Below are 54,876 nucleotides of genomic sequence, written 5' to 3' on the forward strand. Positions count from 1 at the left end.
CGCGGTGCACGATCCCCTGTAGCTCAATTGGCAGAGCAGCCGGCTGTTAACCGGCAGGTTATTGGTTCGAGTCCAATCGGGGGAGCTTCTCCACCCAACGCCCGTCGGCCTGATGCCGGCGGGCGTTCTCTTCGTACCACCCTTCGCCCTCTCCGCCTGTGCGCAGGGGTCGGCGTTCGAGACAGCAACTTCGGGGATGTTGCTGCCTCCCGCGTGCCTGAGGCAGCAACATCCCCGAAGTTGCGCCGATCTTGGTGCGGGGTGCGGGGCGGAATGAGGGGTTTGGCCCGCTAGGGGCCTCCGTGGCCGGCAGGATGGTCGATGTCGACTGAGGCTTTCGCTGCGTCGATTGATGCGTCGACCCCTGGGGTGAGTGCGGATGTCCGGACGTGGCGGCAGGGCCACGCTGATCGCGGTGGCGGTCGTGCTGGCCTGGCTGGTGATCGGCGGCGTGGCCGGGCCGTACGCCGGGCGGCTCAGCGAGGTCGCCACCAACGACAACGCCGCCTTCCTGCCCGCCGACGCCGAGGCGACCCGCGCCCAGGACCTCACCGGCGACTTCGTCGACAGGCAGACCATTCCGGCGCTTGTCGTCTACGAACGGCCGACCGGGATCACCGACGCCGACCGGCAGCGGGTCAGCGCCGACGCCGCCCGGTTCGCCCAGGTGCCCGGCGTGCTCACCCCATTGCCCCCACCCATCCCGAGCCAGGACGGCCAGGCCCTCCAGGTCGTCGTACCGGTGGACGACGCCGAGGGGGAGGAGATCGGCTCGGTCGTCGACCAGCTCCGCGACATCACCGGCGGGGACCGGGACGGGCTCACCGTGGACGTCTCCGGGCCCGCCGGCCTCCTCGCCGACCTGATCAAGGTCTTCTCCGCCATCGACGGGCCACTGCTGCTGGTCACCCTGGTGGTGGTGCTGATCATCCTGTTGGTGGTCTACCGCAGCCCGGTGCTCTGGGTCTTTCCGCTGCTCGCCGCCGGCATGTCGTACGCCCTGGCCTCGGTCTTCGTCTACCTGCTCGCCGACGCCGACGTGGTGAAGCTCAACGGGCAGGCGCAGGGCATCCTCACCGTGCTGGTCTTCGGTGCCGGCACCGACTACGCGCTGCTGCTGATCGCCCGCTACCGGGAGGAGTTGCACCGCCACGCCCGACCGTGGGACGCCATGCGGACCGCGTGGAAGGGCGCCGCGCCCGCCATCATCGCCTCCGGCGGTACCGTCATCGTCAGCCTGCTCTGCCTGCTGCTGTCGAGCCTCAACTCCAACCGGGCGCTCGGCCCGGTCGCCGCCATCGGCATCGCCGCCACCCTGTTGGTGATGCTCACCTTCCTGCCCGCGCTGCTGGTGCTCGGCGGCCGGTGGGCGTTCTGGCCGCGACGGCCCCGGGAGGACCAGGCCGACCCGCGCGCCGAGCACGGCATCTGGAGCCGCGTCGCCGGCTTCGTGGCCCGCCACGCCCGACCGATCTGGCTGAGCACCGCAGTCGTGCTCGCCGTCCTCACGTTGGGGCTCACCCAGCTCGGTGCCACCACGCTCGGGCAGTCCGACCTGTTCACCCAGCGCACCGACTCGGTGGACGGACAGGAGGTGATCTCCCGGCACTTCCCGGCCGGCACGGGCAGCCCCGCCACCATCTTCACCACCGAGCGGACCGCCCGGCAGGTCGCCCAGGTGGCGCAGGGCGTACCCGGCGTCGCCGACGTCCGCCCCCGCACCGCCGGCCCACAGACCGGCCCACCCAACCCGAACGCCGCCCCCAAGGTCGTCGACGGACGGGTGCAACTGGAGGCCACCCTGGCCGACCCACCCGACAGCGACGGGGCCGAGCGGACCATCCGGGAGCTGCGGGTGGCCGTACACCAGGTGCCCGGCGCGGACGCGGTGGTCGGCGGCTTCACGGCGATCAACGTGGACACCTCCGACGCCGCGAAGCGCGACCAGAACGTCATCATCCCGGTGGTGCTGGTGGTCATCGCGGTCATCCTGGCCCTGCTGCTGCGAGCGCTGCTCGCCCCGCTGCTGCTGATCGGCACCGTGCTGCTCAGTTTCGCGGCCACCCTCGGCCTCTGCGCGCTGCTGTTCCGGCACGTGTTCGACTTCCCCGGGGTGGACTCGTCGTTCCCGCTGTTCGCGTTCGTCTTCCTGGTCGCCCTCGGCATCGACTACAACATCTTCCTGATGAGCCGGGTCCGGGAGGAGTCGCTCAAGCGCGGCACCCGCGCCGGGGTGCTGGCCGGTCTCGCCGTCACCGGCGGCGTGATCACCTCCGCCGGCATCGTGCTCGCCGCGACCTTCTCCGCCCTCGCCGTCCTGCCGCTGGTGATCCTCGTCGAGTTGGGTACGGCGGTCGCGATCGGGGTACTGATCGACACGATCATCGTCCGGTCGCTGCTGGTGCCCGCGCTCGCGTACGACATCGGGCCGAAGATCTGGTGGCCGGGCCGGTTGTCCCGGACGAACGGTGAGCGGGAGGCGCGCGATGCTGGCTGAGACGGACGTGGTCATCGTCGGCGGTGGCCTCGCCGGCCTCGCCGCCGCCCGCCGGCTGCACCGCGCCGGCGTGCCCTGGCGGCTGCTGGAGGCCAGCGGCCGACTCGGCGGCCGGGTCGCCACCGACGTCGTCGACGGCTACCTCATCGACCGGGGCTTCCAGGTGCTCAACACCGCCTACCCGCAGCTCGGCACGCTGCTCGACACCGATCGGCTGCACCTCGGGTACTTCACCTCCGGCGTGCTGGTGCGCAAGGGCGACGACCTGCTGCGGCTGGTCAACCCGGTGCGGGAGCCGACCGGCGCCCCCGGCACCGCGCTCGCCGGAATCGGCACCCTGCTCGACCGGCTGCGCTTCGCCGCGCTCGCGACCGGCTGCGCCACCCTGCCGGTGTCCCGGCTGCTCAGCGCCCCGGAGACCAGCGCCGAGACGGCGCTGCGCCGGGCGGGCCTGTCCGACGCGATCATCGAGGAACTGTTGCGGCCGTTCCTGTCCGGTGTGTTCATCGACCGGGAGCTGGCCACCTCCAGCCACGTCCTCGCGATGGTGTTGCGCTCCTTCGCCCGCGGCCGCATCGGCCTGCCCGCCGAGGGCATGGCCGCGCTGCCCAGGGCCATCGCCGACCCGCTCCCCGCCGACCTGCTCGACCTGGACACCCCGGTCGCGCAGGTCGCGCCCGGCCGGGTCGGCACCCAGGCCGGCGACATCACCTGCCGGGCCGTCGTGGTCGCCGTCGACCCGCCCGCCGCGCCCGCGCTGCTGCCGGCCCTGGCGACGGTACGCATGCACAGCTACACCACCTACTACCACAGCGCACCGGAACCGCCGCTCACCGAACCGATCCTGCTCGTCGACGGCGACCGACGGGAGATCGTGGCGAACACGGTGGTGCTCAGCAACGCCGCGCCGACGTACGCGCCCGCCGGGCGGCACCTCGTGGCCACCTCGGTGGTCGGCCCGACCGCGCCACCCGAGCCGGCCATCCGGGCCGAGTTGACCCGGCTGTACGGCCGATCCACCGCCGACTGGACCCACCTCACCACCGTGGCCGTGCCGCAGGCGCTGCCCGCCGCACCGCCACCGCAGGGACGGCTGCGCAAGCCCGTGTCGTTGGGGGAGGGCCTCTTCGTGGCCGGTGACCACCGGGACAGCCCATCGATCCAGGGCGCTCTCGCCAGCGGCTGGCGCACGGCCGGCGCGGTGCTCGAGGAGCTGCGCGCCGGCTGACCGGCGTACCCGAGCACGCTGTTATATTCCTGTAGCCCATCGTGCTGGCGCAGGCGTGGGCACCGGCCGGCACGGTGCTGGCTGCTGATCGCCGAGCGGGATAAGATCCGGCGCGGTGTTTCGGGGCGGTAGCTCAGCCGGTTAGAGCAGGGGACTCATAATCCCTCGGTCGCGGGTTCGAGTCCCGCCCGCCCCACCACGCACTCACATGACGACTGAGTGCATGTCCCCGGTCTTGGCGTGGCTGGGTGATGTGGCTGGGAGAGCCGCCCGCAAGCCGTGCTGGTTGACTACTGGCATGGCGGACAGGCGTGATGACTTGTCAGCGCGGCTGGCGCGGGTGGCGTCGAAGTTGGCGGTCACGGCGTCGTTGCCCGGCGAGCCGGTCATGTTCGGTGCCGATTCCCACCGTTTCCGGATCGGGCCAGTGCTGTCGGAAGATGCGGTCGTCGGCTTCGAGAAGCGTCACGGGGTTACGCTGCCGCCCGACTATCGCGGCTTCATCACCACGGTCGGGCATGGAGGACCCGGCCAGTTCGGTGGAGCCGGGCCTTTCTATGGCCTGTTCTCCATCGAGGACTGGGAGTGGGCGCTGCTGGGCGACCCCGACGTCACCATGTTGGCCAGGCCGTTCCCGGCCGAGCCCGGCCGGGTGTACGACGATTGGCTGGTTGAGGCGGCGCCGGGCGAAGACGACGAGCCGTACCGCGGAACGTTGGCGCTCAGCCATCAGGGCTGCGGCGACCTGTCACTTCTCGTCCTCGGCGGCCCTGCCCGGGGGCGGGTTGTCGAAACCTGCCCGGGTAAGCAGGGGCCGCGCTTCACTGAGGATCCAGACTTCCTTTCCTGGTACGAAAGATGGCTGAACGCCGTTCTGGCCGGCGAGCGACACTTCTGCTGAGCAGCCCGTCGATTCCGGCCGTCGGCGCACACCATCTGATTGGAGAGCTTCCTGTCCGCCAAGTGCGCTGCGGCTCACTCTCCTGCCGCGTGCGCCCCGGTCGCCGACCGTGAGGGCCTGCGCGGCCCGTCTTGAGGATCATGTCGGGCATCAGGTGGGACGCGAGTGTCAAGCATCTCCCGTGACGGGACACGGGTCCGCCGTCACAGACTGCCGAATTCCGCTCTATTAGATCAAGGCGGCCCGCAAGCGGGCCGCGCCGGTCGCGCTCGGCCTGCTGGCGGCGCAAGCGCCGGCATCGGCCGGCGCGCCGGCCGATTGCAGACTGCGCCAAGGACCGGAACCGATGCCTCCGGCGGGGATCTTCGACGGAGATGGGCTTGAGGCAGAGGAGGGGCTTACGTGGTCGCAGCACGGCGGCCGGACCGCTGACGGCAAACCTAGAGTGATCGGATGCGATTGATTCGGGGGATGGCGGTCACCCTGGCCGTCGGTGCGGCGTTGGGCGCCGCCGCGGCTGTGGTTAACAGTGTGCCGCTGCTGCTGGGTGAGGGTGGCATAGCCCGTGCGGACCGGGGCACCTGGTCGCAGACGGCGGAGTTCGCCAGCCTGATCCTCGACTCGGGTTGGGCGTGGGCAGCGATGGCTGTGGCCGTGGGTTGGCTGGTGAGTAGGGATCTCCGACCGGTGGTGGGGGTGCTCGCCGGGGCGGTGGCGGGATGCGTCGCGCTCATCGACGCCACGATCGTCTACGACGCCGTGCCCATGCTCTTCCCGTTCCATCAAGGCCTCGGGTGGGGGCAGATGCCATTCTGGTTGGTCGCAAGCCTGGTGTTGGGAATGCCACTCGGGGCGATTGGGGCCACCATCCGCCGTCCCGACCCGGTCGGGATGCTCGCGGCACTCGTCGCTCCCGTCGGTGCGGCCGTCAATATGGTCGTGCTGCCACCGCCAGTGGAGAGCCCGGTGGCGGATGCGGCCAGGCTGACCGTCTGGGTCGCCGCCGCGATGGCCACCGTCTTGGTCCTGGTGTTTGCCGTCCGTGCCCGGCGGAGGGGTGCTCGCGACTCTGGCGCAGTCGCGGCGGCCGGGGCACTGGACGACAACGTTGGTGGGGTCGTCGGTAGGTCGTAGCCCAGTGCAAGAGCGAGGCGACCGGGAAATGTGACCCGGTGTCGCCTGCGACTCTCGCCGGCAGTTCGCATCCAGTCCGCAAGAGGCCGACGGACGGCGGGGGAGTGGTGAGAGATGTCGAGAGGTGTTTCCGCTGGTAGAAACCCACGATGCCAGTTCACCGGATCGCCCATCTTGATCTCATGATCCCTCGGTCGCGGGTTCGAGTCCCGCCCGCCCCACCACGCAGTTCCCCTGGTCAGCCATGCTGCCGACGACCCCAGGCGAACCGCGTCGAGCAGCCCGTGCGGCTCTGCCGCACCCGACGGGCTCGCCGGACGTCCTAGCTGGGATTGTTCCGTAGCTGCTCGTGGAGCTGGCCGACGGTATTGACCACCGCGACGAAGTCGAACGCCTCAATTCGATCGACGTCGAAACTGCCCGTGACGATCGGCGGTGGCGCGTAGGCGTAGATCTGGCTGGCGTGCAGGTGAAGCCCGCGCCGGTGGTATGCGGCCATGGCGAGGGGGCCCAGGAGGAACCTGTCCTGGCCACCCTCGGTGTCCAATTCGGCGGTCAGGTCGGCGCCTGAGTCCCACCCCCGTACGAGCTGCCCTTCGAAGGTGTTGAGGAACCACCACGACCCGTCGGCAGACTCAAGGAACACGTCGCCGAACAGTGAGGTGAACCGCGGAGCCTTGCCGGCGAGATCCAGCCAGGCCCATGACTCCAACGCCCGAGCGTATTGCTGCTCACTGAACTGCTTGGTCAGCTCCACCGCGCCATTGGATCATGAGGCCGCTCGGGTTGCCATCAGCCGTGGCGGCAGCGAACTGGGCCAGGTCGCGCAGCCGCAGCGACGACCGTCAGTAGCAGTCTTCAGGTCTCGCCAGGACAGTGCCTGAGCTACCCCCGGTAGCTCGGAGGACGATCTGCTGGGCTGCTTGGGCGGGCGTGAGGTGCGTGGTGTCGACGACCTCGGCCTCGGCATGCAGCCACGTGCGGGCCGCCTCGGCGTAGGGCTCAAGGTAGGTGAGGCGGAACGGGGAGGGGACGGGGTGTTCCCCCTCGATACGCCTGCGGAGGGTGTCCTGGTCAGCGTGGAGGACGAAGTGCCTTACCGGTACGGCGTGCTGGGCGAGGCCCCCGCTGATTTCGCGCCAGTACTGCTCCACCAGGACGGTCATCGGCATCACCAGCGTGCCGCCGGTGTAGTCGAGCACGCGGCGGGCGGTCTCGACGACGAGCTGCCGCCACGGCGGCCAGTGCTGGAAGTTGTCCGTCTCGGGCAGCCCCGGCCTGATGTCCATGAGTGTCTCGCCGACCTTCTCGGCGTCGAATACCCGTGAATCCGGGATCAGTTGCTGCACGAGCGCACTGGTCGTCGTCTTGCCCACGCCGTGGGTGCCGTTGAGCCATACGATCACGGGGCACATTAACGCGGGCGGGCGAGGGCGACGACGACTGTCGCCACATACCGCACCGCGACGACAGCCGTCCAGAGCGTCGCGGCGGACACCCGATCGGCGACTTCAGCGAGGCTCGGCTGTCTGTTGATACTCCGCCTAGGGGCGAGCCTGATCCCGGCCGCCGCCCGGGCCTCGGCTGCCTCCGGACTGGTGCCGCTCGCTGACATCCCGAGGACCGAAGAAAAGATCGAATGAGTACGCGACCACGTCGATCCCGACGCCGGCCATGGTTCGCACTGGGTGTCGTCGGGGTTGAGCACCGTCCCGCCGGATGTCCATGATCGGATGCACTGTCATCAACACGAGCGCGCAGTCCCGAGGTTGGTCAGGGCGGCGGGGTACCGTGATGAATGCGAAGATCTTCCAGATGAAGCCAGCCAGGAATCCGTGGTGGCAGACAACAAAGACGCCGAAGCAGGCTTTCGTCAGGGGAGGCGTCTGGCTCTTCCTGGCCATTGGGTGGATGGTCGTGGCCATTGGAGACCCCACGCCATGGCGTTGGGCATTTGCTGCACTGTGGGCGGTCGTCGGGGTGGGTTACCTGGTGTCGGCCGTGTTGCTTTGGCGACGGCAGCGCGACTCAGGATAGGGCAGGGCCAGAAGCCGCGGTTCTTCACTACCGCGTCAATCCGATGGTCGCGGCCAGCCGAGCCACGTCGGCCGCACCGGGTCCGGCGCCGAACACGGCGGTCAGCGCTGCACGGCAGCGGGTGCGCGACCGGCGTGTCCAGGTCGATGTCCGCGACTCCAAGTCGCCCGATGCCGGGATGCTGAGCTTCGCGCCCGCCGCCTGGGACGCGTTCGTCGGCACGATCAAGGGGAACGTCTGCCGCCCCTGACCCACCGGGACGGTGGCGTGGTTCAGGGCATGCGGGTCACGGTTCCCTCTCCTTGATCCTCACCTGCCGCCACAGGAAGAACAAGACTGTTTCTTCGTCCGCGATGTCGGCAGTCTTTCGTGGCATGGGCGCTGACAACCAAGCTGTAGATCTCGCTCGCCGTCTGTCTCATGTGCGGTGGCTCGGCGGGGGCACCGGGTCAGGCAAGAGCACTCTCGCCCATGCCTGGCCGCGCGCTACGACGTGCTGATCTACGACGGCGACCGCGCGGAGCGCAGCTACGTCAGCCGGTGCACCGCGCACGAGCAGCCGTACCTCTGGGCGTTGCTGCACGCAACGCCCGCGCGGAATTGGAACAGCCGTAGCGCCCAGGAGATCTTCGAGTCGATGCCGAGCCTGCACGGGGAGACGTTCGGGTTCGTGGTCGACGACCTGCTCGCGATGCCCGCTGAGCGTCCGGTCGTGGTCGACGACTTCCGTACGCTGCCCGGCGAGGTCGCTCCGCTGCTGACCTGGCCGGAGCAGGCGGCCTTCCTGCTGCCCACGCCGCGCTTTCGGGATCGGGCACTGCGGTTCCGGTTCGCCGACGCCAGGAGAGCCCACGCGAACTGGGGAGACAGCGACCACAGCGAGGCGCTCGCGCTGCGACTGGGTCGCGACGAGCTGTGGGACGCCGAAGTCCGCCGCCACGCCGTCGAGTTGCACCTGCCGGTGGTGTCCGTCGACGGTTCGCGTGACGTCGACGACCTTGTCGACGACCTCGCAGTCCGGTTTCGGCTGGGCCACCGCCTGGCCGTGCCGCGCGGGACTCCGGCGTCCGCAACTGCTCACGAAGCGTCGTAGGCCGCCAGGCACACTTCGAAGGCGGCCAGGAAATCCAGCAACCGACGCCGCGCGGCGTCGTCGGGCGTGCGGTGGTTCAAGAATGTGGACGTGACGAGTTGGGAGCGGTCCTCGACCACCTCGATCAGCTCGACAAGGTGAAGCCACGCGTCGGCGACCGTGGCCGAGCCGACGCGACGGCACCACTCCTCGATGTGTGCGGGATCGGTGGAGACGGCGTCGATCCCGCAGCATCCGAGGACACACTCCACCTCGCAGAAGATGATGCAATCGCGCAGGGGCGGCGATATGTCCACCGAAACTTCCCGCATGCCGCCCCCTCGCGTGAGCCTGCCGTGATGGTGCCGGGCAGCCAACCACAGTTGCTGGCATCGACTCAACCCACGGCCGTGACGTGCCTGATCGAGCCACCCTCAGCCGAGGTGCAGCAGCAGGACCTGGTCGTCGCCGAGGTCGGAAATGCTGTCGCGCAACAGCGACAGCCCGTCCAGACCGGCCGTGCCGCTCTCCTCGAAGTCCATCCCCATCTCATCGAAATGGGCGGTCAACTCCTCCGCGCGGTGCCTGCCGGGGTCGAGCTGATCCAGGAACTGCCGGTGGGCTGGCGTGATCAACACGGTGAAACCGAGCACGCTGTTGATGGCATTCGACTCCGCATCGAACTCCGACTGCTGTAGGTCGACCCCGCGCTCCTCCAGATAGGTCAGGACGTACAGCATGCAGTACCCGGACCAGTCGTACTCCTGGCGCGCCGGGCTCCCGTGCTCCGCGAGGTACGAGTGGAGCGACGATGACGATGTGGCGGCCAGGCGGGCCAGCTCGGTGACGCTGTCCCTGGGGACCACGGTCAGTGACGTGATCGCGGACATCAGACCCCCTGTCGTATGCCGGGCAGGCTACCGGGAGGGGGTGACACGCTTCGGACCCCAGGGACGACCCTTATCGGTTCGGTTCAGGAGTCGGAGCCTTCGATGCGGACGGCGATGCCGTCGAGGATCAACTCCAGCCCGAGGGAGAAGTCCGCGTCGGCGATCGTCGCGTCGGGAGTGTCGGACGGTGGCGCCTCGAACAGGGGCGAGGAGAACAGGCGGGCCGTCTCGGGGAAGCGGGCGGGATCGACGAGCCGGGTCAGCGCCCGGCCGTATTCGCGTTCGGCGTCGGCCTGCCCCTGGCCTTCGGCCCTACCCTCGGCGAGTTCGCTGTACTGGCGTACGGACTGGGCCACATAGCCGCTGATCAGGGACAGCGCGCCGATCTTGTGTGCCCAGTCCAGGTGGGTGTGGGACATGATCGCCAGTGCGGCCTCCATCCAGGCGATCTGGTTCGGCCCGGCGGGCGGCCCGGAGGCGGGCACACGCGTCAGCCACGGCCGACGCTGGTACACCGAGCGCTGCGCGAAGGCCCAGCGGCGCAGCCCTTCCCGCCAGTCGCTGGTGTCGAGTCGTGGTGGTGGACCGAGTGCGGCGTTGGCCATGAGGGTGAGCAGTTCGTCCTTGGATCCGACGTGACGGTAGAGCGACATGCTCGTGAAGCCGAGGCTCTCGGCGACCTTGGGGAGCGTCACGCCGCCCAGCCCGTCGCGGTCGGCGATCGTCACCGCCGCGGCGACGACCATGGTGACGTCGAGGGCCGCGGGCCGCCCGAGCCGCGACGACTCTGGCATCCCCCACAGCCGGCGCAGTGGCGCTGGAACGAAGTCCTCGCTGGTCATGGGCTCTCACGTTCGCCCCGGACGGTCACCGCACCATCATGCCAGACGCAATTAGTGTACGTGTGATACTTTCTGCCTGAAACTAAATCAGGCGAGCGGGGGAGACGAACGTGAGCATGCACACCGCGGTGCGGACATCGAGAGGACCGGTGCTGCGCACCGAACGCGCCCTCGCCCCGGACCTGGCCCGAGGAGCGATGCTGCTGATCATCGCCCTGGCCAACGTCGTCGGAGTCGTCTTCGCCGGCGAGCCCGGTCTCGACGCCACCCCCGAGGGCGTCGACCGTGGCCTCAACCTCCTGCTCTTCGAACTTGTCCATGCCCGCGGATATCCGGTCTTCGCCGTGATGTTCGGCTACGGACTCGTCCAGCTCGCCCGCCGCCAGGAGGCCTCCGGTGCCACGCCGAAGCAGGTCCGCTCCGTGCTGTTACGCCGTAATCTCTGGCTCGTCGTGTTCGGTTTCGCGCACGCCGCACTGCTGTACTACGGCGACTTCCTCGGCGCGTACGGGATCGTCGGGATCGCGATGACCCTGCTCCTCCTGCGCCGCAGCGACACGTTCCACCGGATCGCGCTGGTGCTCTGGGCGCTGGCGACAGTCGAGGTGCTGGTCATCGGCGCCATCGTGGTCAGCGCCATCCTCGGCGCCTCGGGCTCGTCGGCGCCGCTGCCGTCGACCCACGTCGACTCCCTCGCCGCGCCCGGGTACGCCGCAGCCGTGCTGGACCGCCTCGGCGAATGGCCGGTGCACACCCTTACCGTCCTGCCCTTCATCATGATCGCCTGGCTGGGCATGTGGGCCGCTCGCCGTCGCGTCCTCGAGGAACCGGCCCGCCACCGGACCCTGCTCACCTGGACCGCCATCCTCGGTCTCGGCCTCGCCATCGCCGGAGGACTCCCGGCCGCCCTGGTCAGTGCCGGATGGCTGCACGTCGACGAGTCGGCCGCCAGTCTGGCGTTGCTGCTCCACGGTGCCAGCGGCATGTTCGCCGGACCCGGCTACGTGGCCGTCTTCGGCCTGATCGCCATGCGAGCCACGCGGTCTGGCCGTGTCGTCGGCGCACTCTCCGCCCTGGGGCAGCGGTCCCTGTCGGGGTATCTCTTCCAGTCCGTGGCCTGGCTCGTCCTTCTGGCACCCTTCACGCTCGCCCTCGGCGACCGTTTCGGCAGCCCCACGGTGACCGGCCTGATCATCGCGGTCGCCGTCTGGCTCGCCACCGTGCTGATGGCCCGTCAGCTCGACAGGCGCGCGCGACCCGGTCCCGCCGAGGTCGTCCTGCGCCGCCTGACCTACCGGCCCCGGACGTGATGTCCGCACCGTGGCCGGGCCGCCGCCGGCGTACGACAATGTGCGGACGTCGGCGCGGTCGATCACGCAGGACAGCCCGACCGCGAAAAACACCGGGGGAGTACGCCGACCTGGCCCAGCAGGAGGTTCACCTGGTGCACGGCACGCGCGGTGAGTTGATCGAGCGCCTCGCTGAGGCGGTCGGGTCGGTCGTGGTCGCCCACCCGACCCGGGTCGCCGTCGACGGACCACCCGCTGCCGGCAAGACCACCCTCGCCGACGAGTTGGCGGTCGCCCTGCGCGAACGGGGCCGCGACGTCATCCGCGCCACGATCGACGATTTCGTCCACCCCCGGGCACAGCGCTATCCGCGCGGCGAGTACTCGGCCGAAGGTTGCTACTACGACACCCACGACTACGACGCCCTGAACCGGGTCCTGCTGGATCCGCTCGGCCCGCGCGGAGATCGACGCTTCCAACACGCGATCTACGACCATGCCGCGGATGCTGTGCTGTCTCCGCCGATCACGACTGCCCCGGCGGCCGCCGTGCTCGTCTTCGACGGCGTCTTCCTCCTGCGCCCGGAACTGATCGATCGGTGGGAGCTGCGCATCTTCGTGTCGACGGCACTGGAGAGGACCGTGGATCGTGCCGTGAGACGCGAGCGCCTGGTGTCACCTCGGGCGGCCGTCGAACGACGCTGGCGCGAGCGTTACATCCCCTCCCAGCAGCTCTACTTCGCCGCGGCTCGCCCGGCCGAGCACGCGGACATCGTCGTACACAACGACGAACCCGAACTGCCGGCCTGGGAGATCGCCAGACGTCTCACGAGCCCCTCCGAACGGCCCGCTGGATCCATCCCGCCCTAGGAGTCGCCGGGACTCTGCTCGCGGGTGCGCCTGATGCTGGCGACCTCACCCCTGATGGGCAGCCAGTAGAAGGGGATGAACGCGGTGACCACGACGAGGCCGACGACCGGATGGAGAGCGCCCAGCGCGGTTCCGGCGGCGATCCAGACGGGCGCGGGACGGAACCGTCTGCTGATCGCCCAGGCGGTGTCGTTGTCGGTGGTGGAGGTGAGCAGCCGCCGGCCAGACCTGGCGTACTCCCAGATCACGTTGAAGAGGAGGGCGGCCACCTCGTAGGTGGCCCCGTAGAAGATGAGTGCCGTTCGCTTGCCCTCGCCGGACTCGAACGCGTGGGCCAGGAGGGACGAGGCGAACGGCAGGAACGCGATCACCATCAGCAGCAGGGTGTTGAGCAGGAGCAGCATGCGGTCGGCGGAGCGGATGTGATCGAACATGACGTGGTGATTCACCCACATCTGCCCGATCAGCAGGAACGTGATCGCATAGGCCACGTAGGAGGGCCACAGCTCGATGAGGCCGCGAAGGAGGTGCGCAAAGTCCTCCGGCGGGCGGATCTCCAGGACGAGCAGGGTAACGGCGATGGCAATGACCGCGTCGCTGAACGAGATGACCCGCTTCGGATCTCGCTCGGCGCCGATCGGGTTGCTGGACCTGGTCGGGTCCTTCCTGGAGGCGCGGCGAGCCGCGCGAAACCAGCGCATGAGCCTCCCCCAACTTTCCGGTGCCGCCGGTTTCCCACCGCCGCGCGAGCCAAACCGCCGGGAAACCGCCTGCCGTCGGGGTCCGGCCTCCGAGTCGCGCTGCGGCCCGGCCGGGAGGCGAGTGCCCATGGCACCGGCGTCCGCACCGCGGGGCACCATGTCTGCCGGACGCATGGTTGTCTGGATTCCGGCGTCAGAAAACACGTGGGGGAGCACACCGTGACCGAGCCTTACCAAGCCCAGCAGCCGCAGTCGCCGTACCAGCCGGGCGGCCCGGTTCACCCGCCACAGCAGTACCAGCCCCATCCGATCGGGCAGCAGGACCCCGGGTCGGGTCAGCCCGGCCACCTGCCATCGCCGCCGGCCGGCGCATCAGGGCGCAAGCCGCTGCTGCTCGCCGGCGTCGCCTTCGTCGCCCTCCTGATGCTCGTGGCCGCCGGCCTCACCGTCTACGAGGGGTTCCTCAAGGAGGACTCCGGGCTCGCCGCCTGCAAGCGGCTGGCCGAGGGCAAGAGCCCGGACGGCAGCGTCAAGGGCTCCGGCGACCTCAAGCTCACCGAAGCCGAGTATCGGCAAACGCGGGAGGTGTTCGAGGACTCCCGGTACGAGGACATTCGCAAGCACGGCACCACGCTCATCGACATCGCCTGGCGGATCTCGCAGCTGCCGAAGGGGCAGGAGTCGGATGCGTTCGGGTTGCTCACCGCGGCGGGCACCGCGTCGACGGGGCTCCAGACGGCCTGCGCCGACCAGGGTGTGCTCATCAAGACGAACGTCGAGTAGCGTCGCCGAGTCAGCTGTGCAGGGAGTCGCTGGGCGACTGGCCGTGCGCCGCTCGATAGTCGGCGGCGAACCGGCCCGTGTGTGGGTAGCCCCAGCGGTGCGCGATCTCGGCCACGGTGGTCCCCTGGGTCGGATCGGCCCCGAGCAGGTCCTGGTGGGCCCGGTGCAGCCGGGTGCGCCGCAGGTACGCCATCGGAGTGGTCCCCAACTGGCGGCGGAACGCCGCCCGGAGGGCGCGGGGCGTGACGCGGGCCGCCTCGGCGATCTGGGCAGCGGTGATCGCTTCGTCGGAGTGCGTCTCGATGAACGACACGGCACGGCGGACCGGGCCGGCGGGCAACGGGACGGCCTCGACCCGGTGCGACATCGTCATCGCGGAGTTCGCGAAGACGGCGAGCGCGGCCGAGGCGACCTGGTCGATCGCGGCACCGACCACGAGCGGACTGCGGAGCGGCTCCGACGGCCCGTTGAGAAGGTCATAGAGGTGAAGCGTGGTGCTGTGCCAGAACTGACCCATCTCCCTGGAGACTGGCGTGATCGCCTCGAACCGAAAGTCGACCGGATCGATGCCCGTCCGCTCGGTGGCGGCCTCGGTCACGGTGCGCAGGTCCAGGTTGACGCTGTAGATGTCGAAATCCCGGCAGATGTTGGTGAACGGGCGGCCGGTCGGGTTCAGGAGCACCTCGCCGCGACCGGTCCGCGTCTCGTCCCGCCCATCCCGTGTGTCGACCTGCCCCTGCAGCACCGAGAGGAAGATCAGGTCGGTCAGTGGCTCGAAGAAATGACCCTCGATGTCCGCGCCGCACCGCACCCGACTCACCAGGACCGGCCCCGCCTCCACCGATTCCTGCTGATAGGTGAACTGCCCGGTGACGTTGTGTGACCGAAGTTCGATCCCCGCGCACTCCTGGCTGATCACGTCGTGCGCCCCCGAGACCTCGCGGGCCTCGTACCTGCGCCGGATGGGTTGACCCACCGCGTCAGCGCCATGCTGCATGTCGGCTCCTTCGTTACCAAGCTGGGGCCGTCTGACACGTCTGCTTGGCGACGCGCGGATTGGTCGGAGCGCTTGGAATGTGAGGACGGTCCACTGTCCTCAACGACGGCAAGCGCCCGCCGACATGGGTACAAAACTACCCGCCACAGCGACGACGGAAACCTTGCTGTCCATTATCCGCACGGGACAGGCCAGATAACGCCGACGAGAGGCACTAAAAGAGGCCGCTGCGGGCCGGACGTGGTAGTTCCGAGAGAGCGGATTTCCGCTATGGACCAGTCCGTACCACAGGCACCCGCCAGGCGGACGGCGCCGATCGTCCCGGACGGCCGAAACGCCGCGCCGAACACGCTCCGAGCCGGACCAGGCGCCGGGTGGGTAGTCGCACCCGGTGTCGGCCACGCGCCCGAGCGACACCAGGAGACGCACCCATGAGAACCGCCTACGGGCTGCACATCGAGGGACTCGACGAGGTCGTCGAACTGGACGCCGACACCTGCCCACCCGTGGGAAGCCGACCGGTGACCGTACGGCAGCGGCACGCCGTCCCACCGCCGCCCGCGCCGTTGAACGCCGACCGGATGGTCCGGATACTCGCCGACGGCCGTACCCTCGACGTGAACCGGGCCAGCGGCAGCGCCACCTTCTACGGGCCGCCGCTCGCCGCGGACCTGCTCGCCCACCCGTACCTCGCTCCGGTGGCCGTGGTGGTCAACCGATGGGCCGAGCGGGAGACCTTCCACGCCGGGGCGTTCGTCCACTCCGGACGTGCCTGGGTGGTGCTCGGTGGTCGTACCGCCGGCAAGAGCACACTGCTCGCGGCGCTCGCCGCCCGGGACGTGCCGGTGCTGGCCGACGACATCGTGGTCTGTGCGGCCGGCGACGTGCTCGCCGGTCCACGCTGCGTGGACCTGCGAGAGCCGATCCCCGGTCTCGGGTTGCCCACCCGGGTTGTCCGCGACGACAGCCGGCTTCGGCTCATCCTGCCCGCCGTCACGCCCCGCCTGCCGATCGGCGGTTGGATCTTCCTGCACTGGGGCGACCGGCTCGCGGTGACCCCGGTCGGTCCGGCCGAGGTGCTGGCCCGCCTCGTCGCCCGTCGATCCCTGCCCGAGCTGCCCTCCGACCCGAGCGCGCTGCTCGCGCTCGCCGCCCGGCCGGGTTTCGACCTGACCCGTCCCCGCGACTGGGCGGCCCTCGATGCCACCTATCGACTCCTTGGTGCCGCGCTCAGCGGGTCGCTGCCGTGACGACCAGCCCCCGCCGCACCCTGAATGCGCTGGCCCGGCTGATCCGTGGCCACGGGCCACGTGGTGTGGCCCTGGCGGCGTGGACGATGGTGGCCTGTCGGCGAGTACGGCGCCAGCTCGCCCGAGGCGGGCTGAGCGCGGTACGCCTCACCGCGCCCCCATCCGGCGGTAGCGACACGTTGGTCCGGCGGGCGCTGGGCCGCAGCGGGGGCAACTGTCTGGAGAGCGCGCTGGTGCGGCAGCGCTGGTTCGCCGAGCGGGGGGTGCCGCGGACCGTGGTGATCGGGGTCAGCGCGCCGGCTGCCGGTTTCCACGCCCACGCCTGGCTCGACGGTGACCCCGACCCGCACCGGCACGGGTTGGCCGAGATTCTGCGGCATCCGGCGCCGTCGGCCTGGCTGCGCTGACCGTTGCGCAGCCAGCAGGATCGTCAGGGGGACCGGCCGACCGGGGTCGCATCGTCGCGGACCCCGATCGGCCGGCGATCGGGCCGACCCAGGGTGAGTGGCTCGGACAGCAGGGGGTAAAGCTGAGAAACGGGGATCGACGTTGCCGACTGAGTTGTCGGCAACCCGACAATCTTGCCCGGAAAAACGCGTAACCACATTGACACAGTCATGCTGCTCACTCCGGAGACTGCCTCGGCGCAGCCCGGAGATGCGGGATCGAACTCGATTGTTGCGTAGCAGCGAACCACCACGCGACCTGTAGTTCGTGAAATGGCCAGTCTTGTACCGGAATTGGATCGACTTGTCGGCTCGGCGTGTCGCAGCCGCGGAGGATGCCGCGGCAGCCGTCTGGAAGTCTCCGACAGGCCGTTGCGAACCACCGCGTGGCACGTTCAAACAGATCGGGCCGGATTGACGGCCGACGGAGGTGACGGCCCATGGCGTGGACGGGGAATGTTGACGGGCAGGAGCCAGTCAGCCGAGACGTCGTCGAGACTGACGACCCAGAAGAAGCACACCACGTGATCGCACTCCAGTACGGGGAACATCGAGTGCGGATCTCCGGACCCCCCGCGCGATTCCGCTACCGGCAGGCGACGTTGCGTGTCGAGGACCTGGAAATCGGTGAATCTCGATACACCATGCGCAACCGCGCCGAGTCGTTGCCCTATCGCGACTTCACGGCGGTGACAGTGGCGCACGGCCGGTACGCCGTCCGTACCGAGGACGACGAGTTGCGCCTCGGCCCCAACATGACAGGTCGCTACCCGGCGGTGGCTGGGGTCCACCTCATCGACGATCTGGCGGCCGTCTTCGTCCGGCTGCCGATGCAACGGGTCGCGGCGGCCGCCTCCGTCCGCACCGGCCTGCCCATTGCGAACTTCCGGTTCACCACGATGGCACCCCTGTCCCCGGCGATGGCCCTGCTCTGGCAGTCGGTGACGGCGTTCGCCCGGCGACAACTCGCCGTCAACGCGGTGACCGCCAGCCCACTGGCCCGCGCTGGCCTGGTGGACCTGCTGACGACCACCGCCGTCGCGGTGTTCCCGAACACCACGATGACCATCAACTACCTGCCCGGGCAGGCGGGCGTCGGCCGCGCGATCGTGCGGCGGGCCGCCGAGTTCATCGAGGCCCACGCCGCGTCACCGTTGACCGTGGGCCGGATCGCCGAAGCCTGCGAGGTCAGCCAACGCGCGTTACAGGTGGCGTTCCAGCGTTACCACGGGCAGACCCCGATGGCCTTCCTGCGCGCCGTCCGATTACGCCAGGCGCACTGGGACCTGCAACACGCCAAGCCGGGGCAGACCGTGGCGGAGACGGCCCGGCGTTGGGGCTGGACCCATCCCGGGCGCTTCGCCCAGGCGTACCGCGAGGCGTACGGCTGCCATCCCTACGACACTCTCCGCGCAACGAGCGCATCGGTGCCGGTGGAGCCCGGTCAGTGACGAACCCCGGCCGGCGGTGGACGGGGTTGGCTATCCGAACCGGTCGGCGAGCTTCGTCAGCTTGGCGACGTACGCCGGCCAGTCGTACCCGTCGGGGAGGTTGTCGCTCTTCCCTCGCCAACCAACCGCCCCGTCGAGCTGCTCGCGCATGATCCGGGCACTATCGTGCTGGCGTGCACATCCGTTTCGACGTCCCCGCCGATCCCGCCTACCCGGGCCGGGTGGCCGACGCGCTCAGCCGTGTACGCCTGCGCAGGTACGGCATCATCGGCGCAGTGCTGGTGGCGGTCGGGGCGATCGGCCTCGCCGTCTCGCGCGGCTCCGACCGGGCCGACCAGATCTCGCCGCTGTGCGTGACCCTGGTCGTGGCCGGCCTGCTGTCGATGCTGTACTCGCCGTGGGTGCGGTGGCGTGCCCGGCGACGCTCCAGCGGTTACGCGGTCGAGGGTGCCTACGACATCACCGACAACAACATCATGATGCGCAGCGGCTCGCAGTCCAGCGGCATCGCCTGGGACGGGGTAACCCAGGTGAAGGAAACTCCCGAGTTCTGGATCGTGTTCGTCGGGCGGATGCCGGCGACAGTCATCCCACGTCGCCTGATGTCCGCCGAGGACGACGAGACGCTGCGGGCCTACCTGGCCACACGTGATTTGCTCCAGTGACCACCCGGTACGACCTTCGGCCCGCAGCGAAGGTGCTTCTGGGCCGGAGCGTCCGCGCCGGACCCGTTCTCCGTAGACTGCTGCTGTGGATGGGGTCTTCCTGCTCCGTCAGATAGTCGCCGGGCGGGCGCACATGGCCGAGGTCGCCGCGGTGGCGGAGCCAGCCGAGCAGGATCAGGTGGTCGTTTCTCCCCACGCGTTCGACTGGTTGCGGGACCGGTACGGACCGCATGCCGTGGTCGACCGACCGACGAACGTTGAGCTGATCGCCGAGGCGGTCGAGGGCGCCGAGTACGCGCTCGCGCACGTACCTGGTCGCGACCGTGCCATGCGGGTGACGCTGACGATGATCCACGATCTACCGGTCGACACCGGCGACGGCGACATCAAGCTGGCCGCCGCTCAGGCGGTGGCTGCCGCGCTGGGTGGCCGCCTGGACCCGGCTCCGTACCTGGGCGCCAACGGTGCTGTCTTCCCGGCCTAGCCACTCGGCGGCCCGCGGGCGCGTCAGGGGGTGAAGGCGCGGCGGTAGGCGGTGGGCGTGGTGGCGAAGGCTCGCCGGAAATGGGCGCGCAGGTTGGTGGCGGTGCCCAGGCCGGTCCGTCTGGCGACCTCGTCGATCGTGATGTCGTCGCTTTCCAGCAGCCCGCAGGCCGCGCGCAGTCGTTGCTCGGTCAGCCATGCCTGTGGGCTCAGCCCGAACCGGTGTCGGAAGTTGCGGTGCAACGTGCGGGTGGACTGAAGTCCGTGCCGGGCAAGGTCCGCGACGGTGATCGGCAGGTGCAGGTTGGCGGTCGCCCAGGTGGTGACGGCGGCCATCTCCACGTCGTCCCCGCTCGGGTGGGCGGGGACGAACTGCGCCTGACCGCCCGCCCGGTGCAACGGTGTGACCATGAGACGGGCGCGCTCGATGGCCACGTGCTGGCCGTGGTCCCGACCCACCAAGTAGAGGCACAGGTCGAGGCCCGCCGCCAGCCCGGCGCTGGTCAGCACCTGTCCCTCGTCGACGTACAGCGCATTGGCGTCGACCGTGACCTCGGGATGTTCGCGGGCCAGCGCCTCGGCATGCATCCAGTGGGTGGTCGCCCGCCGACCGTCGAGCAGGCCGGACTGGGCCAGTGCGAACGCGCCGGTGCAGATCGAGGCGATGCGGGCGCCACGCCGGTACGCGTCGCGCAGGGCGTCGAGTGCCTGAGCCGGTGCGGGTCCTCGGCGGAAACCGGGAACGATCACGGTGTCGGCGTCGGTGAGGGCGTCGATCGTGGCATCGACGGTCAGGCCCAGCCCGACGGTGGTGGTGGCGACCGTGCCGCCGTCCGGCGAGCAGACGGTGGTCGCGTACCGGCCCTGGCCTTCGTGGCCGAACACGTGTGTCGCGATGGTCAGGTCGAAGGCGACGACGGGTGGCAGGGCCAGTACGGCGACCCGGTGCGTGGCCGATTGCTTGTGCACAGTGGCGAGGATGCCACTCGTAGTCCACCGTGACAGACGGGATTCTCGTCGGATGCGGATAGAGATCGTGGTGTTCGACGGGTTCGACGAGTTGGACGTGTTCGGCCCCTTCGAGGTGCTGGCGATCGCCGGATTCGCGGTCGAGCTGGTCGCGGTCGAGCGGCCCGGCCCGGTGGTCAGCATGCGGGGCGTCCACCTTCAGGTGCCCGCGGTGCTGGGGCGGCCCGACGGTGTGATCGTGCCGGGCGGAGGGTGGCTGAACCGGGCCGCTGCGGGTGCCTGGGCGCAGGCGCAGCACGGCGTACTCCCCGCTCGGCTGGCCGCGCTGGCCCCCTCGACCCGCTGGATGGCGTCGGTCTGCACCGGCGGACTGTTGCTGGCGGCCGCCGGCCTGCTGGGCCAGCGGCAGGCAACCACCAACCGCAACGCGTACGAGGAGTTGCGCTCCTACGGCGTCGACGTCGTCGACGAGCGGGTCGTCGACGACGGGGACCGGATCACCGCGGGCGCGCTCGCGGCCGGGCTGGACCTGGCCCTGTGGATCACGGAACGAGAGCGCGACGCGGCCACCGCCGACCGCGTCGCGGCCACCATCGAGTACGCGCGACCGGCGCCCACCTGGCTCGCGCAGGGAAGGTAGAACCATGAGCGACCTCGCGCGTACGGGCCGACCCGAGAGCCGATTGCCCTGGATCGAGTCCGGCGGCGGGCCACTCGTCGTCGTGCCGTCGTCGGCGCTCACCGACTGGCAGGGCGCGATCTCCGGTTCCGGCGACCCGAATACCTGGGATGATTACGATCGGGCCTGCCGGATCGACGGCTACGCCGGGACCGTGGCCGTCGGCGACGCCGAGGCACTGGTACTGGGCGACGAACCGGCCACCACCACCTACCTCCCCGACCGGCGGATCTTCGTACGGTGGATCTACGCCCCCTCGGAGGTGGACGTCATCCGCCTCGTTCCCCGTGCGGTCGAGGTCGCTCGCTGGGAGGACGCCGGTACGTGGACGACCAGCGGGCCGGCGCGGTTGTTCGACGCCGCGTACGCCGGTGACGAGCTGGCGCACGAGCCACACCTCACGATCGACGTGGCTGCCGGCACCTACCTGATCCGTACCGCCTATGTCGATCCTGAGCGGGGGACTGCGCTGGTGCTCGTGCAGTTGGTCGAGCCGCCGCCGTCGGCGTGAACGCCGTGGCCCCGCATGGGGGCGAGCTCTCGCCCTCGCGGGCGTGCCGGTGGGCGGGCGGCCTCCGGCGGACGTACCCCCGGCCTCCGTCAGGCGTGTCGGCGCGGACCTTCGTCCGCCGCCGACGCTTGCTCGGGTGGTGTCGGAGGTGGCTCCCAATGCGTGCCGGCAATCGCGGCCGCCTGGTCGTGCGCCCGGTTGAGGATCGCCTCCGCCTCCCGTCGGGCGTCGGTCACGATGCCCTCTGCTTCGCGCCGCGCCTCCGTCCGGTGGTCGTGGGCCTGCCGCTCGGCGAGTCTGAGGATCTGCTCGACCCGGTTGCCCAGGCCGCTGAGGGTGGGCCGCCGCTGGAGGTCCAGCAGTAGCTGGTCGGTGACGACCGGAGTTCCGGTGCTCGTCCCGTCGGCTGTCTCCGCCGCGGCCCCGTCGCGATTGACCAGGCCGTCCTCGACGAGATCGGATTCCGTGGTGCCCACGAGGGACAGCACGACGCCGAGCGCGGCGACCGTGATGCCGGACCACGTGGCGGCCGGCCCGAGGGATGGGCCGACCGCGGCACCGACACCCAGCCCGAAGAGGACGGCGGCGGTCTTGGCTGGCTTACGCACGAGTCCTCCTCGGATGGCACGGGTGTGGGCTCCGCTTCCAGCATGACGAAGGAGTCAAGCAGGCCGATGCGTGGCAGACCTGGATTGAGGACGGGAGGTGGAACTGTCGCGACGTCGGTCGATGGCATCCACGGTCGCGGTGGCGATGGAAACCGTCCCGGGAGCGCGGGTCGGGTGTTCCGGACAACCTCGGACAGGGCCGTGAGCTGCCCGGACAGGCACGCGTGTGTCCGGGACAGCCATCGGCGTAGCGGCCAGCCCGGTAGGGCCAATACGCTGCGTTTCGATCAGCCAGGACGCCGGCAGATCGAGATTGGGTGACGAGTTCCGCCCACCGGTGGGCACCTCAAGCAGGTCCGACGATCAGTCCACGCTGTCGCCAATCGCACCGGCGGCACACACCGCTCAAAGGGAGAGTTCATGCGAATCCGTCGTGTCTTCTACGCAGTGGCGATCGGAGCCGCGCTGGCAGTCAGCGGGGTGGCCGCGCCAGCTCAAGCCGGCGAGAAGCCGGTCGTCTCGGAGTCCGTCCTGCAGACCCTCGGTTGGGGCCACGGCTAGCAGCGTCGTGACACCGCCCCCAACCATCACGGGGGTACAGCAAGCCGATCCCGAACAGGCGATTGAGACCCCCGGTGACCGACCCGAGTTGGTCACCGGGGGCCGTGCGGTACACGCCGTCGGTCGGGAGATTTCCCGTTGGGTCGACGCCCGACGGCGCCCGACGGCTGATCAGCGCGTCGGGCTCATGCTCGTCGTCGCGAGGCTCTCCGTGGGGGTCGCGACGATGCGGTGGCGGCGCACCGGGTACAGGATCGGGCGGGAGACGCTCCAGGCCGCGCCCGCGCAGACGAACTCCTTGTAGCGGGCCGCCAGCGTGCCCTTGAGCAGGGCGGGCCTGGCCCGGTCGTCGGCGGTCACGTACTGGATGATGCCGTCGCGGCGGCCGAGGCTGATGCACTGGTTGAAGTAGCGCAGCGGGGCCTTCGGGATCTTCGTCCGACCGGTCAGGCGGGTGGCGATGGCGTCGGCGGCCTGCCAGGCCATCGGGGTTCCCGAGGCGCAGGACATCCGCAGCGGTTTCCCGCCCGGTCCCTCGGCGACTGCGGCGTCGCCGACGGCGTACACGTCGGGGTGGGAGACCGACCGCATCGTGGCGTCGACGACGATCTGCCCGGTGTCCGCGACGGTCAGGGTCGTGGCGGCGGCGATGGGGTGGACGGCGAAGCCGGCCGTCCACACGGTCACCTGGGCCGGGATCACCTGGCCGTCGCCGGTGACCGCGCCGGTGGCGTCGACCCGGGCGATGTCGGTGTGCTCGTGGACGGTGATGCCGAGCCGGTCGCAGACCCCGCGCAGGTGCTGCCGTGCCTTCGCGGTGAGCCAGTCACCGAGCGCGCCCCGGGCGGCGAGCGCGACGTCGAGGTCCGGGCGGGCCTCCGCGATCTCGGTGACCGCTTCCAGGCCGGTGAGGCCGCCGCCGACGGCGAGCACTGTCGCGCCGGCCGGGAGCTGGGCCAGGCGGTCGCGCAACCGCGCTGCCGATGGCCTCCCGGCGAGGTCGTACGCGTGCTCGGCGACGCCGGGGACGCCGTGGTCCGCGCTGGTGCTGCCGAGGGCGTAGACGAGCGTGTCGTACGCGATCTCGTCGGTGCCGTGCTCGGCGACGAGCGCGACGGTCCTGCGGTCGACGTCGACGGCGGTGACCCGGGCCACCCGGACCTCGACGCCGGTGCCCGCGTAGACGTCGGTCAGCGGTCGGCGCCTGAGGTGCTGGCCGGTGGCGAGTTGGTGCATACGGACCCGCTCGACGAAGTCGTCGTCGGCGTTGACGATGGTGATCTGCGTGTCGTCGCGGTGCAGCCGCCGGGCGAGACGCCCGGCCGCGATGGCTCCGGCGTATCCAGCTCCGAGGACGACGATCCGGTGCTTCATGGTGTCACTCCTGTCTCGGTGAGGGTCGCTTCCAGAACCGGACAGCGTCCCGATTCCTGACAGGAGTCGGCTGAGAGCTGGGTCACCAGACGTGCAGCAGGGGCTCCCCGTGCGCGGAGGTGGACCAGTGGCGGGTGGCGCGTACGAGCTTGTCGGGGTTGACCTGGACGTGCAGGGCCGCGACGCCGTCGGGAGTCACCTTCAGCGTCATGACCCCGACGACCTGCTCGTCGAGCACCACCACCAGCGCCGGGGCGCCGTTGACGACCTCGGTGTAGAGGGCGGGACTGCCGCCCACGATGTCCCGTTTGGCGGTGCTGGGCGCGAACAGGCCGCGCAGGAACCTGGCCACCGCCAGCGCGCCGACGACGGGTGTGGTCCGGGCCGGGATCTTGCCGCCGCCGTCGCCGATGCTCGTCGCGTCGTCGGTGAGGAGTGTGACCAACCGCTGGGTCTCGCCGTTGGCGGCCGCCGCGAGGAACTCCTCGACGATCCGGCGCGCGGTGGCGCCGTCGACCTCGGCGCGGGCGCGGTCGCCGGTGACGTGCTGCTTGGCCCGCCGGTAGATCTGCTGGCAGTTCGACTCGCTGACGCCGAGCATGTCGGCGATCTCCGCGTGTGTGTAGCCGAAGGCCTCGCGGAGTACGTACACCGCGCGCTCCTTGGCCGACAGCCGCTCCAGCAGGGTGAGCACCGCCATGGAGACCGACTCGCGCTGCTCGGCGGTGTCGAGTGGGCCGAGCATCCGGTCCCCGGCCAGGACCGGTTCGGGCAGCCAGGTGCCCACGTACGTCTCGCGTCGGGCCCGCGCCGAGGTGAGCTGGTTGAGGCACACGTTGGTGAGGGCCTTCGTCAGCCAGGCCTCGGGCGTCTCGACGCGCTGCCGGTCGGCGGCCTGCCAGCGCAGGAACGTGTCCTGCACCGCGTCCTCGGCGTCACTTGCCGAGCCCAGCAGCCGATAGGCGATCGCCCCCAGGCGAGCCCTGGCGCGTTCGAAGAGCTCGACGTCGTCCGGACTGAGCGGCATGGCTCGATAGTTAACCACGCCCGCGACCCCGTCGGCCGAGCTGTGGGCATGCCAGCCGGCCTTGCCCGTGGGAAACTCTGTCGATGTCGTCGTCTACGGCCCCGTCCGGCTGGCCGCCGGCATTCGCTGGCGGGCGATCCGTCGACATCCAGCCGTTCCGGGTGGACGTGCCAGAAACCGAGCTGGTCGACCTGCGTGCTCGGCTGGCGCGTACCCGTTGGCCGGAGACGGCGACCGCTCCCGGCTGGGCCCACGGCGTACCCCTGCACGAGATGCGGTCCCTCTGCGCGTACTGGGCCGAGGGGTACGACTGGCGGGCCGCCGAGGCGCGGCTCAACGCCTTCCCGCAGTACCTCGTCAGCGTGGACGGCCTGAAGATCCACGTGCTTCATGCCCGGTCACCGCACCCGGGGGCGATGCCGCTGGTCCTGACCCACGGCTGGCCCGGATCGGTGCTGGAACTGGTAGACCTGATCACACCGTTGACCGATCCCCCGAGGCACGGCGGCACCGCCGGGGACGCCTTCGACGTGGTGATCCCGTCGCTACCCGGCTACGGTTTCAGCGCCCGGCCCACCGGACCCGGCTGGGGCATCGAACGGATAGCCGCGAGCTGGGCGGAGATCATGGCGGCGTTCGGCTACGCCCGTTATGGCGCCGCCGGCAGTGACTGGGGCACAAGCGTCTCCAGCGTCCTCGGGGCACTCGACGGCGAGCACGTGGCCGGCGTCCACCTCGTACCGCCGCTCGCCGGCCCGGATCGGGTCGCGGACGCAGAGCATACCGATGCCGAACGCGAAGCGTTGGCACAGCTGCGACAGCGCGGGGAGTCCAGCTCGGCGTACTCCGACGTGCACCGCACCGCCCCGCAGACCGTCGGTTACGCCCTGGTCGACTCCCCGGTCGGCCTGTGTGCGTGGATGGGGGAGAAGCTGCTCACCTGGGCTGACTCCGGTGGCCTCAGCCGCGATCAGATTCTCGACCAGGTCACCTTGTACTGGTTGACCGGCACCGCCGCGTCGTCCGCCCGCCTGTACGCGGAGAGCATCGACCGGGTGTCCGGCTGGATCAGCGGCGCGGACACCGCCCCGGTGCGCGTACCCGTCGGCGCGTCGGTCTTCCCTGCCGAGGTGCCCCGGCCGTCCCGACGCTGGGCGGCCCGCCGTTACCCGGACATCCGGTACTGGAAGGAGCACGACCGCGGCGGGCACTTCCCGGCGCTGGAGGTGCCCGAGCTGCTTATCGCCGACCTGCGCGCCTTCTTCCGGCTGCTGCGGTAGGCCGCCACACCACACGCTTCCGCTGACCGCTGGACGGCGGAGCCCAGCCGGAGCGATCAGGCTCGAGTGTCCGCCGAGTCGTCGTCGCCGGACGGGCGAGCGTGACCGCCACCGCCGTCAGGCAGATCACCACAGCGGCGACGAGCGGTGGGCGACCGCCGAGGTGGACGGCCGCCGAGCCGAGGGGGATGGCCAGCACGAGTGGGCCGAACATCGCGGTGTTCGCCGTCGCGGACACCCGGCCCAGCAGCTCCGACGGCGTGTGTGTCTGCACGGCCGTCACCGCGGCGACCAGGGTCCAGGGCAGGCCGACGCCGGCGATCACCGCGCCGGCGACCGTGACCGGCCACCACGGCAGGCCACGCGCCAGGCAACCGACGGCGAACAGCACGGTCCCGGCGACGCCGACCACACCCGGACCCCGGCCGGCCAGGAGCCTGCCGACGATCAGGCCGCCGATGACGGAACCGCCGCCCTGTGCGCTTGTCAGCACCCCCAGGAACGTCGTCGGGAGACGGAGGTCGCTGGTCACGATCGTGTAGATCGCCGCGGTCGTGAAGCCGGACATGGCGATCGACACGGCGGCGAGCACGATGGGCACGGCCGTCGCCCGCTGTCCGAACAGGGCCGACAATCCGGTACGCAGGCCCGGGCGCCGCCGCGTCGGTTGGACCGGTGGCGTCCGGTTGAGGCGCACCGCCGCGTACAGGATGGCGACCAGGACCGGCGCGCACGCGCTGAGGACGACGACCGCGTGGCCACCGTGCCAGGCGTAGAGGCCCGCCCCGGCCAGGGGAGCGACGAGTTTCATGCCCTCTCCCGCGCTGGAGCGCCACCCGTTGACGTCGCCGAGTTCCGTGGGTGACAGCGCGGACGGCAGCAGCGCCGTCTCGCCCGCGTCGATGAGCACGTAGCTGACGCCGTAGACGGAGGAGACGGCGAAGATCAGCCATGTCTGCCCCGGCCCGCGTACCGCGAAGAGGGCCAGCAGGGCGGTAGCCAACCCGAGGTTCACCGCGATGACCAGCGGGCGTCGGGGTGCCCGGTCGAGCAGGCCGCCCAGCCACGGGCCGGCGAGCACCGGGGCGTACACGCACAGCCCGGTGAGGGCCGCGAGGCCGGTGGAGCCGGTCAGGTCCAGGGTCCAGATGCCGGCCACCAGGGACATGGCGCTGCTGCCGAAGCCGGACAGCAGTGAGATCGTCACGAACAGTCCGGCGTTGCGCCGCATGAGCCCTCCAGGTTGAGTCGGGATGACTCATCCTTTGGCCTTGAGGCTTGTCGGCGCAATGTTGGCGGCTTACGTCAATGTGGCATTGACATCGCCGCGTCGAGCGCCGCCGCCGCGGCTCGGGCAGGTGCCGGCAGCCGGTCACCCGCCTCGGCGAGGTCGGCGACGAGGGGCAGGGCCAGCGCGTACAGCGACCCCGGGGCGGCGTCCAGGGCGGCGTCCACCGTGCTGCGCACGAGCGCCGCTCGACGAAATCGGGCGTTCCACCGCCGGTCCGCCACGATCCATCGCTCAAGCTCGGTCACGGCGGCGCGCAGTGCCGCGATCTGTGCCGGGTAGCCGAGGTCGCGGTGCCGCTGCCGTGACCTCCGCGCCACCACCAGGCGCTGCCGGCGCTGCTCTGCGGCCTGCCGGCTGCCGAGGCCCAACGCCTGCGCCACCTGCGCCCACGTCGCGCCGTCGTGCCGCGCCCGGTCGATCAGGTCCAGCTCCCGCTCGTCCAGGTGGGCGCGGGCGACCTGGACGTCCGCCAACTGCGCCAGCTCCGACGTCATCGGTCAACGTTACATTGACAATTGCGGTAGCGGCGCGCGCACCATGAACACGTCCACCGGGTCCTCGGCCGTCAGCGTGAATCCGTGCCGCTCGTAGAGCCGCCGGGCCGGACTGCCCCGCAACACGTTCAGCCGGACCAGGGTGCCGTCGCGGTCGCACCGGTCCAGCAGGTCGCGCAACACGGCCGTGCCGAGGCCGCTGCCCTGCACGTGCGGGGAGAGGTAGAAGTGCTCCAACCAGTGGGCGTCGTCCGCCGGGCGCAGCGCCACGCAGCCGGCGAACGCCCCACCCACCTCGACAACCCGGGTGTACGCCGGAACGAAGCCGTCCCGCAGGCGCTGCCGTACGCGCTGTTCGTCGTACCGCCCGAGCCGTTCCAGATCCGCCCGCAGCACCACGGCGCGCAACTCGGCCACGGCGTCGACGTCCGCCAGCGAGGCCGGTCGCAGCTCCCACTCCACCATGATCACCACGCTATCGCCGCCCCAGCAGACGAGAGGTCCGACACCCGCCGACCCTGCTCGACCCGGCACGCCGACGTCGCTGAACCGACCAGGGCACGGTGCCGCTGGTCAATTAGGATGAGGCCCATGAGCGCTGAGGCCGTCGGCATGCACATGCCCGCCATCGTGACGCTCGACGACCTGGCGGCGATGAACGCCGCCGATCCGAACGGCCACCGTTACGAGACCAGCCCCGAGGGGGTCCTGTCGGTCATGCCGCCCCCCGACTCGGATCACGCCATGATCGCCAGTCGCCTCTTCGCCTGGCTGATCATGGCTGGTTGGCCCGCCGAGCAGGTGCTCCAGGCGGCCGGTCTGCGCATCTCCGGCCCGGACGGCCACGGCGGTCGCATCCCCGACCTCAGCGTGTGGCGGACGCCGACCCGCAGCGTCTGGGCCGCGGTCGACGATGTCGTACTCGTGGTGGAGATCGTTTCGCCGGGGTCGGAGGCGATGGACTCGGTGACGAAGGTCCGCGAGTACGCGTCGGTGGGGATCCCGCGGTACTGGGTGGTGGACCGGGATGGTGCGCAGACCGTCACCCTGCATGTGCTGGGTGGGGACGGCACCTACGAGGAGCGGGCACGGATGCCGCTGGCGTGGTTGCTCCAGACGGTCCCCGCCGACCATCTCGACTGACATTCACTGACTTCGCCGACTGCTGGACGCCGTTCCTCGCTGGACAGGGCGCGACGTCGGCGCGCGGGTGTGAGCCGTTCGGGGTGTCGCGGCCGAAACAGCAGCCGCGATTCACGTTTCCGCAGCTCAGTTGGGGTCCCTGTCGTGCAACGGACAAGACGGTAGGGCCTCCGGCGGAGCACTGTTGGGGCAGGTGCCGACTCCGCTGGGGGCGCCCTCAGCGGGTTCGTCCTCACCGGGACAAGGACGTCATCACCGCCGACGCCGCCGCATGGCCGCGTCGCCTGGGCCGGTGCTCCGCCTTCCCTTTCCGCACCTGTGTGCGTCCCGTCGGTCCGGCGTCGCCCAGCGCGCCCGGACCCGGCGATCTAGCTCAGAGAGGCACCCCCATGGCCGCTCCCACCGTAACCGCAAGCCTGAACGCGTCGGCCTTCCCGCCCGGCGCCCAGATGCTGCTGACCGCCACCTACTCCGACGCCGACACCAAGCCGCTGACCGTCACCATCGTGGTGACCGACGCGCAGGGCAACAGCAGCGCGCCCGTCAAGGTCACCGCGGTCATCGACCCGCTCACCCTGACCGTCACCGACAACTCCGGGCGGACCTGGACCCGGGTCTCCGACAACGGCGCGGTCGCCGTCTACCGGGCGGTGGCGTGATGCCCCGCGTCACCGTGCAGGTGCGCGACGCCGCCGGCAACACCGCGACGGCCAGCGCCGACTACACCGTGGGTGGCCAGCCGGTACTCGGCGGCTACTACCTCTCCGGGGGTGCCGACCCGACCGCCGACATGGCCGGCGGCAACTTCCGCTCACTGACCCAGTACCGCAGCTTCGCCGACGGCTACATCTTCCCCGGCTACAACCGGCCCTGGCTGATCACGCTGGGCCGGGAGGGGATCCAGATGAACATGGTCCTGGAGCTGAAGCACTACGGCGCCCCGGACGGCCCGCAGACCTTCACCGTGGACGGCACCACCTACACCGTGCCCGCGCCGTCGATGACCATCCAGCAGCGTCCCGGCACCAACTGGCCGAAGGCGTACGGGTACGGCCAGGTGGTCAGCGGTCAGTGTGACGGGTTGTTCGCCCGCGCGCTGGCGCAGTATCGGACGCTCGGCTTCGGCGTGAACATCCAACTCGTGTCCGAGTTGGACACCGACCACGAGTTCGGCACCACCGAGGGCGGTGTCGGGTACACCTGGGCGCAGTCCGACGCCCGGGCGGTGCAGGCGATCAACTACATCCTCACCTGGTTCAAGGCGCGCACGCTGCCCGGCGGTACGACCTTCTCGATCGGGATCGCCGGCTTCGACCGAGCCTGCTTCCAGCGCGTCCACCCCGAATCGTTGATGGCCCGGCTGGACTTCCTCCAGTGGAACGTCTACGGCACCAACGCCAGCCACACCGCGCTGGCCCGGTTCCGCCGTACCAAGGACTGGGCGGTGGCCGACCTCGGGCCGTTGGCGCTGTCCCGTCCGGTGCTCATCGCCGAGTGGGGGGTGCGGGTGGCCGAGATCCCCAACCAGGCCGCCTGGATCGCCACCGTGCCAGCGGCCGTCGCCCAGCTCAACGCCGAGCGTGGGCCGTTGATCGCGCGGACCAACTACTTCAACTCCGGGTGGGGCACGCTGACGCCGAAGGCGACCGGGTTGGCCGCGCTGCGGGCGGCCTACTCCACCCCGCCGTACGTCTGAGTCCGCGGCTGGGGACCCGGTCGGTGCGACCACCGACCGGGTCCGAGCGGGGGACCTATGCTCGGATCATGGAACTGCGGATCTTCACCGAACCCCAGCAGGGCGCCAGCTACGACCAACTGCTCGCTGTCGCCCGCTGCGCCGAGGACGCCGGCTACGGCGCGTTCTTCCGGTCCGACCACTACCTCAGGATGGGTGACGGCACCGGGGCCCCCGGCCCCACCGACGCGTGGACCACGCTGGCCGGCCTGGCCCGGGACACCAGTCGGATCCGGCTCGGCACGTTGATGACCGCGGCCACCTTCCGGTTGCCCGGTCCGCTGGCGATCACCGTGGCGCAGGTCGACCAGATGAGCGGCGGTCGTGTGGAGTTGGGCATCGGCACCGGCTGGTACGCCGAGGAGCACACCGCGTACGGCATTCCGTTTCCGCCACTGGCCGAGCGGTTCGACCGGCTGGAGGAGCAGCTCGCGGTGATCACCGGGCTGTGGTCCACACCGCCGGGGGAGCGGTACGAGTACGCCGGCAGGTACTACCCGGTCCGGGACTCACCCGCGCTGCCGAAGCCCGTGCAGCAGCCGCGCCCGCCGATCCTGCTCGGCGGGATGGGACCGAAGCGCACCCCCGCGCTGGCCGCCCGCTACGCCGACGAGTTCAACCTGCCGTTCGCCTCGGTGCCGGACACGGCGGCACAGTTCGACCGGGTCCGCGCGGCGTGCGCGGAGATCGGCCGGGACCCGGCCGAGCTGGTCTGGTCCAACGCGCTGGTGCTCTGCTGCGGGCGCGACGACGCCGAGGTGGCGCGTCGGGCCGCCGCGATCGGCCGCGAACCGGACGAGCTGCGGGCCAACGGCCTGGCCGGGACGCCCAGCGAGGTGCTGGACACCATCGGCCGGTACGCGGAGATCGGCAGCGAGCGGCTCTACCTCCAGGTGCTGGACCTCGGCGACCTGGCGCACCTCGAACTCGTCGCCAACGAGGTGATGGCGAAGCTCTGAGCCAACGGGTCGCCGTGGGGATGCCGCTCGCGGTTCAGGCGCGGCGATGGGCGCCCACGCCCGTCCCGGACACGTTCGCGTCCCTCAGCACGGTGTCCAGCCGTCCGTCCCGATCACTGTCCACATAGGTGATGTCGGGAATCCCGTCGCCGTCCACATCGATCTGGACGACATCGGCGACGCCGTCGCCGTCCAGGTCGGTGACCACCTCCACCGAGCCGTCCAGGTGCCGGGTCACGATCGACTGTGGCCCGGCACCGGGCGCACGCGGCGCCGGGCCGGGTGCCGGCACCGGCGTCGGGGCCGGCGCGGGCGCCGGGGTGGGCCGGGGACCGGGCGTGGGCGCCGGATGGCTGGGCAACCCGCTGGCCGACGGGGCGCTGGCCTGCTCGACGCCGCTGCCGGTCGGGTCCAGCTCCTCCTCGGAGGGATACACATCGCCCCGTGGGGCCGGATCACGGTAGCTGCTCATGGGCGTAGGGTTCCCCGGCGATGACGAGAACAACCGTGCCCGATCGACCGGTGTCCCCGGTGGGTGGTTTGGCGGAAGATGCTGGAACCGACGCCACGGTCATGAACGGGGGTCCGAGCGTGGAACTGCGCCGGAATCGGGGAGCCCGTGCGCTCGCTCTGGTGTGCGTACTCGGAGGGGTGCTGCTCCTGGTCTATCCCAGCGACGGCGCCCTGCTACGGACGATCATCGCGGGCGGCGCCGTCGCGCTGGGCGTCGTGGCGCTGGCCAGCGCGCTGCGGCCGTTCCGATTCGGGATCGGCCCCGACGGGCTCAGCATCCGACGACCCGGCCTGCGCCGGGACATCCCGTGGGCCGAGGTCGACACGTTGGTGCTCGACGAGCCGCCCCGCCGCGACGGCTACCGGAAACCGCCGCGACTGCTGCTGGTGCCCGTTTCGGGCGTGCCGCTGGAGCCGGTGACCGCCCGCCACCCCCTCGACGGCCGCCCCGCCATCGAGGTGCTCGTCCTCGACCAGGTCCGCGAGCAGCCCGACCAGGTGTCCGCCGCGCTCACCCAATATGCCGGTGACCGTTTCGTCGACCTGCTGGCGCTGCGCCGAGCGGCCTTCGCCGACCCGGACCTCCCGGTGGGCCTACGCGGCTACCAGATGGACCGGGTCGACCGGTTGATCCGACGCGGCCAGGACGCCCTGCTGTCCGGGGACGCGCCGACCCGGCAGGCCGCCCGGGGTGAGATCGAACGCGCCGGCGCGGCCGGTCTGCCGATCGCCCAGCGTGGCTACCACACGTTCCAGACGGATACGGTTCTGGACGCCCTCGTCGCCGCGCTGGCCGACCACCCGTCCACCGATCGGGAGACCGCAACATGATCGCGCACGGACCGCACGCCACTCCGGCCACCGCGGCCGACGTTCCGCGCCGCAACTGGGCCGGCAACGTGCGGTACGCCGCGCGGGCGTTCCACCGGCCGACCTCCACCGACGACCTGCGCCGCCTGGTCGCCGGCAGCACCCGGATCCGGGCGGTGGGCAGCGGGCACTCCTTCAACCGCCTCGGCGACACCGACGGCGACCTGGTCACCCTCGCCGGCCTGCCCCCGGTCGTCGAGCTGGACCGCGAGCGCGGGCAGGTCACCGTGAGCGGCGCGATGCGCTACGGCGACCTCGCCCGACACCTGCACACCCAGGGGTACGCGCTGGCCAACCTCGCCTCGTTGCCACACATCTCGGTGGCCGGCGCGGTGGCCACCGCCACCCACGGTTCCGGTCAGGCGCACGGCAACCTGGCCACCGCGGTCGCCGGTCTGGAGTTGGTCACCGCCGACGGTGACCTGCTGCGGGTCGGCCGCGAGACCGACCCGGACACGTTCGCCGGCATGGTGGTCGGTCTCGGCGCGCTCGGCCTGGTCACCAGGGTCACCCTGGACGTGGTGCCGGCCTTCGAGCTGCGCCAGTACGTGTCACTCGACCTCGACCGGGAGGCGTTGGACGAGGCGCTCGGCTCGGCGTACAGCGTGAGTGTCTTCACCGACTGGCGTACGCCTCGGCTGCGTGAGGTGTGGCGCAAGCAGGCGGCCGACCAGTCGCCGCCGCCGGCGGACTGGCTCGGCACCACAGCCGCCACCGAGCCACGGCACCCGGTGCTCGGCATGCCACCGGAGAACTGCACCCCGCAGCTCGGCGAACCGGGTCCGTGGCACGAGCGGCTGCCGCACTTCAAGCTCGGCTTCACCCCGAGCAGCGGCGACGAGTTGCAGTCCGAGTACCACGTGCCGCGTACGGCGGCGGCCGACGCGCTCGCCGCGCTGGACGAGGTCGCGCACCTGATCGCACCGGTGCTGCTGGTCTGCGAACTGCGGACCGTGGCGGCGGACGAGCTGTGGCTCAGCCCGAACCACCAGCGGGACAGCTTCGTCGTGCACTTCACCTGGATCGACGACACCGCGGCCGTACTGCCGGTGGTGGCCGCCGTGGAGGAGCGCCTGGCACCGTTCGCGCCGCGCCCACACTGGGGCAAGGTCTTCGTCACCGACCCGACGGAGCTGGCGGCCCGCTACCCCCGCCATGCCGACTTCGCGGCCCTGCTGCCCCACCTGGACCCAACCGGCAAGTTCCGCACGGCCCTCCTAGACCACCACTTCCCCCGCTGACCCATGATCACCGCGGGGTAGCCGGGGTGCGCAGGGTGCTGCGTTGGACGGCTCGGCTGATGTCGCTGGGGGAGACGATTCCGGTTAGGCGGCCGTCTTCGCTCACCACCAGGGCGCGGCCGTCGGCGCACTCGCTGAGCCGGGGGAGCAGGTCGTTGAGCTGCTCGCCGGGCTGCGCGAGGACCAACTGGTCGGCCCGGCAGGCCACCTCGGCAAGCGTGGTCGACGCCCGCCGCTCGGCCGGCACGCCGCGTACCCGGTCGACGGTGACCAGGCCGATCGGCCGGCCCTCCTCGGTGAGGGGCAGCGCCGAATGCCGGTACGCGAACAGGTAGTGGTCGACGAAGTCGGCGACCGTCATCTCCGCCGAGGCGGTCTGCGGGTGCGGCGTCATGACGTCACCCACCCGGACCCCGCGTAGGGCGCTGCCGGTGCGGGCCTGCCGTTCCTCGGTCCCGGCGGCACCGATCAGGAACCAGCCGATCAGGGCCAGCCAGAGCCCGCCGAAGCCGACTCCGGACAGGAACTGCCACAGCCCCAGGCCGATCAACAGGACGCCCAGCACCCAGCCCGCCCGCGCGGCGACCACCGACGCTCTGGTCCGGTCACCGGTGGCCTTCCACACCGCGGCGCGCAGCAACCGGCCGCCGTCCAGGGGCGCGGCCGGCAGCACGTTGAAGATGGCCAGCAGCACGTTGATGCCGGCCAGCCACGCCACCGCCCCGAAGAGCAGTCCGTCCTGCCCGGACAGCGCGAGCAGCGCGGCGATCGCGCCGAAGAATGCCCCGAGCAGCAGGCTGACCAGGGGGCCGACCCCCGCGATGCGCAGCTCCGCGCCCGGGTCGCGCGGCTCGCCCCGCAGCTCGGCCACGCCGCCGAACAGCCACAGCGTGATGCCGTCGACCTCCAGCCCGTTGCGCTTGGCCACCACCGCGTGCGACACCTCGTGGGCGAGCAGGCCGACGAAGAAGACCACCGCCGCGGCCAGCCCGGCGAGGGTGTACGCCACGGACGAGCGATCGGGGTACGAGCGGGGGAACTGATTGGCGGCCAGACCCCACGCGATCAACGCGAAGATGACCAGAACGCTCCAGTTGACTCCGACCGGCACTCCCGCGATCCGACCAAGTCGGAAACTGGCCCTCATCCCACCGAGATACCCCAGTCGGGCCCGCTCATGCCAGACCCGACTGAGCCGGACACGCGACGCCGCCCACCCCAGCGTCTTGCCCCGGGACTGCGCCTGATGGGCGGGTCAGCGGCGGGGACTCTCGCTGGCGATTGTCGCCTCCCGCGGCAGGGCCGCCGCTCGCAGCGCCCAGTCCAACGCGTAGTCGGCGACCTCCTCCCAGCCGTCCTGCCCGACGGTGAAGTGTGATCGGCCGGGAAACTCCTGGTAGGCGGTGAGCGCCCGGGACTTCTGGTAGAGCGCCGCGTTGGCCCGGACCACTGACGCCGGCACCACGTGGTCGGCCCCGCCGGCCAGCAGCAGCAGGGGTGGGCGGTTGTCGCGTGTGGTGTCGACCCGGGCCGGCGAGCGCGGGTCGACGTTGGCGAAGGCGCCCTCGAAGAACACCCGGCCGGCACCGGGGACGGCATAGCGCTGATACGCCCGGTCGGAGTCCTCGCGGCTCATCACGTTGCCGAAGGTGTAGGCGAAGTCGTCCGGGGTGAACGGGACGGCCTTGCTCCGGTTGGCGGGGCTGCGCAGGATCGGGAAGCCGGAGCGCAGTTGGCTCAGCGGCACCTTGAGCACCCCCTTCACCGCCGCCGGGTGCACCCCCACCACCGCTGAGCCGAGCCCCCGGTCGGCGAGGACCTGGGCGAACAGTCCGCCGAACGAGTGGCCCATGATGATCGGCGGTCGGGGCAGCGCTCGGATGATCTTGTCGTAGTGCGCGACGATCGTGGCCATGCTCTGCTCGGCGATCGGGCTGGGGTCGTCGCGCAACTGCTCCACGGATCGGTCCATCCCCGGCCAGGCCGGGGCGATGACGTGCATGCCGCGCCTGGTGTACCGCTCGACCCACCCCTGCCAGCTACGGGGGGTCATCCAGAGTCCGTGGATCAGCACGATCGTGTCGACCTGGCCCTGCGGCATGGAGCCCATCGCATCCTCCCGGTGTCGCGGCGTCCGGCCCGGCGGTTACCCGCTGCCGCGCCGGGAATTCCTCCGCCGGCGCTCGCCTCGTCGTGCCCTGCGCGGGCCTCGCCGTGCCCTGTGCGGGGCGGACATGGCAGAGGGCGTGATGACACAGGGGCATATTGATGACTCAGAGGCATCACGCCCGCCGTGGTGCCCGCTCGCGCGGAGGTCACTCTGTGTGCCGCCCCGGCCCTGACAAATGTCACGGTCGGAACGTGACGACCGCTCCGGGCCTCGAGGTCCGCGCCGCCGGAGCATGAGTGCCATGACCAGTACGCATCCGGCCGTCGAGTTGAACGGCCTCACCAAGACCTTCGGCGCGGTCACCGCGGTCGACGGGCTGAGCCTGCGGGTGCAGCCCGGCGAGGTGGTGGCGTTCCTCGGCCCCAACGGGGCGGGCAAGACCACCACCATCGACATGCTGCTCGGTCTGGCCCGCCCGGACGAGGGCAGCGTCCGGATCCTCGGCGGCACCCCGGACGACGCGGTGGCCCGGGGTCGGGTCGCCGCCGTGCTCCAGACCGGCGGGCTGCTCAAGGACCTCACCGTCGGCGAGACGGTCGAGATGAGCGCGCACTTCTACCGGCACACCCGCCCGAGCGCCGAGGTGTTGGAGCGGGCCGGTATCGCCGACATCGCCGGGCGGGTCGTCGGGCGGTGCTCCGGCGGCCAGCAGCAGCGGTTGCGTTTCGCGCTGGCGCTGTTGCCCGACCCGGATCTGATGGTGCTCGACGAGCCGACCACCGGCATGGACGTCGAGGGCCGGCGGGACTTCTGGCAGGCCCTGCGCCGCGACGCGCGGGCCGGCCGGACCGTCATCTTCGCCACCCACTACCTGGACGAGGCCGACGCGTACGCCGACCGGATCGTGCTGGTCCGACAGGGGCGCATCGTGGCCGACGGCACCACCGCGGAGATCAAGAACCTGGCCGCCGGCCGCACGGTCCGGGCCACCCTGCCCGGTGCCGACCAGGCCGCGCTGGCCGCGCTGCCCGGCGTGGACGCCGTGGAGGTACGCGGCGACAGCGTGCTGGTGCGCACCGGCGACTCGGACGCGATCGCCCGGCACCTGCTCACCCGGACCGACGCCCGGGACGTGGAGATCACCTCCCGCAACCTCGAGGACGCCTTCCTCGCCCTGACCACCGCGCACCCCGGAGCCTGAGATGACGACCGTCACCCCCACCCCCACCCGTGCCGTCGAGCCGGACCGTCGGCTGCCCGCCCTGGGCGGTTTCGCCCCGGGCGTCCTTCGCATCGAGCTGCGCCGGGTGCTGCGTAACCGCCGCACCCTCGCCTTCACGCTGATCATGCCGGGCGTCTTCTTCCTCATCTTCGGCCTGCCGCAGGGCGGGCAGTCGCTGGACAACGGCCGCCCGGTCACGGCGTACGTCATGATCAGCCTGGCCGTGTACGCGGCCATGGTGGCGACCACCAGCGCGGGCGGCGCGGTCGCCACCGAGCGGGCACTGGGCTGGAGCCGTCAGCTGCGGCTCACCCCGTTGCGCCCGACCGCGTACGTGGCGACGAAACTGGTCACCGCGATGACCCTCGGCCTGCTCGCCGTGGCCGTCGAGTTCCTGGTGGGCGCGGCGGCCGGTGTACGCATCCCCGCGTACGTCTGGCTGTTGTCCGGGCTCGCCGCCTGGCTCGGCTCGCTGGTCTTCGCCGCGTTCGGCCTGTTCATCGGCTACCTGGTGCCGGCCGAGAACGTCATGCAGTTCATCGGCCCGATCCTGGCCGTGCTGGCCATGTTCGGCGGGCTGTTCGTCCCGGTCGAGGTGCTGCCGGAGGTGCTCCAGCAGGTCGCGAAGTTCACCCCGGTGTACGGCATGGGTGTGCTGGCCCGTGCCCCCCTGACCGGCGACGGGGTGAGCGTGGCGGCGGTGGTCAACCTCGTCGGCTGGGCGTTGGTCTTCGGTGTCGGTGCGGCCCGGCTGTTCCGCCGGGACACCGCGCGGGTCTGACCACCCCGACGGTCAGCGCCTGCTTCATCAGAACTGGCCGGCCTACGGCGGGCCCGGACGACGACCGGCGGCGTTGCGGTTTCGTCCAGATACAACACCGGTATCCGAACGAAACCGTGCCTTGCCGGATCGCCGCCCGGACTCCGCCTCGGCTCGACCGCCCTGATGAAGCAGGCGCTAGCGTGGACCCGATGGACCTCTCGACCGGGCAGCCCTGGCCGGTGAACCGCCACTGGCGGTTCACCGGCTGGCTGCTGGCGGCCGTCTGGCTGTTCTTCCTCAACGTGCCGCTCGCCACCGCGTTGCACCAGCCGGAGCTGTGGCGGCGGGCCGTCGGGGTGGTGGCCCTGGTCGCCTTCGGCATCGGTTACGTGCTGCTGTTCCAGTGGGCCCGCAAGCAGCGCCAGACCCTGCGGCCGATCCCGGCGGGTCGGGCGCGGGCCGGGCTGGTGCTGCTGCTCGCGGTGGGCCTGGCCAGCATGCCGGGCACCGGTGGCGACTGGTTGGCGACCCTGGTCTACGTGGCGGCGGCGAGCGTGTTCCTGCTGCCGCCCCGGGAGGCGTTGGCAGTCGTGCTGCTCTGCGCCGTGACCCCCGTGCTGACGTCCTGGCTGGTGCCGGGCTGGCAGGCCGAGAGCGGCATCGTCTTCGCGGTGCTGCTCGCCTCGTTCGCGATGTTCGGGGTGTCCCAGCTGGCCCAGCGCAACAGCGAACTCCGGGCCGCCCAACAGGAGATCGGCCGACTCGCGGTCGCCGAGGAGCGGGCCCGTGCCGCCCGCGACCTGCACGACATCCTCGGGCACTCGTTGACCGTGGTGGCGATCAAAGCGGAGTTGGCGGGCCGGCTCATCCAGGTGGACCGCGACCGCGCCGCCACCGAGATCGCCGAGGTGGAGGCGCTGGCCCGCGCGGCGCTGTCCGACGTGCGGCAGACCGTCGGGGCGTACCGCGAGGTCACCCTCGCCGCGGAGCTGGCCGGCGCCCGCTCCGCGCTGGCCGCGGCGGGCATCGCGGCGGATCTGCCGGCCGAGGTGCCGGTGCTGCCGGACGGGTGGGACCGGTTGTTCGGGTGGGCGGTACGGGAAGGGGTGACGAACGTGGTCCGGCACAGCGGGGCGCGGTGCTGCACGGTCCGGGTACACCCGGACGGGGTCGAGGTGAGCGACGACGGTCGGGGTCCGTCCACCCCCGACGCCAACGGGCACGGGCTCGTCGGCCTGCGTGAGCGGGCGCGGGAGTTGGACGCCGTGGTGAGCGTCGGCCGCCGGCCCGACGGGAGTGGCTTCCTGCTGCGGGTGCACGCCCCGGCGGAGGCCCGGTGAGTGCCTCCGGCCTGGGCCGGTCCAACCCGATCCGGCTGCTGCTCGCCGACGACCAGGCACTGGTCCGCGGCGCGCTGGCCGCGCTGCTCTCGCTGGAGGAGGACCTGAGCGTGGTGGCCGAGGTCGGCCGGGGCGACGAGGTGGTGCCGACAGCCCGCCGCAGCAACCCCGACGTCGCCCTGCTGGACGTGGAGATGCCCGGCCTGGACGGGATCGCCGCCGCCGCCGCGTTACGGACCGCGCTGCCGACCTGCCGGGTGCTGGTGGTGACCACCTTCGGTCGGCCCGGCTACCTGCGTCGGGCGATGGAGGCGGGTGCGAGCGGCTTCGTCGTCAAGGACACCCCGGCCCGGCAACTCGCCGACGCGGTCCGTCGGGTGCACGCCGGCCTGCGGGTGGTCGACCCCACGCTGGCCGCCGAGACCCTGGCCGCCGGGGTGAGCCCGCTGACCGACCGGGAGACCGAGGTGCTGCGGACCGCCCGCGGGGGTGGCACGGTCGCCGACCTGGCCGGGGCGCTGCACCTGTCCGAGGGGACGGTACGCAACCACCTCTCGGCGGCGATCGGCAAGACCGGTGCCCGCAACCGGGCCGAGGCGATCCGGGTCGCCGAGCAGAACGGTTGGCTGCTCGGCGAGTGACGCCCGCCGGTCAGGCGGTCGGGGGCGGGGTGGGCAGCTTGTCGACGACCACCACGCTGCTGCCGGGGCGGACCTCGGCGAGCAGCTCCCGCTGACCACTGCGGGTCAACCGGATACAGCCGTTCGTGGTGTTCTCGCCCAACTCGTCGTCGTTGTGCCAGGTGTGCACCCCGATGTGGGCACCCCGCAGCCCGGCCGGCACCGACTCGGGGTCGTCGGGCACCGAGCCGAGGGCGTAGATGTCCACCCCGCCGTAGACCTCCTCGGGCGGCGGGGTCCGGCCCAGGACGAAGGTCCGCCCGAGCGGAGTGTCCTGCCCCGACTGGCCGAGGCTGATCTCCCAGGAGCGCACCGCCGTGCCGGCCCGGTACCAGGTGAGCCGGTGGACCTTGCGTTCCACCACGATCTGGTCGCGCAACGCCACGGTGTCGAACCCGCCGGGAGGCAGCCAGGCGAGCCGCCGATTGGCCGAGGGCAACAGGACGGCAATCCAGCCGGAGCGCCGGTCGGCGATCGGCATGGTGAGGTCGACGCCGCTGATCGTTGGTTCGAGGAAGGCTCGCGGACGGCCGCCGGGCGCGTCGTACGCGGTGATCCGCCTGGTCGGGTGCGCACCCTCGGTCAGCGGCGTGGTGTCCATGGTGGCCGGATCCGTGGGGAAGCCCCCGGGCGCCGGGTCGTAGTCGACCACCGGCAGCCCCGCCGGGGCGGGCGCGGCCGGGGGAATCGACTCCTCGGCGCTCTGCTCGACGGTGCTCGGCGTCGGGTCGGCCGCGATCCGTCGGTCGGGTGCTGTCGTGCCGGGGGTCAGGGCCTGACCCACCAGCAGCGCGGCCACCAGCAGGGCCGGCACGGCGATGGCGGCGGCCACCCAGGGGCCACGGCGGCGATACGGGGACTTTCCGTCAAACAGCACTAAACCACTCTAAGGTGGCGGACGGTTCGAGGCCCCCGGTTCGGTGATACCCGCCGACCGAAGGTCTCGACCCCGCTCCGAGGTGGACGGCAACGCACGTCGACGCCACTCGGTTCGATCCCGGCCCAGAAATTTTTCCTAACGGATGATCCGCGCGCCCCGCCGGTCCGTACTGGATGGGGGAGCAGGGGTCGGCCGGTGGTACGCCGCCGCGAGACGATCGAGGAGCACATGGCCCGGGCACAGCAGAACCAGAAGGCGGCCACCGTCCGGACCAGCGCCAGCAGTCGGGGGGTACGCACACCGTCCCGGTCGGCAGCCACCATGCTGATCGCGTCGGTGCTCGCCGCACTGTGGGCGGCGGTCATGCTGACGGGCGCCGGACAGAAGGCGTACGCGTACGGCTTCTTCTTCACCGAGTTCTTCGCCGGGGTGATCTCCCTGGTGACGTTGAGCCTCACCGTGATGCTCGGGCTGCTCGCCACCGACCGGCTGGTGCTGCGCATCTCGCACCGGGTGCTGATGCAGTCGGCGCACCGGGCCACCGGCGTACTGGGCGTGGCCGGGCTCGGTTTCCACGTCCTCACCAAGATCGCTACTGGGCGGGCCGCCGCGACCGACGCGCTGGTGCCGTTCGTCGGCGGCCGGGGGCTCTACGTCGGGCTCGGCACCGTGGCCGCCCTGCTGATGGTCAGCGTGATCTGGACCGGGATCATCCGCGCCCGCTTCGCCGGCGTCGGTCCCAAGTGGCTGTGGCGCACGCTGCACTCCACCGCGTACCTGGCCTGGCCGTTCGCCGTGCTGCACGGCCTCAACGCCGGTCGGGCCGCAGCTCCCTGGGTGGTGTTCAGCTACCTGGGCTGCATCCTGCTGGTGGTGCTGGCCCTGCTGGTCCGGCTCTCGGTCACCATCGGCCGGCGCAGCCGCGAACAGCACCAGGCCGCGGTGCGTAACGCGGTGCTGGCCGGGCGGGCCAAGGAGACGAACACGGGCCGGAAGCTGCTGGCCGGGCTGACCCGACGCAAGAACGCCGACGCCGACACGCGTCCCGGCTGGGCGGACACCACCACCGCGACGTGGGCCGCGCCGGCCGCGCGTCGCGATCCGGACCGGTTCACCGTCCCGGTGGTGCCCGAACCTGGTTCCCTCGTCGAGCCGACCCGGCCCAGCCGCCGCCGGCGGGTGGAAGAGCCGGCGGCCGGCCGCGACACCGAACGGCCCTCGCGCGGCCGGCGGGACGAGGTGGAGCCCGCGACCCGCCGGTCGCGGCGCAGCGTCGAGGAGACCGTCACCCGTGGACGCGACGACGAGGAGGTCGAGCCGGTGACCCGGCGGCGCGGCTCGCGTACCCGGGACGAGGCGGTGCCGACCGGACGGCGACGCGTCGAGGAGCCGGCCGCCGAACGGTCCAACCGCCGGTCCCGCGACGAGGACGACGGCACCCGGTACTCGGCACCGCCACGGCCGACGGTCGAGCCGGAGGAGCCGTGGGACAGCCCGCGCCGGTGGCAGGCCGCCGAGCCGATCTCCGCCGGCCCGGTCTCCGTCGAGCCGATCTCCGCCGGCCCGATCTCGGCCAGCCCCATCTCGGCGACGCCGCGCAGCGGCAGCGGCCGGCACAGCGTCGAGGACGACGTGCCGGAGGAGCCGGACTACTGGCGTCCGCCGGCCCGGTACGTGCCGGACGAGGTCGCGCCGCCCGTCGACGACACCCCGACCCTTGTCGACCTGGCGTCCCGGCGGGCTCGGCGGGCAGCCGGCGAGGGCCGGTCCGCCAAGCGCCGCAAGGCCAGCGCGGACGCGGTGGACGGGGCGTACTGGGCTGGGCTGCGGGGTGAGGCGAAGTGATGCGCACCGCGGTGCCACCGGTCGCCTGCGTGGGCGAGCCCCGGCTCACCGCCGGCTTCGCCGAGTACGGCCGGCTCGACCTGGCCGCGCACGAGGAGGTGCACGGCCCGATCGGCCCGATGGAACCGGCGCAACTGCTCCGGCTCGCCGAGGGCATGCAGCTCAAGGGCAAGGGCGGGGCGGGTTTCCCGTTCGCCCGCAAGCTGCGCGCCGTCCTGGAGTCCTGCGAACGGCAGGACCTCGCCGCCGTCGTGGTCGTCAACGCCAGCGAGGGGGAGCCGGCCAGCTGGAAGGACAAGGTGCTGCTGACCCGCGCCCCGCACCTGATCCTGGACGGCGCGGCGCTCGCCGCGTACGCGCTGGACGCCGACGAGATCGTCATCGGTGTCGCCGACGACGGGGTCGGTCGGGACTCGCTGATGGAGGCCCTCGAAGAGCGCCGGATGCCGGTGCTGACCACGATCGTCACCGTGCCGCACCGGTTCATCTCCGGCGAGGGCGGCGCGCTGGTCAACGGGATCAACGGGCTGCCGCACATCCCGCCCGGCACCAAGAAGCGCTCCAGCGACTCCGGGGTCAGTGGCCTGCCCACCCTGCTGTCCAACGCCGAGACGTACGCCCAGCTGGCCGTCGGCGCCCGCCTCGGCCCGTACGAGTACGCGGCCCTCGGCACCGACGACGAGCCGGGCACCGTGCTGCTCACCGTGACCGGCGCGGCGGGCCGACCGGCGGTGGTGGAGTGCACCGCCGGCATGCCGCTGCGCGACGTCCTCGACCTGTGCGAGGTGCCGGAGATTCAGGGCATCCTGATGGGCGGCTACCACGGCAAATGGATCACCCCGGAGGCGGCGGAAACGGCCGAGGTGTCCCGCAAGGGGCTGGCGGCGGTCGGCGGCACGCTCGGCGCGGGCATCATCATCCCGCTCGGCGTCGACACCTGCCCACTCGGAGAGGCCGCCCAGGTGGTGCGCTACCTCGCCGGGGAGTCCGCCGGCCAGTGCGGACCGTGCAAGATGGGCCTGCCGGACCTGGCCCGCGCGGTGGACCTGGCTGTGGCCGGCAGTCAGCCGGCCGAGGTGGTGCGGGCCGCCGCCGGCGAGGTGAAGGGTCGGGGCGCGTGCAGTCACCCGGACGGCACCGCCCGGTTCGCGCTCTCCGCGATCGAGGTCTTCGCCGAGGACCTGCGGCTGCACAGCACCGGTGACGGCTGTGGTCGACGCGTCAAGGGTGTGATGGGGCTGCCCGGCGCACCCGACGCGAACCCGCAGAAGCTCACCCTGGACTGGTCGCGCTGCGACGGGCACGGCCTGTGCGCGCACGTCGTACCGGACTTCATCCGGCTCGACGCGAACGGATATCCCGCCTTCCCGCCCACCCCCGTGCCGACCTGGCTGCGGGAGGGTGCGTTGAAGGCGGTCAAGGTGTGCCCCGAGCTGGCTCTCCGCCTCGCCAAGGCCGAGTAGGGAAAGGGCACCTCCCGGACAACTGTGGAACGGAGACACGGATGCGCAGCTGGCACGCTCGGGGGCGACGGTCCCGGATCGGTGTGGGCCGGCGGGCCGGCGCCGCCGTGGCGCTGGCCACCGCACTGCTCGGCGTGGTCTCCTGCACCGGTACGGCCGCCCCGCCCGCGGCGGTCGCCGCGCCGGCCACCACAGGTGCCCCGCCAGCCGCCAACGCCACCGCGACCGGATCGCCGAGCACGGCCCCGGCAGCGGTCCCGGACGCGCTGCGCTTCACCGGCACCACCCTCACCGGGGCGGCGTTCGACGCGGCGCAGCTCGCCGGCAAGCCCGTGGTGCTGTGGTTCTGGGCGCCGTGGTGCGCCACCTGCGCCAGCCAGGCCTGGACGGTCGCCGAGATCGCGCCCCGCTACCGGGAAACCGTGCCGATCATCGGCGTCGCCGGCCTCGGCGAGCAACGCGCGATGAAGGAGTTCGTCACCGAGTTCGACCTCGCCGGGACGCCGCAGATCGAGGACCGCAAGGGCGCGCTCTGGAAGCGGTTCAGGGTGACCGAGCAGAGCATCTTCGTGATCATCGACCGGAACGGCCGGGTCGTCCACCAGGGCTTCCTGGACGGTGAGGCGCTCGCCGCCCGGGTCGCCGCCCTGGCCGGGGCGTGACCGCCGCCCTGCTGCTCGCGCTGACCGCCGGCATGCTCGGCGCCGTCAACCCGTGCGGCTTCGCGTTGCTGCCCGCGTACCTCTCGCTGTTGGTCGCCGGGGCGTCGGACGCCCGCGGCGCGGTCGGCCGCGCGCTCACCGCGGCGGCCGGGCTGACCCTGGGGTACGTGCTGGTGTTCGGCGCGTTCGGCCTGGCGCTCGCGCCGCTGGCCGGCTGGCTGCGGCCCCGGCTGCCGTGGCTGACCGTGGTGCTCGGCGTGCTGCTGGTGACGGCCGGCTGTTGGCTGCTCGCCGGCCGGCGGCTGCCCGCCCCCGGCTGGTCGGCCCGAGCGCCCCGGCTCACCCGCACGTGGCCGTCGATGGCGCTGTTCGGCGCGGCGTACGCGCTGGCGTCGCTCGGCTGCGCCATCGCGCCGTTCCTGGCCATCGTGGTGACCAGCCTCCGGGCCGGCTCGACGGGTCAGGGGTTGGCGCTGTTCGGCGCGTACGCCCTCGGGATGGGCCTGGTGGTCGCGGTCGCCGCGCTCGCCGTGGCGCTGCTGCGCGACGGGCTGGTGGCCCGGCTGCGCGTCGCCGGCGCGCTGGTGCCCCGCCTCAGCGGCCTGGTGCTACTGCTCGCCGGCGGCTACGTCGCCTGGTACGGCTGGTACGAGCTACGCCTGTCCGCCGGCCGCCGCGACGCCCTGCGGGACCCGGTGATCCGGGTGGCCGCCGAGGTCCAGCGCACCCTGGCCGATGCCCTTGACGCCGTCGGCCCAGCGCCGCTGCTGGCCACACTGGCCACACTCCTGCTGCTGGCCACCCTGGCCCGCCGCCCCCACCCCCGCCGCCCCCACCCCCGCGATCTTGCGGTTTCTGTCGCGACAAAAACCGCGGAACACCACGTTTCGGCGACAGAAACTGCAAGATCGGCGACGTGAGCGGGGTCGGGGCGGGGACGGGTCGGGTTGGGGTTAGGGGGTTAGGCGGTCGGTGCCCAGGCGGTCTTGGAGGACCTTGGGGATCAGGACACTGCCGTCGGCCTGCTGGTTCTGCTCCAGGATGGCCGGGAAGAGCCGGCTCGTGGCCAGGGCCGAGCCGTTGAGGGTGTGCACGAAGCGCGTCTGCTTGCCGCCCGGCTCGCGGTAGCGGATGGCCGCCCGCCGAGCCTGGTAGTCACCGGCCCAGGAGACCGACGACACCTCCTTGTACTTGCCGGTGCTCGGCATCCACACCTCGATGTCGAGGGTCTTCTTCATCGACGCGCTGGCGTCACCGGCCGAGAGCAGCGTGCGCTGGTAGTGCAGGCCCAAGCCCTCGACCAGGCTCTCCGCGTGGGCGAGCATCTCCTCCAGGGCCGCGTCGGCCTGCTCCGGCAGGGTGAACTGGAAGATCTCCACCTTGTTGAACTGGTGCCCGCGCACCGTGCCGCGCTCGTCGGAGTGCGAGCCGGCCGACTCCCGCCGGTAGCACGGGGTGTACGCGAAGGCCTTCAGCGGCAGCTTCGGGGTCTCCAGGATCTCGTCCTGGTACGCGCCGAGGATCGCCGTCTCCGAGGTGGGCAGCAGGAACTGCCCGCGCGGGGCGGACTCGGCGTCGAGGTGGTAGACGTCGTCGTAGAACTTCGGGAACTGCCCGGCGGCGAAGCCGGCCGAGTCGAGCAGCAGGTGCGGCGGGAGCAGGAACTCGTAGCCGGCCCGGACGTGCTGGTCGATGAAGTAGTTGAGCAGCGCCCACTCCAGCCGGGCGCCGATGCCCGTGTAGATCCAGAAGCCGGAGCCGCCGAGCTTGACCCCACGCTCGTAGTCGACCAGGCCCAGCGCGCGGCTCAACTCCACGTGGTCGCGGACCTTGTCGATCACCGGCGGCTCGCCGAAGGTCTTCACGACCTGGTTGGCTTCCTTGCCACCGGCCACCACGTCGTCGGCCGGCAGGTTGGGCAGCTCACTCATCGCCGTACGCAGCCGCGACTGCACGTCGTCCAGTTGGGACTCCAGCTCGGCGAGCTGTCGACGCTCGGCCTCCGGCGCGGCGGCCTGCGGCTCCTCGCCGGCCCGCTTCGCCTGCGCGTACGCCCGGGCCTCCGCCTTGCGGCGTTGCCGCTCGGCATCGATCTCCGTGATCAGGGCGCGGCGTTCCTGGTCGAGCCGCTGGATCTCGTCCAGCGCCCGAGTGACCTCGGCGGGATCCAGACGCTTCGCCAGCGCGGTCGCCACCGCCTCGCGATCCTTCCGGATCAACTCCATGTCGAGCATGCTGCTCCGTACGCCTCCGTCCGGGGTTCACAGGTGAACCACCAGATGCTACCGTCGCGGGCTTTTCCTCCCGGAACGGGGAGTGCGGGCCACCGACTCAGAGCCGGATCGGCATCAACACCGAATAGGTGTCCGCGTCGTCCGTGCGGCGCACGGCCAGCGGGGCGATCGGTCCGTCCAGCTCCAACACGAGTTGCGCCGCGCCGGCCGCGGTCAACGCGTCCAGCAGGTAGCCGCCGTCCACCCCAACCCGCAGCGCGTCGGTGCCCAGTTCGGCGGCGGCCAGCAGCCGCAGCGCGCCCTGGTCGTCGACGCCGAGCACGGTGACCGCCCGGGTCGTGCCGTCGTGGTCGCGGGCGACCGTGGGGGCCGCCGGGTCGGCCAGCGCGGCGCGCAACGCCGCCACGTCCACCGGGACCCGGCGCGCGGTGGGCCGCTCGCCGACGGCCTTGCGCAGCAGCCTGCGGTAGTCCGGGAAGTCGTACGGCAGGGCGGTGCCGGTCAACGTCCGGCCGGCCACCAGCACCCGCAGCTCCGCGCCGGCCACGGTCAGCCACACCGGTCCGGCGTCGGTGGCGTCGAGCAGCGGCCGGAGGTCATCGACGAGGGCGACCGGCACGAACACCCGCGCCCGGGGGCCGTCGACGTCGGCCGTGGCGCGGGCGAGCGCCAACCGGTACCGGTCGGTGGCGACGAGCCGGACGCCGTCCGGCTCCACGTCCAGCAGGACACCGGAGAGCATCGGCAGCTCCGGGTCGACGCCGACGGCGAAGCGCACCGCGTCGAGCGCGGCGGCCAGGTCGGTGGGGGAGAGCAGCAGCGTGGTGGTGGCCGGCTGGGCCGGGTCGACAAGCGCGCGGAGTCGGGCGGCCTCCCGGCGGGCGTCGGTGAGCCCGTCGGCCAACCGGCGCAGGTGCGTGTCGAGCAACTGGTGCACGGCCGCCGGCTGGGCGCGGACGGCGGCGGCGATCTCCGGGACCGGCATCCCGATCCGGCGCAGCCCGGCCACCAACCGGGCCGGCGTGATCTGCTCGTCGGTGTACCAGCGGTAGCCGGTCACCGGGTCCACCAGGGCCGGCTCCAGCACCCCCGCCGAGTCGTAGAAACGCAGCGCGCTGACGGTCAGGCCGCTGGCCCGGGCCAACTCGCCGATGCTGTGCAGGTCACTCACGTCGGGCATCCTGCCCCCTCGACCCGGTCGAGGGTCAAGCCGAGGGTTCCAGCACCCGGAAGGTGAGCCCGGCCCGGATCAGCCGGTCCAGCAGCGCGTCACCCATCGCGGCGACGGGGGTGAGCTGGCCGGCGGTCGGCGGCAGCTCGTCGAGCGCCAGGCAGAGCGCCGACTCGGCGAGCATCTTCGCCGTCTCGTCGTACCCCGGGTCGCCGCCGGCCACCTCGGTGACCACCCGCTGCCCGCCGCCGGTGCCGACGAACCGGACCCGGAACCAGGACGCCGCCCGTTGCTCGGGCGTGGGTCCCTGCCCGGAGGCGAGCCGGCCGAGCAGCCACCGTCGGCTGGGCGGCAGCTTCACCAGCCCAACCAGGGCGCCGAGCCCGACCGCGCCGGCCAGCACGGTGGGCAGCCGCTTCACGGCGGCGAAGTGCCGGTACCGGAAGTCCGGGCCGTACTCCGGACGGGCCGCCGCCGACCGGCGGACCACCTGCGGATCGATGGTCGGCAGCGGCACGGTCCAGATGCCCAGCTCGGCGGAGCGGGCCAGCCGGCCGGGCACCGCGCGGACCCGGCGGTCGGTGGGGCGCGGCTCGACCGCCCGGCGCTCCCGGGCGGCCTGACTGGCCTGCCCGCTACGGGAGAACGCGGTGAGCGCCGAATGGTAGGTGCCGGCGGAGAACCGGCCACCGGCGCGGACGTAACCGTCCACGGTGATCGGGGCGTCGGCGGGGAGCTGCTTGACCGTGAACCAGACGCCCAGGTCGTGCGGGATGGAGTCGAACCCGCAGGCGTGCACCAGCCGCGCGCCGGTGCGGGTCGCCTCGGCGTGGTGGCGCACGTACATGAGGTCGACGAACTCCGGCTCGCCGGTGATGTCCAGATAGTCGGTGCCGGCCGCCGCGCACGCCGCGACCAGCGGCTCGCCGTGGTGGACGTACGGGCCGACCGTGCTGGCGACCACCCGGGCGCTCTCCGCCACGGCCCGCAGCGAGTCGGCGTCGGTCACGTCGGCCGTGAGCAGCGGCAGGTCGGCCAGTGTCGGGTCGACCGCCGCGAGCCGGTCCCGCACGGCGGCGAGGCGGTCCGGGTTGCGGCCGGCCAGCGCCCAGCGCAGTCCGGCCGGGGCGTGTCGGGCCAGGTAGTCGGCGGTCAGGCCACCGGTGAACCCGGTCGCCCCGAACAACACCACGTCGTACGTCCGCTCCCCAGCCATTCTGAGAGTGTGCCATTCACGGTCCCCGACGGCAGCGCACGAGGAGGGCGTCAGGGTGTGAACACGGCTCGTACACAGCCGTCGGCCCGGTCCCGGAACAGCGCGTACCCCTCGGGGCCGCGCGCCAACGGCAACCGGTGGGTGGCCAGGTGTTCGGTGCGCAGCTCGCCGCGGGCCATCCGGTCCAGCAGCATCGGCACGTCCCGCAGGTCCGGCCGACCGGCCCCGCGCAGCGTCAGCCGTCGCTCGGTCACCGCGCCCAGGCCGAACGCGTCGACGAACCCGTCCGTCCCGCCCAGCAGCACCACCACACCGCCCTTGCGGCACGCGTACACGGCCTCGCGTGTCGCGTCCGGCCGGTCGGCACGGCCGCCGAGCCGCTCGGGCGGCGGCGCGCCGACCGCCACCACGCAGACGTCCGGCCCCCGCCCACCGCTGCGCTCGCGCAACTCCGCCGCGACGTCGGTGCGACGGTAGTCAAGCGGCTCCGCGCCGACGTGCCGCTCGGCCATCCGTAACCGCTCCTCGTACCGGTCGACGACCAGCACCCGGGCGGCTCCGCGCAGCACCGCCGCCCGAGCGGTCAACTGACCCACCGCCCCCGCGCCCCAGATCGCCACCACATCGCCGGGACGCACGGCACCCAACTCGGCGGCCAGCCACCCGGTCGGCGCCGCGTCGGCGGCGAACACCGCCCGGTCGTCGTCGACCGCGTCCGGCACCCGGAACGCGCCCACGTCGGCGTACGGCACCCGCACGTACTCGGCGTGCCCGCCCGCGAATCCGCCCGCCGCGCGGGGACGGCCGAAGGAGCCGGCGTCCGAGTGTCCCCAGCCGGGGTCGGCGCTCGCCGGGTCGGCATGGGCGTTGTCGCAGCAGGAGTGCAGGCCGTGGCGGCAGTACCAGCAGCCGCCGCAGGCGACGCTCGCGCCGACGACCACCCGATCGCCGGTGCGGTGCCGGCGCACGCCGGGACCGACCTCGACCACCTCGCCCAGGAACTCCGCCCCGAGCACGTCACCGGCCCGCAGCAGCGGGTTCCGGCCGGCCAGCAGCGGCAGGTCCCCGCCGGATGTGGCGCTGCGGCGGACCCGGACGATGACGTCCCGCTCGTTGCGCAGCTCCGGGTCGGGCACCTCGCGTACCGCCACCTCATCGGTGGCCACCCAGCACAGCGCCCTCACCCGCGGACCTCGGGGCGGTCGAGCGCGGACCGGTCGGCGCGCAGCACCTCGCCGGTCTCCGCCCGCTGCTTGATCTGGCGCAGGACCCGGCGGACCAGCAGATGAGGGTCGTCGCCGACCAGGTGCGCGGCCAGCCCGACCGGCGGGCTGGCACCGGCCACCGGTCGGGCGGCCAGCTCGGTGCCCCGATCGCCGGGCGCGGGGCGCACCCGCACCTCGACCGCGCCGTCCAGGCGGCGCAAGGGCTCCGGCCACCGACCGGCCGGAAGCACCTGCTCGGGCGGCCGATCGACGGTCACCACCTCCCACCGGAGCGAGGTGACCGGGTCGCGGTCCGCGCCGGTCCGGCGGCCCCACCGGGGTACGCGCAGCCGGCGCAGCCCGGGCAGCGCCACGCCACCGAGGCCCGCCCGCACCAGCCGTCCCATCGCTCCCACCGGTTCCACGTCCTCCCCGTCCACGTCCCCGATCGTCGGTCGCGGTCGGGTGAAGCGTGCTCGCCCGGAAGGGGTGAACCGCCCCGCGCCGGGTAACCGCACGCCGACCGGGGGCGGAGCGCGTGGTGGGGGTGGGGCTGGGTGCCAGAACAGCAGAGTCGCGTGCGCGTCGACCCCGCGGCGGAGTCACCGCTGCTGGCGTCCCGGCTGACCCCGGCCGTGCCACCGGAGCCGGTGCTCGCCCGGCCCCGGCTGCTGCGCCGGCTGGACGAGGGCGCTGCCGGACCCGTCACCGTGGTCGCCGCCCCCGCCGGCTGGGGCAAGACCACACTGCTCGCCACCTGGGCGCGGCTCGACGGTGGGACGCCCGACGTCGAGCCGGGCGCGGTCGTACCCGACTCTGGTGACCTCTCGGTGTCGCCCGAGGACAGCCCGGTCTCGGCCTGGGTGTCGGTGGAGGTCGGCGACGACGCCGATCGGCTCTGGGCGTACCTCGCGGCGGCGTTGCGGACCGCGACCGGGTCGGCGGAGGACGGCCCGGTGCCCGACCGGCCACCCCGCCCCGACCAACTGGAACTGTTGGCCGCCACCCTCGCCGCCGCGGACCGGCCGGTGCTGCTGATCCTGGACGACCTGCACCGGGTCGCCGACCCGGCGGCGCTGCACGGCGTGGAGTTCCTGCTGCGGCACGCCGGGCAGCGGCTGCGTCTGGTGATCGGGGCGAGGGCCGGGCTGCACCTGCCCCTGCACCGGCTCCGCCTCGCGGGCGAGCTGACCGAGATCGGCCCGGACGAGCTGGCGTTCACCGACGACGAGGTGGCCGACCTGCTCACCGCGCACGGCGCGGCCCTGCCGGCGGCCGACGTGCGCCAGTTGCGCGAACGCACCGGGGGCTGGCCGGCCGCGCTGCGCATCGCCGCCCTGGCGGTACGCGGGCAGCCCGACCCGGGGCGCTGGGTGGGGCAGTTCGGGGGCGACCAACCGGAGATCGCCGGCTACCTGCGTGAGGAGGTGCTGGCGACGCTCGACGCGGCCGAGGAGGACCTGCTGCGCCGGACCGCCGTCGTCGAGAGCGTCTGCGCCGACCTGGCCGGGGCGCTGACCGGCCGCGCCGACGCCGGGCAGGCGCTTGCCGACCTGGCCGGGACGGGTGGCCTGCTGCACCGGGAGGACACCCGTCCGCCCTGGTACCGCTGCGATCCGCTGCTCGCCGACCTGCTCCGCGCCGACCTGGCCCGGCTGCCCGGCCCGGAGCTGCGCGATCTGCACGTGCGGGCGGCCGACTGGTACGCGGGTGACGGACGGCCGGCCGACGCGCTGCGGCACGCGCTGACCGCCGGCCGGTGGGACCTGGCCGGCGACCTGTTCGTCGCGCACTGGCCGGAGCTGACCCGGTACGACAGTGACCCCGTGCACGCCCCGGCACCGGGCGCTCCGCCGGTGGAGGTGATCCGGGCCGACCCGGAGGTGGCCCTCGCCTACGCCGCCGAACGCGCGTACGCCGGCGACCTCCCGGCCGCCACCGGTCACCTGCGCGCCGCCGCCGGGCACGCACCGGGCCTGCCGGTGCCTCGCCGGCAACGGTTCCTGCGGCTGGTCACCGCGCTGGAGTTGACGGTGGCCCGGCTCGCCGACGACCCGGTGGAGGTGCGGGCCGCCGCCGCCCGGCTGCTGCGGACCCGCCCGCCGGGCGCCACACCGACCCGCCTGCCGGACCCCGCGTCGTCGGGCGGTGCCGCGTCGTCGGGCGGTGCCGCGTCGTCGGGCGGTGTCGCGTCGTCGGGCGGTGCCGCGTCGTCGGGCGGTGCGACGTTGACGGCCGGCGGGAGCGGCGCCGCCGACGACGCCGACCTTCGGGCGTTCACCGGCACCGCCCTGGGGCTGGTCGAGCTGGCCGGCGGTGGGCTGCCGACCGCCCGGTTCGTCCGGGCCCGGGCTGCCGCTCGGGAGGCGGGCCGGCCACGTACCGAGTTGGTCGGCGTCAGTCGTGCCGCGCTGCTGCTCGCCGTACGCGGTGAACTGCGGGCGGCCGAGCAGGCGGCCCGGGAAGCGCTGGGCATGCCGCCCTGTCGGGGCTGGTCCTGTCGACTCGACTGCGCCTACGCGTATCTGGCGTTGGCCCAGGTGGCGCTGCTGCGCGACCAGCCCGACGAGGCCACCGCGAACCTCAACCTCGCCGGCCCGGCGCTCGGCGTCGCCGGCGGCCTGGTCGACGGCTCCGCGGGAGACGCGGGCGGCGGCCGGCTCGCCGCCGTCCGGGGCGAGCCCGTGGCCACGGCGGTGGCCGCGCTGTGCCGGGCGCACCTGCACCGCGACTCCGGCGACCCGGCAGCCGGCCAGCGACTGCTCGTCCAGGCCCGGGAGGCGCTCGTCGACCTGCCGTCCGCCGCCGAGTTGACCAGCCTGCTGCGAGCCGCCGAGGCCGACCTGCGCGCCGAGCGCGGCGACCTGGACGCCGCCCGCGACCTGCTGGTCGGCGCGGACACCGACCCGGTGCTCGCGGTGGCGTCGGCGAAGGTGGAGCTGCTGGCCGGCGACACCGCTGCCGCCGGCCGCGGGCTGCCGGCCTGGCAGGCGCCGGCGGCCACCGCCTGGCCCCTGCCGGTACGCCTGGACGCCGGCCTGCTGGACGCGGTGCTGGCCGGTCGCGCCGGGGACGGAAGGCGGGCGGGTCGGCTCCTCGAGCAGGTGCTGGATCTGGCCGGGCCGCAGGGCTGTCGGCGCGTCTTCACCCACGCCGGGCCGCCGGTGCGCGACCTGCTGGCCGCGCACCTGGACGCGGGGACCGCCCACTTCACCCTGGTCAGTGACCTGGTACGCGGGGCCGGGCCGAGCACCGCCCGGCCGGCCGCCGAGCCGAGCGGCCCGCTCGACGAGCC

The 54,876-nt window shown here is 72.2% G+C and carries 55 protein-coding genes, 2 tRNA genes and 1 pseudogene (1 of these 58 cut by a window edge); 35 read left to right on the plus strand and 23 right to left on the minus strand.

Annotated elements, in window-relative coordinates; genetic code table 11:
* The first annotated feature begins 12 nt into the window (after window positions 1-12).
* The 6 genes from AB0O48_RS24635 (at window position 13) to AB0O48_RS24660 (ending at window position 5,760) form a co-directional block, all read left to right on the plus strand.
* A tRNA-Asn gene (locus tag AB0O48_RS24635) sits at window positions 13-85 on the plus strand.
* A 294-nt stretch (window positions 86-379) separates the two neighbouring features.
* Window positions 380-2,497: an MMPL family transporter gene (locus AB0O48_RS24640; RefSeq protein ID WP_365068567.1), complete on the plus strand. Its 2,118-nt coding sequence runs from the start codon at window positions 380-382 to the stop codon at window positions 2,495-2,497.
* Window positions 2,487-3,725, plus strand: a complete 1,239-nt coding sequence (locus tag AB0O48_RS24645) for an NAD(P)/FAD-dependent oxidoreductase (protein WP_365068569.1) — start codon at window positions 2,487-2,489, stop codon at window positions 3,723-3,725. Before AB0O48_RS24640 ends, AB0O48_RS24645 begins: the two co-directional genes overlap by 11 nt.
* A 122-nt stretch (window positions 3,726-3,847) precedes the next feature.
* A tRNA-Ile gene (locus tag AB0O48_RS24650) sits at window positions 3,848-3,924 on the plus strand.
* A gap of 99 nt (window positions 3,925-4,023) precedes the next feature.
* Window positions 4,024-4,626 (plus strand): SMI1/KNR4 family protein, encoded by a 603-nt coding sequence (locus tag AB0O48_RS24655; RefSeq protein WP_365068571.1) that lies wholly within the window; start codon window positions 4,024-4,026, stop codon window positions 4,624-4,626.
* 453 nt (window positions 4,627-5,079) lie between these two features.
* Window positions 5,080-5,760 carry a hypothetical protein gene (locus AB0O48_RS24660; protein WP_365068573.1) on the plus strand — a complete coding sequence of 227 codons (681 nt, stop codon included), beginning with the start codon at window positions 5,080-5,082 and terminating at the stop codon, window positions 5,758-5,760.
* A 322-nt stretch (window positions 5,761-6,082) separates the two neighbouring features.
* Here the strand turns inward: AB0O48_RS24660 and AB0O48_RS24665 are convergent, their stop codons facing one another.
* Together AB0O48_RS24665 and AB0O48_RS24670 are read right to left on the minus strand one after the other, a co-directional pair.
* Entirely contained in the window at window positions 6,083-6,517 is a 435-nt protein-coding gene (locus tag AB0O48_RS24665; RefSeq protein ID WP_365068575.1) for a hypothetical protein, read from the minus strand.
* 88 nt (window positions 6,518-6,605) lie between these two features.
* Complete coding sequence (locus AB0O48_RS24670) at window positions 6,606-7,166, minus strand: AAA family ATPase (RefSeq protein WP_357244714.1); 561 nt, start codon at window positions 7,164-7,166, stop codon at window positions 6,606-6,608.
* A 674-nt stretch (window positions 7,167-7,840) separates the two neighbouring features.
* Between AB0O48_RS24670 and AB0O48_RS24675 the strand changes: the two genes are divergently transcribed.
* Complete coding sequence (locus AB0O48_RS24675) at window positions 7,841-8,047, plus strand: DUF397 domain-containing protein (RefSeq protein ID WP_365068578.1); 207 nt, start codon at window positions 7,841-7,843, stop codon at window positions 8,045-8,047.
* 243 nt (window positions 8,048-8,290) lie between these two features.
* On the plus strand, window positions 8,291-8,890 hold the full coding sequence (locus tag AB0O48_RS24680) for a hypothetical protein (RefSeq protein WP_365068580.1): 600 nt from the start codon (window positions 8,291-8,293) through the stop codon (window positions 8,888-8,890).
* On the opposite strand, the gene AB0O48_RS24685 is transcribed toward AB0O48_RS24680, so the two are convergent.
* From AB0O48_RS24685 to AB0O48_RS24695, 3 genes are all read right to left on the minus strand, one after another.
* Window positions 8,875-9,246 (minus strand): DUF6331 family protein, encoded by a 372-nt coding sequence (locus AB0O48_RS24685; RefSeq protein WP_365068582.1) that lies wholly within the window; start codon window positions 9,244-9,246, stop codon window positions 8,875-8,877. The genes AB0O48_RS24680 and AB0O48_RS24685 overlap by 16 nt on opposite strands.
* 57 nt (window positions 9,247-9,303) lie before the next feature.
* The gene (locus AB0O48_RS24690; RefSeq protein WP_365068584.1) at window positions 9,304-9,759 is read right to left on the minus strand and encodes a hypothetical protein; all 456 of its coding nucleotides are present in this window, start codon (window positions 9,757-9,759) and stop codon (window positions 9,304-9,306) included.
* A gap of 83 nt (window positions 9,760-9,842) precedes the next feature.
* The gene (locus AB0O48_RS24695; protein ID WP_357244734.1) at window positions 9,843-10,601 is read right to left on the minus strand and encodes a TetR/AcrR family transcriptional regulator; all 759 of its coding nucleotides are present in this window, start codon (window positions 10,599-10,601) and stop codon (window positions 9,843-9,845) included.
* 116 nt (window positions 10,602-10,717) lie between these two features.
* Between AB0O48_RS24695 and AB0O48_RS24700 the strand changes: the two genes are divergently transcribed.
* Both AB0O48_RS24700 and AB0O48_RS24705 read left to right on the plus strand, forming a co-directional pair.
* Entirely contained in the window at window positions 10,718-11,911 is a 1,194-nt protein-coding gene (locus AB0O48_RS24700; protein WP_357245187.1) for a DUF418 domain-containing protein, read from the plus strand.
* 131 nt (window positions 11,912-12,042) lie between these two features.
* Window positions 12,043-12,759: a uridylate kinase gene (locus tag AB0O48_RS24705; protein WP_365068771.1), complete on the plus strand. Its 717-nt coding sequence runs from the start codon at window positions 12,043-12,045 to the stop codon at window positions 12,757-12,759.
* Here the strand turns inward: AB0O48_RS24705 and AB0O48_RS24710 are convergent.
* The gene (locus AB0O48_RS24710; RefSeq protein WP_365068589.1) at window positions 12,756-13,460 is read right to left on the minus strand and encodes a TMEM175 family protein; all 705 of its coding nucleotides are present in this window, start codon (window positions 13,458-13,460) and stop codon (window positions 12,756-12,758) included. The genes AB0O48_RS24705 and AB0O48_RS24710 overlap by 4 nt on opposite strands.
* Window positions 13,461-13,679: 219 nt before the next feature.
* On the opposite strand from AB0O48_RS24710, the gene AB0O48_RS24715 reads away from it, so the two are divergent.
* Window positions 13,680-14,243, plus strand: a complete 564-nt coding sequence (locus AB0O48_RS24715) for a hypothetical protein (protein WP_357571360.1) — start codon at window positions 13,680-13,682, stop codon at window positions 14,241-14,243.
* Window positions 14,244-14,253: 10 nt separating this feature from the next.
* Here AB0O48_RS24715 and AB0O48_RS24720 read toward each other — a convergent pair whose 3' ends face one another.
* Window positions 14,254-15,240: an AraC family transcriptional regulator gene (locus AB0O48_RS24720; protein WP_365068592.1), complete on the minus strand. Its 987-nt coding sequence runs from the start codon at window positions 15,238-15,240 to the stop codon at window positions 14,254-14,256.
* 431 nt (window positions 15,241-15,671) lie between these two features.
* On the opposite strand from AB0O48_RS24720, the gene AB0O48_RS24725 reads away from it, so the two are divergent.
* From AB0O48_RS24725 to AB0O48_RS24745, 5 genes are all read left to right on the plus strand, one after another.
* A complete protein-coding gene (locus tag AB0O48_RS24725) occupies window positions 15,672-16,490 on the plus strand; it encodes a hypothetical protein (protein WP_357244741.1) in 819 nt (272 codons plus the stop codon).
* Entirely contained in the window at window positions 16,487-16,897 is a 411-nt protein-coding gene (locus tag AB0O48_RS24730; protein ID WP_365068594.1) for a lasso peptide biosynthesis protein, read from the plus strand. The genes AB0O48_RS24725 and AB0O48_RS24730 overlap by 4 nt, the downstream gene beginning before the upstream one ends.
* Before the next feature lie 563 nt (window positions 16,898-17,460).
* Window positions 17,461-18,387: an AraC family transcriptional regulator gene (locus AB0O48_RS24735; protein ID WP_357244744.1), complete on the plus strand. Its 927-nt coding sequence runs from the start codon at window positions 17,461-17,463 to the stop codon at window positions 18,385-18,387.
* 173 nt (window positions 18,388-18,560) lie between these two features.
* Window positions 18,561-19,052, plus strand: coding sequence for a YcxB family protein (locus AB0O48_RS24740; protein ID WP_357244746.1), 492 nt, complete (start codon window positions 18,561-18,563; stop codon window positions 19,050-19,052).
* Window positions 19,053-19,137: 85 nt separating this feature from the next.
* Window positions 19,138-19,536 (plus strand): hypothetical protein, encoded by a 399-nt coding sequence (locus AB0O48_RS24745; RefSeq protein WP_357244748.1) that lies wholly within the window; start codon window positions 19,138-19,140, stop codon window positions 19,534-19,536.
* A gap of 23 nt (window positions 19,537-19,559) precedes the next feature.
* Here the strand turns inward: AB0O48_RS24745 and AB0O48_RS24750 are convergent, their stop codons facing one another.
* A complete protein-coding gene (locus AB0O48_RS24750; protein ID WP_365068598.1) occupies window positions 19,560-20,504 on the minus strand; it encodes a DJ-1/PfpI family protein in 945 nt (314 codons plus the stop codon).
* 52 nt (window positions 20,505-20,556) lie between these two features.
* On the opposite strand from AB0O48_RS24750, the gene AB0O48_RS24755 reads away from it, so the two are divergent.
* Complete coding sequence (locus AB0O48_RS24755; protein ID WP_365068600.1) at window positions 20,557-21,144, plus strand: DJ-1/PfpI family protein; 588 nt, start codon at window positions 20,557-20,559, stop codon at window positions 21,142-21,144.
* Window positions 21,145-21,148: 4 nt separating this feature from the next.
* The gene (locus AB0O48_RS24760) at window positions 21,149-21,694 is read left to right on the plus strand and encodes an Imm21 family immunity protein (RefSeq protein ID WP_365068602.1); all 546 of its coding nucleotides are present in this window, start codon (window positions 21,149-21,151) and stop codon (window positions 21,692-21,694) included.
* A gap of 170 nt (window positions 21,695-21,864) precedes the next feature.
* Here AB0O48_RS24760 and AB0O48_RS24765 read toward each other — a convergent pair.
* Window positions 21,865-22,038: pseudogene (locus AB0O48_RS24765) on the minus strand (DivIVA domain-containing protein); the annotation flags it as partial.
* Between the two features lie 684 nt (window positions 22,039-22,722).
* Between AB0O48_RS24765 and AB0O48_RS24770 the strand changes: the two are divergent.
* Window positions 22,723-22,863, plus strand: a complete 141-nt coding sequence (locus AB0O48_RS24770; protein WP_357244754.1) for a hypothetical protein — start codon at window positions 22,723-22,725, stop codon at window positions 22,861-22,863.
* Between the two features lie 171 nt (window positions 22,864-23,034).
* Here the strand turns inward: AB0O48_RS24770 and AB0O48_RS24775 are convergent, their stop codons facing one another.
* Window positions 23,035-24,237: an FAD-dependent oxidoreductase gene (locus AB0O48_RS24775; protein WP_365068604.1), complete on the minus strand. Its 1,203-nt coding sequence runs from the start codon at window positions 24,235-24,237 to the stop codon at window positions 23,035-23,037.
* Between the two features lie 82 nt (window positions 24,238-24,319).
* On the minus strand, window positions 24,320-25,264 hold the full coding sequence (locus tag AB0O48_RS24780; RefSeq protein WP_357244758.1) for an RNA polymerase sigma-70 factor: 945 nt from the start codon (window positions 25,262-25,264) through the stop codon (window positions 24,320-24,322).
* Between the two features lie 83 nt (window positions 25,265-25,347).
* On the opposite strand from AB0O48_RS24780, the gene AB0O48_RS24785 reads away from it, so the two are divergent.
* Window positions 25,348-26,544 (plus strand): epoxide hydrolase family protein, encoded by a 1,197-nt coding sequence (locus tag AB0O48_RS24785; protein ID WP_357571365.1) that lies wholly within the window; start codon window positions 25,348-25,350, stop codon window positions 26,542-26,544.
* Here the strand turns inward: AB0O48_RS24785 and AB0O48_RS24790 are convergent.
* From AB0O48_RS24790 to AB0O48_RS24800, 3 genes are all read right to left on the minus strand, one after another.
* Window positions 26,504-27,775 carry an MFS transporter gene (locus tag AB0O48_RS24790; RefSeq protein ID WP_357244762.1) on the minus strand — a complete coding sequence of 424 codons (1,272 nt, stop codon included), beginning with the start codon at window positions 27,773-27,775 and terminating at the stop codon, window positions 26,504-26,506. The two genes, AB0O48_RS24785 and AB0O48_RS24790, sit on opposite strands and share 41 nt — an antisense overlap.
* Window positions 27,776-27,849: 74 nt before the next feature.
* Window positions 27,850-28,329 carry a hypothetical protein gene (locus tag AB0O48_RS24795; protein WP_357244764.1) on the minus strand — a complete coding sequence of 160 codons (480 nt, stop codon included), beginning with the start codon at window positions 28,327-28,329 and terminating at the stop codon, window positions 27,850-27,852.
* 9 nt (window positions 28,330-28,338) lie between these two features.
* Window positions 28,339-28,794, minus strand: a complete 456-nt coding sequence (locus AB0O48_RS24800) for a GNAT family N-acetyltransferase (protein WP_357244766.1) — start codon at window positions 28,792-28,794, stop codon at window positions 28,339-28,341.
* A 126-nt stretch (window positions 28,795-28,920) separates the two neighbouring features.
* Between AB0O48_RS24800 and AB0O48_RS24805 the strand changes: the two genes are divergently transcribed.
* The 4 genes from AB0O48_RS24805 (at window position 28,921) to AB0O48_RS24820 (ending at window position 32,166) form a co-directional block, all read left to right on the plus strand.
* Window positions 28,921-29,472: a Uma2 family endonuclease gene (locus AB0O48_RS24805; RefSeq protein WP_365068608.1), complete on the plus strand. Its 552-nt coding sequence runs from the start codon at window positions 28,921-28,923 to the stop codon at window positions 29,470-29,472.
* A 389-nt stretch (window positions 29,473-29,861) separates the two neighbouring features.
* Entirely contained in the window at window positions 29,862-30,131 is a 270-nt protein-coding gene (locus tag AB0O48_RS24810; RefSeq protein ID WP_365068610.1) for a hypothetical protein, read from the plus strand.
* Window positions 30,131-31,168 (plus strand): hypothetical protein, encoded by a 1,038-nt coding sequence (locus AB0O48_RS24815; RefSeq protein ID WP_365068612.1) that lies wholly within the window; start codon window positions 30,131-30,133, stop codon window positions 31,166-31,168. Before AB0O48_RS24810 ends, AB0O48_RS24815 begins: the two co-directional genes overlap by 1 nt.
* Window positions 31,169-31,236: 68 nt before the next feature.
* On the plus strand, window positions 31,237-32,166 hold the full coding sequence (locus AB0O48_RS24820; protein WP_357244773.1) for an LLM class F420-dependent oxidoreductase: 930 nt from the start codon (window positions 31,237-31,239) through the stop codon (window positions 32,164-32,166).
* A gap of 34 nt (window positions 32,167-32,200) precedes the next feature.
* Here AB0O48_RS24820 and AB0O48_RS24825 read toward each other — a convergent pair whose 3' ends face one another.
* Window positions 32,201-32,638, minus strand: a complete 438-nt coding sequence (locus AB0O48_RS24825; RefSeq protein WP_365068614.1) for a hypothetical protein — start codon at window positions 32,636-32,638, stop codon at window positions 32,201-32,203.
* A 161-nt stretch (window positions 32,639-32,799) separates the two neighbouring features.
* On the opposite strand from AB0O48_RS24825, the gene AB0O48_RS24830 reads away from it, so the two are divergent.
* Entirely contained in the window at window positions 32,800-33,510 is a 711-nt protein-coding gene (locus AB0O48_RS24830; RefSeq protein WP_357244777.1) for a hypothetical protein, read from the plus strand.
* Window positions 33,507-34,790 (plus strand): FAD-binding protein, encoded by a 1,284-nt coding sequence (locus tag AB0O48_RS24835; RefSeq protein ID WP_357244779.1) that lies wholly within the window; start codon window positions 33,507-33,509, stop codon window positions 34,788-34,790. Before AB0O48_RS24830 ends, AB0O48_RS24835 begins: the two co-directional genes overlap by 4 nt.
* Before the next feature lie 7 nt (window positions 34,791-34,797).
* On the opposite strand, the gene AB0O48_RS24840 is transcribed toward AB0O48_RS24835, so the two are convergent.
* Both AB0O48_RS24840 and AB0O48_RS24845 read right to left on the minus strand, forming a co-directional pair.
* A complete protein-coding gene (locus AB0O48_RS24840; protein WP_357244781.1) occupies window positions 34,798-35,937 on the minus strand; it encodes a site-2 protease family protein in 1,140 nt (379 codons plus the stop codon).
* Window positions 35,938-36,045: 108 nt separating this feature from the next.
* Window positions 36,046-36,900 carry an alpha/beta hydrolase gene (locus AB0O48_RS24845; protein ID WP_357244784.1) on the minus strand — a complete coding sequence of 285 codons (855 nt, stop codon included), beginning with the start codon at window positions 36,898-36,900 and terminating at the stop codon, window positions 36,046-36,048.
* A gap of 301 nt (window positions 36,901-37,201) precedes the next feature.
* Between AB0O48_RS24845 and AB0O48_RS24850 the strand changes: the two genes are divergently transcribed.
* The 4 genes from AB0O48_RS24850 to AB0O48_RS24865 all read left to right on the plus strand — a co-directional run bounded on the left by AB0O48_RS24850 (window position 37,202) and on the right by AB0O48_RS24865 (window position 40,866).
* Entirely contained in the window at window positions 37,202-38,101 is a 900-nt protein-coding gene (locus AB0O48_RS24850) for an ABC transporter ATP-binding protein (RefSeq protein ID WP_357244785.1), read from the plus strand.
* Between the two features lies 1 nt (window position 38,102).
* Complete coding sequence (locus AB0O48_RS24855; protein WP_357244787.1) at window positions 38,103-38,903, plus strand: ABC transporter permease; 801 nt, start codon at window positions 38,103-38,105, stop codon at window positions 38,901-38,903.
* 191 nt (window positions 38,904-39,094) lie between these two features.
* Window positions 39,095-40,225, plus strand: coding sequence for a histidine kinase (locus AB0O48_RS24860; protein WP_365068618.1), 1,131 nt, complete (start codon window positions 39,095-39,097; stop codon window positions 40,223-40,225).
* The gene (locus AB0O48_RS24865; protein WP_357244791.1) at window positions 40,222-40,866 is read left to right on the plus strand and encodes a response regulator transcription factor; all 645 of its coding nucleotides are present in this window, start codon (window positions 40,222-40,224) and stop codon (window positions 40,864-40,866) included. Before AB0O48_RS24860 ends, AB0O48_RS24865 begins: the two co-directional genes overlap by 4 nt.
* Window positions 40,867-40,876: 10 nt before the next feature.
* Here AB0O48_RS24865 and AB0O48_RS24870 read toward each other — a convergent pair whose 3' ends face one another.
* Window positions 40,877-41,782, minus strand: coding sequence for a L,D-transpeptidase (locus AB0O48_RS24870; RefSeq protein ID WP_365068621.1), 906 nt, complete (start codon window positions 41,780-41,782; stop codon window positions 40,877-40,879).
* A 198-nt stretch (window positions 41,783-41,980) separates the two neighbouring features.
* Between AB0O48_RS24870 and AB0O48_RS24875 the strand changes: the two genes are divergently transcribed.
* From AB0O48_RS24875 to AB0O48_RS24890, 4 genes are read left to right on the plus strand one after another with little or no spacing between them, the layout of a single operon-like run.
* Window positions 41,981-43,630, plus strand: a complete 1,650-nt coding sequence (locus tag AB0O48_RS24875; protein ID WP_357244795.1) for a hypothetical protein — start codon at window positions 41,981-41,983, stop codon at window positions 43,628-43,630.
* Window positions 43,630-45,093: an NADH-ubiquinone oxidoreductase-F iron-sulfur binding region domain-containing protein gene (locus tag AB0O48_RS24880; protein ID WP_357244797.1), complete on the plus strand. Its 1,464-nt coding sequence runs from the start codon at window positions 43,630-43,632 to the stop codon at window positions 45,091-45,093. The genes AB0O48_RS24875 and AB0O48_RS24880 overlap by 1 nt, the downstream gene beginning before the upstream one ends.
* 41 nt (window positions 45,094-45,134) lie before the next feature.
* Complete coding sequence (locus AB0O48_RS24885) at window positions 45,135-45,755, plus strand: redoxin domain-containing protein (protein ID WP_357244799.1); 621 nt, start codon at window positions 45,135-45,137, stop codon at window positions 45,753-45,755.
* The gene (locus AB0O48_RS24890; RefSeq protein WP_357571372.1) at window positions 45,752-46,675 is read left to right on the plus strand and encodes a cytochrome c biogenesis protein CcdA; all 924 of its coding nucleotides are present in this window, start codon (window positions 45,752-45,754) and stop codon (window positions 46,673-46,675) included. Before AB0O48_RS24885 ends, AB0O48_RS24890 begins: the two co-directional genes overlap by 4 nt.
* A 33-nt stretch (window positions 46,676-46,708) precedes the next feature.
* On the opposite strand, the gene serS is transcribed toward AB0O48_RS24890, so the two are convergent.
* The 5 genes from serS to AB0O48_RS24915 all read right to left on the minus strand — a co-directional run bounded on the left by serS (window position 46,709) and on the right by AB0O48_RS24915 (window position 51,988).
* On the minus strand, window positions 46,709-47,989 hold the full coding sequence (gene serS / locus AB0O48_RS24895; protein WP_365068624.1) for a serine--tRNA ligase: 1,281 nt from the start codon (window positions 47,987-47,989) through the stop codon (window positions 46,709-46,711).
* Between the two features lie 97 nt (window positions 47,990-48,086).
* A complete protein-coding gene (locus tag AB0O48_RS24900; RefSeq protein WP_357571552.1) occupies window positions 48,087-49,151 on the minus strand; it encodes a MerR family transcriptional regulator in 1,065 nt (354 codons plus the stop codon).
* Between the two features lie 43 nt (window positions 49,152-49,194).
* On the minus strand, window positions 49,195-50,376 hold the full coding sequence (locus AB0O48_RS24905) for a saccharopine dehydrogenase NADP-binding domain-containing protein (protein ID WP_357571373.1): 1,182 nt from the start codon (window positions 50,374-50,376) through the stop codon (window positions 49,195-49,197).
* 50 nt (window positions 50,377-50,426) lie between these two features.
* On the minus strand, window positions 50,427-51,560 hold the full coding sequence (locus AB0O48_RS24910) for an alcohol dehydrogenase catalytic domain-containing protein (RefSeq protein ID WP_357244809.1): 1,134 nt from the start codon (window positions 51,558-51,560) through the stop codon (window positions 50,427-50,429).
* Complete coding sequence (locus AB0O48_RS24915) at window positions 51,557-51,988, minus strand: hypothetical protein (protein ID WP_357245191.1); 432 nt, start codon at window positions 51,986-51,988, stop codon at window positions 51,557-51,559. Before AB0O48_RS24915 ends, AB0O48_RS24910 begins: the two co-directional genes overlap by 4 nt.
* 171 nt (window positions 51,989-52,159) lie before the next feature.
* Here AB0O48_RS24915 and AB0O48_RS24920 point away from each other — a divergent pair, with 171 nt between their 5' ends.
* On the plus strand, window positions 52,160-54,876 hold the 5' portion of the coding sequence (locus tag AB0O48_RS24920; protein ID WP_365068627.1) for a LuxR C-terminal-related transcriptional regulator. It continues 187 nt past the right edge of the window; 2,717 of the gene's 2,904 nt are visible here — the first part of the coding sequence; its start codon is at window positions 52,160-52,162; its stop codon lies off the right edge, out of view.

It is taken from the genome of Micromonospora sp. NPDC085948 (genome assembly GCF_040686315.1).
Classification (GTDB): domain Bacteria; phylum Actinomycetota; class Actinomycetes; order Mycobacteriales; family Micromonosporaceae; genus Micromonospora.

What these genes read in the sequence shown, in the direction of transcription:
- AB0O48_RS24785 (WP_357571365.1), top strand. Translation starts at nt 25,348, where the DNA reads ATGTCGTCGTCTACGGCCCCGTCCGGCTGGCCGCCGGCATTCGCTGGC.
- AB0O48_RS24725 (WP_357244741.1), top strand. Translation starts at nt 15,672, where the DNA reads ATGAGAACCGCCTACGGGCTGCACATCGAGGGACTCGACGAGGTCGTC.
- AB0O48_RS24760 (WP_365068602.1), top strand. Translation starts at nt 21,149, where the DNA reads ATGAGCGACCTCGCGCGTACGGGCCGACCCGAGAGCCGATTGCCCTGG.
- AB0O48_RS24770 (WP_357244754.1), top strand. Translation starts at nt 22,723, where the DNA reads ATGCGAATCCGTCGTGTCTTCTACGCAGTGGCGATCGGAGCCGCGCTG.
- AB0O48_RS24640 (WP_365068567.1), top strand. Translation starts at nt 380, where the DNA reads ATGTCCGGACGTGGCGGCAGGGCCACGCTGATCGCGGTGGCGGTCGTG.
- AB0O48_RS24690 (WP_365068584.1), bottom strand. Translation starts at nt 9,759, where the DNA reads ATGTCCGCGATCACGTCACTGACCGTGGTCCCCAGGGACAGCGTCACC.
- AB0O48_RS24885 (WP_357244799.1), top strand. Translation starts at nt 45,135, where the DNA reads ATGCGCAGCTGGCACGCTCGGGGGCGACGGTCCCGGATCGGTGTGGGC.
- AB0O48_RS24655 (WP_365068571.1), top strand. Translation starts at nt 4,024, where the DNA reads ATGGCGGACAGGCGTGATGACTTGTCAGCGCGGCTGGCGCGGGTGGCG.
- AB0O48_RS24780 (WP_357244758.1), bottom strand. Translation starts at nt 25,264, where the DNA reads ATGCCGCTCAGTCCGGACGACGTCGAGCTCTTCGAACGCGCCAGGGCT.
- AB0O48_RS24850 (WP_357244785.1), top strand. Translation starts at nt 37,202, where the DNA reads ATGACCAGTACGCATCCGGCCGTCGAGTTGAACGGCCTCACCAAGACC.
- AB0O48_RS24675 (WP_365068578.1), top strand. Translation starts at nt 7,841, where the DNA reads ATGGTCGCGGCCAGCCGAGCCACGTCGGCCGCACCGGGTCCGGCGCCG.
- AB0O48_RS24800 (WP_357244766.1), bottom strand. Translation starts at nt 28,794, where the DNA reads ATGGTGGAGTGGGAGCTGCGACCGGCCTCGCTGGCGGACGTCGACGCC.
- AB0O48_RS24795 (WP_357244764.1), bottom strand. Translation starts at nt 28,329, where the DNA reads ATGACGTCGGAGCTGGCGCAGTTGGCGGACGTCCAGGTCGCCCGCGCC.
- AB0O48_RS24820 (WP_357244773.1), top strand. Translation starts at nt 31,237, where the DNA reads ATGGAACTGCGGATCTTCACCGAACCCCAGCAGGGCGCCAGCTACGAC.
- AB0O48_RS24755 (WP_365068600.1), top strand. Translation starts at nt 20,557, where the DNA reads ATGCGGATAGAGATCGTGGTGTTCGACGGGTTCGACGAGTTGGACGTG.
- serS (WP_365068624.1), bottom strand. Translation starts at nt 47,989, where the DNA reads ATGCTCGACATGGAGTTGATCCGGAAGGATCGCGAGGCGGTGGCGACC.
- AB0O48_RS24695 (WP_357244734.1), bottom strand. Translation starts at nt 10,601, where the DNA reads ATGACCAGCGAGGACTTCGTTCCAGCGCCACTGCGCCGGCTGTGGGGG.
- AB0O48_RS24915 (WP_357245191.1), bottom strand. Translation starts at nt 51,988, where the DNA reads ATGGGACGGCTGGTGCGGGCGGGCCTCGGTGGCGTGGCGCTGCCCGGG.
- AB0O48_RS24905 (WP_357571373.1), bottom strand. Translation starts at nt 50,376, where the DNA reads ATGGCTGGGGAGCGGACGTACGACGTGGTGTTGTTCGGGGCGACCGGG.
- AB0O48_RS24710 (WP_365068589.1), bottom strand. Translation starts at nt 13,460, where the DNA reads ATGCGCTGGTTTCGCGCGGCTCGCCGCGCCTCCAGGAAGGACCCGACC.
- AB0O48_RS24700 (WP_357245187.1), top strand. Translation starts at nt 10,718, where the DNA reads ATGCACACCGCGGTGCGGACATCGAGAGGACCGGTGCTGCGCACCGAA.
- AB0O48_RS24825 (WP_365068614.1), bottom strand. Translation starts at nt 32,638, where the DNA reads ATGAGCAGCTACCGTGATCCGGCCCCACGGGGCGATGTGTATCCCTCC.
- AB0O48_RS24660 (WP_365068573.1), top strand. Translation starts at nt 5,080, where the DNA reads ATGCGATTGATTCGGGGGATGGCGGTCACCCTGGCCGTCGGTGCGGCG.
- AB0O48_RS24855 (WP_357244787.1), top strand. Translation starts at nt 38,103, where the DNA reads ATGACGACCGTCACCCCCACCCCCACCCGTGCCGTCGAGCCGGACCGT.
- AB0O48_RS24835 (WP_357244779.1), top strand. Translation starts at nt 33,507, where the DNA reads ATGATCGCGCACGGACCGCACGCCACTCCGGCCACCGCGGCCGACGTT.
- AB0O48_RS24790 (WP_357244762.1), bottom strand. Translation starts at nt 27,775, where the DNA reads ATGCGGCGCAACGCCGGACTGTTCGTGACGATCTCACTGCTGTCCGGC.
- AB0O48_RS24810 (WP_365068610.1), top strand. Translation starts at nt 29,862, where the DNA reads ATGGCCGCTCCCACCGTAACCGCAAGCCTGAACGCGTCGGCCTTCCCG.
- AB0O48_RS24805 (WP_365068608.1), top strand. Translation starts at nt 28,921, where the DNA reads ATGAGCGCTGAGGCCGTCGGCATGCACATGCCCGCCATCGTGACGCTC.
- AB0O48_RS24775 (WP_365068604.1), bottom strand. Translation starts at nt 24,237, where the DNA reads ATGAAGCACCGGATCGTCGTCCTCGGAGCTGGATACGCCGGAGCCATC.
- AB0O48_RS24720 (WP_365068592.1), bottom strand. Translation starts at nt 15,240, where the DNA reads ATGCAGCATGGCGCTGACGCGGTGGGTCAACCCATCCGGCGCAGGTAC.
- AB0O48_RS24645 (WP_365068569.1), top strand. Translation starts at nt 2,487, where the DNA reads ATGCTGGCTGAGACGGACGTGGTCATCGTCGGCGGTGGCCTCGCCGGC.
- AB0O48_RS24840 (WP_357244781.1), bottom strand. Translation starts at nt 35,937, where the DNA reads ATGAGGGCCAGTTTCCGACTTGGTCGGATCGCGGGAGTGCCGGTCGGA.
- AB0O48_RS24880 (WP_357244797.1), top strand. Translation starts at nt 43,630, where the DNA reads ATGCGCACCGCGGTGCCACCGGTCGCCTGCGTGGGCGAGCCCCGGCTC.
- AB0O48_RS24860 (WP_365068618.1), top strand. Translation starts at nt 39,095, where the DNA reads ATGGACCTCTCGACCGGGCAGCCCTGGCCGGTGAACCGCCACTGGCGG.
- AB0O48_RS24845 (WP_357244784.1), bottom strand. Translation starts at nt 36,900, where the DNA reads ATGGGCTCCATGCCGCAGGGCCAGGTCGACACGATCGTGCTGATCCAC.
- AB0O48_RS24815 (WP_365068612.1), top strand. Translation starts at nt 30,131, where the DNA reads ATGCCCCGCGTCACCGTGCAGGTGCGCGACGCCGCCGGCAACACCGCG.